This is a genomic window from Pseudobacillus sp. 179-B 2D1 NHS, from assembly GCF_045370945.1.
GTDB lineage: Bacteria > Bacillota > Bacilli > Bacillales > Domibacillaceae > Pseudobacillus.
The window spans coordinates 230,360-288,030 of the sequence record NZ_JBIQDP010000002.1; the positions used below are offsets into that span (position 1 = coordinate 230,360).

The window sequence follows — 57,671 nt, forward strand, 5'->3', positions numbered from 1 at the left end:
GGTACAACTGCAAGCTGAACAGTTTCTAACGCTGACTCCACTTCTTCCCACGTCATTTTCGTTAAGTTGTAACACTTCATTGCCAATCAACTCCTGAACAGCTTTTGACTTTTGGCATTTTGTATACCTTTATTGTTAAAAAATAAAAACTACTTCATCGTAGCAGTGGTTCGTTTTTTGGGCGGCTTTATTGAAATGTTTTCTTGCGACAATTCAACATCACCTGTGATTGTTAACTGACAAGTTAGCCGGTAACCCTCATTTACTTTGTCACCGAGCATTTTTTCTTCTTTCCAGTTTGGCGGTCCGAGAGACTCTGTACCTTCAATCACTTGACAGGTGCATTTCGTGCATCTACCCATCCCACAACCATACTTTAATTTAGGAAATTGTCTGATCGCTGCCAAAACGACTAAATTAGCATTGTCCTTTACTTCTTGTTCTACAATGGATCCATCTACATGAAGTTTGACTTTCGGCATAGCACTGCTCCTTTTCTGTTTATTAAATGAAAATGGATATCTGCCCAAATTATAGCCTTTCCAAAGAAAAAAAGCAAATATATATTAGAATTATTAAAATATTTAGAATACATCTTGAACTTTTGAAAAATATCGTTTAGACTGGGATATAGAATTATTTGGTATACAAAACACCAAAAAAAGATAGTTACCTTTCTTTGTCTTCCTTTCCAAGAGTAGTTTAAATTAATTAATCTAATGAAGGAGTGTTGAAAGTGGGAAAATATGTAGTATTAACAAATAAAGATACGTTCCAAACCGTACTCGATAATGAAGGATTAAAACCGGTTGAAACTTATCACTTTTATTTCTTTGATAATCTAAAGGCTAAGTATACCATTGCGGAAGTGTTAGATGACGATATGAAAATTCAGTTGTTTGAAGAATATGAAGGAAAAGAATACGTCAATCACATTGGCATTAAATTTTTTGAGAAATTTGAAAGCATTGAAGCAGCGCGTGAAGAATTAGATGAAATTGTTAAAGCTTCTGGGAATAGTACCGATTCGATGCATTCTAAACTTGTTAAATCAGAACATGTAGCTGTTTAGCTAATCGTGTAGACAATCGGCTTCCCAGTCGGAGAGAAAAACTATTCTCTCCGACTTTTTTATTTACCTTCTTTTGAAGCATCTATGTATAAAAATAGGGCTATTCAATGGAATAGCCCTGCAATTCTTTAGAAATTAAGTGTTTTTCTCAATCTCAATAATTTTTTTTCTGCTTTCTCCATTGCTCTTTTAGAACCAAATAAAAAGTTATACATTTTGACCCCTCCACTGATTAATTAGTTTTATTATACTATGAATATTAAAAAAAAAAATAAAATTGTATACCAAATACCAAAATTATTATATAATATATGAAAAAACTAAGAAAACATTGCTTGAACAGCCCTTTTTGGTATACCTTTTTCTATAAAAGAACGTTCCACGATTAAAAGAGTGGTGTTTCGAATTCACATTACACCGGGGTCCGCTCTATTATTAAAGGCTAGGTGATCATATGCTCAGATTTTTGTTTTTGGTTCTTATCACTTTCTATTTATTCTCTGCTCTCTTCCCCCAGTGGGATATCCAGCCGCTTCTCTCTGTTCTTTGTCTTACGGCGGTGGCAATTACATTTTGGGCAACCAAAAAATTCGTTCAAATATTGGGAAGTATTTTTCTAGCCTCTGGCCTATGGCTGCTTTGGACAAGCGGGGCATCTTGGCAGGAATACCTTCTCTCTTTCGGTCCGATGCTCGACTTGCTAACCATGTTTGTACTTATTCCTATATTAGGCATACCTATTCGACTTGGTGAATATGGAAGCAGTATTCAGTCTCTTATTCAGAAGAAGGTAAAAACATCTGGACACCTTTATATGCTTACTTCTGGTATCTCTTATTTTTTTAGTATTTTTATGAATTTAGCTACTTTGCCAATGACTTATCATTCCATTAGGCCCGCCCTCAGCATTTTCCCTGTTCAGCATAAAGAGCGCTTTATGAGCCGGGCAATTACACGCGGGTTTGCCATGCCTTTAACATGGGCACCAGTAACCCCTATCGTTGGAATTGTAATTGTAATGACAGGTGTAAGCTGGGTTTCTGTTCTTCCTTACCTTATTCCATTAAGCTTATTTGGATTGCTGATGGATTGGTACATAGGCTCCCGCAAAGCCAAAAAGATGCCCCTCTCTTCTGACAGTATCTCGATGCATGAAATGGCTGTCAGTGTAGAACAACATCCAGCGAGTCGTGCGGGCCGGGTATGGCAAATTTTGATCGCTATTCTTATTTTCAATGTAACTATTTCTATCGCTGAACTGCAATTCTCTTATTCCTTTTTAACTCTTGTATCATTAGCAGTTATTCCCTTTGCGTTTGTCTGGTCGCTCTTATTAAGGAAAGGAAAAGCATTTGGCAAACAATTATTGGAGCATTTTAGAGCTTTTTCTATTGGCATGAAGGATCAGTTTTTTATTTACCTGTCTGCTGGTTTTTTCATTTCAACCATCAAAATCTCTCATACCAATGAATTGCTATATGATTGGATTACAAGCCTGATCAATGTCATTGGCGTAGAATTCTTTTTAATATTGCTGCCTCTTATCCCTTTGGCTTTTGCCTTTATCGGTTTGCATCCTGCTGTTACGCTCGCTCTAATGGCAGAGGCTTTAGCTCCTGATGTCATTGGAATTTCTCCAGCCGTTCTGACTGTTGCCATGCTTGCTGGGGCGGTGTCTGCATTCTTAGTAGGACCGTATAATGCAACGATTGGTTTGATGTCCAATATTGCAAAAGAAAGCTCCTACAAGATATCTAATTGGAATCTTGGGTTTACCTTCCTTTATATTGGGTGTGTGGCGATATACCTATTTATGTTGCAGCTACTGACCCCCTAAATATTCAAAAAGACTGGCTCGTATGCAAATAAACTTCACATATGGGCCAGCCTTTCTTTTATGCCTTCCCTTTTATGTCCTGTCGAGAATACTTCTACGCTCCCTCTGCAATTCAGCTGCGACCTCTCTCCCGAAATGACCAAGTGTTCCTTCACTGTAAGAACGCAACACTTCGGGAGCAATGGAAGTTAACGCTCGTTCGACATATTTTATATCAAGTTCTTTCTTTGTGAATTCACGTTCAATGTCTAAGGCTGTTTTAACTGCATGATAAGTTGCTAATTTATTCACTTGAACTAGCCGCTCTTCACTATCCTGCTTGATTTCACCGAGAAATTGAAATATTTTTTGGATGCTAGATGGCAATGGGGACTCTGCAATAAATAGGCCATTCCCCCGCTCCAGTAACTCTCTGCTATGGCCCATAAACTTTACCCCATAAATGGATAAGTGGGGAAATTTGTGTTTTACTTCTTTCGTATAAAGAGTGGTAGCCATGTTAACGACATGCATGCTGGAAGTACCGATTTCTTTAGCTATAAATTGCTCAATAAACGGAATGACCTCTTTCGCCGGCAAAGCTAGAACAAGAATATCTAAGTTTAGAAGATCTTTCTCCATGAGTACCTGTCCGTGTTGATAATGTTGAACAAACTTTTCTGCTTTCAACTTGTCTGGGTGATATACTGCTACTGTTTGATTGCTGTCAGACCAATGCTTCATCATGGCCATGCCTAATTTTCCTATCCCTATCAAACCAACTCTCATAATCTCACTCTCCTTTCTTTCCTACTTTAAAACAGGACGATCCAAAAGAACAGTTGGTTTCTGTCTTTCAGGTCGTCCTGCGTGCTAAACAATCGCCTTTGAAGCTGTCATTACCAAATTACAATAGCCAGCAATGTCGCAATGAATAACCCAACTATAACCGGGATAAAATTCTTTCTGGCCAGTTCAATCGGCGACAATTGAAGAAAGCCTGCTACAGCTACAAGTGAAGACCAGGCAACAATGGTTCCTCCTCCCCAGATCGCTCCCATTTGTCCAATCGCGGCCATCGTTGACGGGTCCATCCCTACTCCATCTGCTAATGCACCAGACAATGCCCCTGTTAGTGGAAGACCAGAAAATCCAGAACCATCCAATCCAGTAATTAAACCTACAATAAGAATACCAATCCCAGCAAATAGAGCGTTCTGAGGAATAAAAGTTTGACCTGCCTGTACCATATCAAAGAGAAAGGCTGGCGTAGCAGCTCCTTCCTTTAAAGAGAGGATCGAGCCTGTGAATTCTCCACTACCCATAAAAAAGAAGCCAGCAATCGGAATAACAGGAGCCATCGCTCGAAAAGCAAAGACAAATCCTTCTGTTAAATGGTCACTAATTTTATCAAGCGCATGAATGCGATTAAAAGCAATCGTAGCTAATATTAATAGGATAGTCGCTACCCCTCCGACAAAAGCCGCTCCGTCTGTTCCTTCAAATCCAGAACCGCCAACAAGCTTTGTTGAAAACATATAAATCATAACCGCTAACATTGATAAAGGAACGATTACTGCAAATACTTTCCCCCATGTTTGTTTTCGTTGAACGATTTCTGCATTTTCATCTACCGTTGCAGCTAGTTCATCAGCGACATTGAAGTAAGCCTTTTCCTCTTCATTAAAATCAGCTTCCGATCTAGCAGCTGAATTTTGTGAAATCGCTTTTCGGGCTTTCATATAAACAATGGAAAGGGCGCTCAAGCCAGTCACAAGGGAAAGAACCAACACTTTATCAGTAACCAATAGTTTATCAATTCCCGCTGCCTTTGCGCTGAGCATAGGGGCGACCTGGATAATATAATCGGAAGAAAGCGCCATTCCTTGCCCTGCAATGACAATAACCATTCCGGCAGTCATCAATGGAAGGCCTGCCCGGACAGCTGCTGGTACGAGCAAAGCACAAATGAGCGGCACAGCAGGAGTGGGCCAGAAAAAGAGTGAAATAACATAAGTGATAATAATTAAAATAAAATAAGAGACATGTCCGTTTACCATTACTTTTTGTATAGGAGCAATTAATTTCTTATCAGCTCCTAAGTCCTTTAAAGAATTGAGGAGAGCAATCATTAAAGAAATGATAAGAAAGATGCTGAAAAGTTCTTTAGCTGCTACAAGATTCGCGTTAAAAACTGCTTGAAATCCAGAAATAACATTGCCTTTATATACAATAGCTACTAAAAATGTACCAATGATAACAGGCAAAACAACCCCTTTTCTAAAGAGCATTGTAGAAATAACTGCCACAGTAACAAGCGCATAAAGCCAGTGAGCTAATGTTAGTTCCATATCTTTCCTCCAATGTTTAATAAGATAAAAAGCCAGGCAAATCAATGCTTTATTTCATACTCATTGGCAAGAAGGAAGAGTTGAGCAGCAAAAAATACTTGTACAAAAGCAACTCATTATATTTTCCTTTTATAGACAAAAACAGCAAATAGAAAGCGCTTTTATTTTTTTACAGAGATAGTATTCTCTCTTTAATCTTGTTTTTCATCTTTTTGTATACTGTGCATTGTATACCAATATCTCCGAAAAATTATTTCTTGCCATTTTTCAGCCTAATCTCCAACAGGCTGATGGACAAGAATTCCCTCAATCGGCTTTTTATTCTCTGTCTACTATCCAAATCCCTTCATCTTATCCCTCCTTCTTTTAGTATCTCTAGTAACAAGTCAAAAAGATTAAAATCAATATATCACTAAAGATAGTTTTTAGTCAAATGATTTTAAAAATTTAGACAATTTCAACAAACTATTCCTGTTCCTCCGTTTGCAAGTCTGATAGTCCTCATACATTGGCTATATAATAGGAATGATGTAGCTTCTCCTCATTTCAAATGAATGAAAAAAGAAGGACTTCTATGTCCTTCCTGATCTTTTAGAGTTTTTCTTTAGCTTTTTTGTCTTGATTGACTGCCTCTATATAAGCTTTTTTTGAATTTTCAATGTGGATTTTGGTTAAATACTCTGCCATTTCAGCTTCCTGATTAATGATTGCCTTCATAATATTAAGGTGTTCTTCCATAGATTGTCTGGGTCTTCCCGACTTTTTAAATCCTGTTTTTGCAAAAGCCCTTATGTAATCGGTTAAGCTGCTTAGCATTTCATGTAGTTTGGCATTTTTTGCAGAACTGTATAACAAGTAATTTAATTCGGTATGCAAGTCCGAAAAATCTGATTCTTTCTCATCTTTTAGCTGTGTTTCTACCTCTTCTATATAATGAGCAAACTTTTGCTTCGTTTCATCGTCAAGCTTTTGAACAGCTAACTTCGCAGCCAAGACCTCCAAAGAAGAAAGGATAGTGAATACTTCAATAATCTCTTTATCTGAAATATCTGCCACAATAACACCTTTTCTTGGCACTGTTTTTACAAAACCCTGTGACTCTAATCTGAATAAGGCTTCACGGATCGGTGTGCGACTAATATTTAGTTTTTCAGCCAGCTCCCTCTCTACTAGACGATCTCCCGTCTTAAGCTCACCGTCCAATATTAAGTCTTTTAAGTACAAATATGCTCTTTCGCGTATAGAGAGCAAATTCTCCTCTGACCAATTGTTTGCCAATTGTCCATCCCTCTTCCCTTTATTGTATATCGTATACCTTATAAAAATTATAACTTACTCTTTCTGTAAAGATCAAACCCCTTCTATTACACTGGAAAAGTACAGATAAATAGAAAGAATAGCGATTTTGCAGAGCCAAAAAATTTTTACTTTTTATGTTAATGAAATCCTTTCAGTAGAAAGTGTCTTAGTGATCACTTTCGTAATTGCTTTTGCAAGATTGATCACTGTGTAAAGCCGGGTGTTATTTAAAGACTGTGCAGGTGATAGCGGATCTAAATAATTCACTATTGCCCTCAAATGCAAATCCCCTACTTGAGGCAAAGCTTTATTAAGAGCGTTTCCCGGGATAAACGGTTCTTCTTTAAAGAGAATAAAGCCAATTTGATGTTCATCCCCTAAACAAGCATCAATTCCAAACACCAATGGATCACTATGTGTTTTATAAATTTCCTTTAAAACCTTTTCTAAATTTAAAGCGTGGACAGGCTCTTCCAGCGTACCGTATATAGGATAGGGAATTTTTTCTTTTTTCAGCATCGTTCCAACGAGAGGGCCGAGCGAATCTCCTGTCGAACGATCGGACCCGATGCATAAAAAAATAATTTCTTTATTAACTGAATGCTGCAGAGCCCATCTTACTTTACTAGACAAAATCTCTATTTCCCTCTCATCGATTTGGTCTTTGGCAGCCATGTAGTATCCTTTTTTTGCCTTTACTTCATTCTTTTTTCGCTTGGGAAAAGGCCACATATTCATCCCTATCCTCTCTATCTATATAGGTGTCGTAGTAAAAATAATCAAAATCTTATGTTCTATTCTATCAGGTATTTGTTATTTTTCACATCCTTCCTCTCCTTGTTCAACGATTGTTCATCTTATTCTTATGATAGAAAGGGGGTAATAAAAGAAAATATCGGCTGCTTTAAATTCTTTTCAATTTTTGCAGTGCCTTTTCTTCTGCAGGGATTCGTACGAAAAGCAATAACAGTGCATTTGCAACAGAAAAAATTAATGCTGTTCTCCATGCTCCGAAGATGAGCGGAAGTGTGACAATCTCAGTAGCTACTACTACATAGTTTGGATGGGAGATCCAGCGGTATGGACCACGTTTTACTCTCCATGCTCCTGGAAGAACAAGAATTTTTGTATTCCAAAATGGACCAAGAGACGCAAGAGACCAGATACGAAGTACTTGAGCAATTAAAAAAACAGTAAAATACCACTGCCACCCCCATGCCAGCTCTGTTCCCAAATAAAGGGCTTCTGCTAGCCAAGAAACAAAGAATAGGATGTGGAGCCATACAATCCATTTATAATGATCCGCTCCTATTTCTATAGCCCCCTGAGCTCTCATTCTCTTTTCATTGGAGCGAGCATAAATAACTTCCAACAGCCGTTGGATAACAACAAAAATGAATAGGATAAAAAAAAAGTTCATGATTGCTTCTCTCCCCATTCCATCCAGATCATCTCTGAACTAAACCCCGGTCCAAGCGCCGTGAGTAGTCCCTGTTCACCAGAAGCAGGCTGCTGACTCATCACTTCCTTTAAAACGTATAGCACTGTCGGAGAGGACATGTTCCCGTGAGAGGCTAACACGTTTCTTGATGGGGCCGTTTTCTCTTTTGGAAATCCTAGTGACTTTTCGTAGGCATCAATTACTTTTTTTCCACCTGGATGGGCAATAAAGTGGTCGATTTCAATTAATTCTTTGCCGAGCTTACCTAAAAAAAGAGCGGCATTGGGCTTTAACCAGTTTTCAATAATATTCGGAATATCCCTAGAGAAAACGACGTGCAGCCCTCCTTCTTTTACATCCCAGCCCATAACGTCTTCAGCATCAGGCATTAGTGTGGACTGTGTATCTTTAGTAAAGAATCCTGCTCCCTCAACTTGTGCCTCTTCACCAGTAACTAGCGCACACGCTGCACCATCGGCAAATAAGGACGTGCCGATCAAATTGCTTTTTGACATATCAGCATGCTGAAAAGTTAAGCTACATAATTCGACGCAGAGTACGAGCACTTTAGCGCCCGGATAAGCAAGACAATAATCATGTGCCCGGCTGATCCCTGCTGCACCACCTGCACAACCGAGTCCCCAAAGTGGGATTCTCTTTATATGAGCAGGAAATTTTAGTTCATTCATAATACGGGCATCAATAGTCGGTGTCGCCATTCCCGAGCTGGAGACAAAAATTAAGGCATCAATGTCCTCTTTATTGATCTTGGCTTCTTGCAAGCACTTTGTGACAGCTCTGCTTCCGAGACGGACAGATTCTTCAATATATTTCTGATTTTTTTCCTCTAATCCTCTCTCTTTCTCAAACCATGATAATGGAGCTGCAAAATATCGGCTTTCAATTTGTCCGTTACCGAATACCCGCAATAGTCGCTCAATATCGGTGTAATGCTCTCCAAACAAACTCCTTACAACTTTTACTACTTCTTTTTGATCAAAACGATACGGCGGATTCTCAGTCACTACACTCCGAATAAACGGCATCTCTTTCTCATCCCTTCTGCCAACTAAATAATTTACTTGTATCTTTCCCTCTTTAAATGGCTCATACACCCGTCTGTATTGGTTTTTGAAGAGTTTGTTCATCCTCTGTGCCGCCACATTAATTTATCCTTCTAGTGTATAAATTCAATGTAACACTCTTTTTACGATCGTTCATTTAATGTTAATGCAGGAGATCTAGCATACGTTGACGAATAGTTTATTTATTGTTTTGAAAGCGCTTATTTATATAGGAGGATGGATAAGAATGATTAAGACGATTAATTTAAATGAAGTGATCCGCGGGGAAAGTGCTCCACCGGCCTGCGATACAACACTTGGTGTAAAAGTAGTGGAAGCAGGGGAAGGGTATTCAAAAGGAACCTGGTCGATTGAGGACCGGCTGCTAAATGGGAATGGTGTCATCATGGGAGGTTTCGTAGCAGCGGCGGCTGATATTATGATGGCTTATGCCATTACTCCGTTATTGCATGAAAACCAAACGTTTGCGTCAATTAACTTGCAAACAACTTTTCACCGCCCTACCTTTACCGGCGAAGTGGACATCGAAGTCAAGGTAGAGAAGTTCGGTCGCACGGTTTCCTATCTGACTGCAGAATTAAAACAAAATGGGAAATTGACTGCAAGTGTGACTTCTTCTGTTATGATCATGGAGAAAAAGTGAAAATCAATTACCTATTTACCTGCTACTAGCGATATGATTTAAACAAGCGAGGTCTATTTCTACGACATAACAGCCCCTTTGACGAAGCTGTCAGAGGGGCTGTTCCTTGTTCTTTTAATAAGAAGAAATTACATTCGATCCATGTAAACCGTTTTAACCTGTGTATAAAACTCAATTGCCGTTTTGCCTTGTTCGCGTGAACCCGTGCTGGATGCTTTACAGCCGCCAAACGGAACTTGCGGCTCAGCACCAGCTGTTTCTGAATTTACATGAATAATCCCTGCTTCAATGTCATCCGCAAAGCGATGAGCAAAGGTAAGATTATTTGTACAGATAGCTGCACTTAAACCATATTCTGTATCATTAGCCATATCAATTGCCTGTTCATAGCTCTTTACTTTGAATAAGGCAATGACAGGTCCGAAAATTTCTTCCCTGGCAATTCGAGCATTCCGAGATACATTTTCAAAAATGGTTGGCTGCACATAAAAACCGCTGGCAAGCTCTTCATTCGCTGCCATCTCGCCTCCGCACAGAAGAGTCGCTTCTTTCTTGCCAGCTTCTATCATAGCTAGCACGCCGTCTCTTTGGTTTTTTGATACTGCCGGTCCCATAAATGAATCTGCTTCAAGGGGATTTCCCACTTTTAATTCTTTCGTACGTTCAACTAAACGATCACGAAATGCTTCATAGATTCCCTCTTCGACAATCACACGACTCGTTGCCGTACATTTTTGTCCGGTAGATTTAAAAGCGCCATTTATAGCAATACTCACAGCTTTTTCTACATCAGCATCTGCGAGTACGATCAATGGGTTTTTTCCACCCATTTCTAACTGCGCCTTTTTCCCATTTGCTGTTGCTTGATTTTGAATTTGCAAACCAACCTGATTAGAGCCGGTGAAAGAAATAGCTTTGATTCCCGGGTTTTCTACAAGCTCATTGCCGACTACCGACCCTCTTCCGAATACACAGTTTACAACACCCGCTGGCATCCCAGCTTCGTCAAAGGCTTTCATGACGTGATAAACAGACTTCGGAGTAAGATCTGCTGGCTTAATCACTATTGTGTTTCCATAAATAAGAGCTGGTGCGAGTTTCCAAACTGGAATAGCGATTGGAAAGTTCCAAGGAGTAATTAATGCAATTGGGCCAAGTGGGACACGGTTCGTATATAAAAGTGTGTCTGCATTGGCAGATGGAATCACGTCACCGATTGGCTGAAGACCTTCTGCTGCGTAATACTCTAGAATACTAATGGCACGCTGTGTCTCTCCAATTGATTCTGCAAGTGTTTTACCTTCTTCAAGCGCCAAGTCCCGCCCTACTTCTTCTATATTTTCACTTAAGATCGCTGCTGCCTTACGCAGATAGGATGCCCGTGTTTGGGAAGAGCATTTTTTCCATGACAAAAACGCTTCCTTCGCTGCTGCTACTGCTTCTTGAACATCCTCTTTTGAGCTAGAAGGAAATTCCCCTAGAATTTCTCCATTATGAGGACTTGTATTTTCTTTGTATTCCCCTGTAATTGGTTCTTTCCACTGTCCATTAATGTAATTTAAATAACGCATTGTTTCTCCTCCTCTTTCAACAATAATCACTTATACTGCTTTATCAAAAAAGCAATCGGGCATCTGTTCCTATCAGTTTGTCTATCTATCGTTCACTCGCAAATGAGTGGCAATGTTTCCCCAGACTATGCCGAAAAGTGAGAGGGAATGCGGATTCTACATTTGGTAAAAGTGTCGTGAATAGTGGAACTTTTTTTAGTTTAGCATATTTTCAGTTATTAGAAATAGCGAAATGGTTGTCTTGCAATCAAATGTTAGATGATTTTTCAGAGACCTGTACTTCATTCTGATTTCCTTCCTCTTCAGCTATGTATGAGCTTTTTAAAAGGAATGCTTTTATTAAGATAAACCGTCTCACCATGTAAAAGAATTAACTCTTTTCTTCAATATTCGCAATTAATTTTTGCGCCTCTTGCTTTAAGGTCACTTTATCCACTTTTCCTTGAACTAAAGGAATATCTTCCAAAATAAAAATCTTATCCGGAACCTTGAAACTGGCCAAACGGTCTCTACAATAATTGTAAATCTCGCTTAATGGAATTTCTTTCTTTTTGATAATAAAAGCAATGACTTGTTCGCCAAAGATGGCATGAGGCATTCCTAAAACCGCTGCTTTTTCTACTGCTTCATGCTTCGTTAGCATTTGTTCAATTTCGCCCCGGATAACCTGTTGTCCGCCTTTCTTGATCATATCTTTTTTTCGACCAACGACTTTAATTTTTTGCTCACTCGTGATTTTCGCCAAATCTCCTGTACTAAACCAGCCTTCTTTATACAGTTCTTCTGTTAGCTCCGGGCATTTATAATAGCCAAGAAATTTACAAGGTGTTTTAAAATGTAATTCACCTACGCCTTCTTTGGATAGATTCTCCAAATTATACGCCACTCCAGGTGTTAACGACCATTCTACTCCCTCCCGAATATCAGACTCTGTGTACATAAGGGCTCCTAATTCCGAGAGACCATACATACTAGTGATTTTACAATGATGTAAGGGGTCAAGTCCTTCAAAAAATTCGGCCGTAATCATTTCCCCAGCCAAGCTTACTTCCGTTAGCGATTTAAGCACAGATATATCACTAACTTTGTCAAACATACATAAAGCTTTGAATAACGAAGGACTGGTCACTAGTTTATTCGCAGGATTCCACTTCATTAGTTTTAAAATTGCCGGAAAACTAAATGATTCAGTAGCAACAATCGTGATTTGAGAATGAAGCCCCGCCAGCAGCCAGCAAAGCCCATACAACACCGATGTTGGAACCACCAGGAAAACCTTGTCTTCTTTTGAGAGGCTAGCCCCCTTAGTTAGTGCCCTTTCGGCAAACTCAAAAAAGGCTCTATCAACTATTATTCCCTTTGGTGTTCCCGTGCTGCCGGATGTGCACCCGATGATGTAAGGCGAGTGGTCCGCTTCCCTTCGTTTTGGTTTCCCAGCAATGATCTCCGTTTTCCATTCATGACCATCGGCTGATTCAATGATCGCAACCTCCTCACCCACAGAGCCTGCCCATGCCCGCACAGTTTTTTCTAAATAGAAACCGTTGTGTTCCTTGACTGTAAAGACGATATGCGGATCAATAAAGGATAGGATTTGAGTTAAATCTTCTTTTCTTAAGAGTGGGCTTATCGGGACAACTGTTCCGCCTAACTTGTTCACCGTGAGTAAGATACTTAAAAAAGTAGCCACCCCTGGTACAATGATCGCTACTTTTTTCCCTTTGATATCACCCATATCTTTCAAAATTGAATGATATTCTTTGACACTTTTCTTTAGGTCTCCTAACGTGTACGTCCCTGTTTGTGTAATTAGAGCTCTTTTAGATAAATCTGCTTCTTCACAAAAAATCCAATTATATAAATCCGTCATACGGACCTTCCTTTCGTAAGAAAACGTGCCATCTTTTCTAACATGTATAGCATGTATCAAAAAGAATGAACGCTGCTTTCAATTTCCTTTAAATTTAGACCATCAAGCACATTAGACAACTCTTGTTTTACGTTGAATTTTTATTAGTAACATAAGTTTTAAGCAAGCTTTCTATAATTAACTTTAACAGAGCAGCTTAACAAAGAGGGCGCCTTTTAAAAAAACATATTTTTTGATGCTTCGATAAATAGTTGCATGAACGCTTCTATTCTTAGAGAGTTTTTGTTAACTTATCTATTAAAAATTAAATTCCCTCTTAATATTCCGCATCTTCCCCCTACAATTTAGTGAAAGTCATACAAAAAGGCCTGCCAAAGATTGGCAGGCCTTTTTGTATCAGGGTACTCTCATAAAGAGCATCCCTGATTTTTGCCCAATCCTCTTTCTGTAACCAGGAGGCCATAGCTAAAAAATAACCGCAGGCCCTTAGCTTTGCGTCCTTATCTCTGGACAAGCTTTCCATCCTCGTTTGTAAATACAGCTTATTCCTGACAAATCTTAAGTCACAGAGCCTTCTCATGGTTATGATAATCGTTCTAAAAGTAAATGTAAACATCAATGTATAAATTAACCATTTCTTGTTCATATTTGACGAAAAGACCAATTATAGTTATTGCTTACTTCATATTTCTTCGTAGCAAGCTCTTTTATCATCGACGCTCACTTAGCTTATAAGCCCCCAAAATACATAGGCTCTTTCATTAACATTCATTAACGAGTGATGAATGGTAGAAAGAATGAAAAACTCCGGTACGTCTTCTCAGCCTATGAGTGAGCAGTTTCCTGCACACTCTCTTTTCCCTTTACTTTGTCAATCTTATCGATGAACATTTGAAACACTTTTTTCTTTTCTTCCAAATCCTTGATTTCTTCCTTTAGCTGATTAAACCTCTTTTCAAAAGGGGTATGATAAAGCTCACGGATATTGCGAATAATGTCTTCGTTAATTGTTGACTGAATCACTTGTTTAGTGATGCTGAATTTATAAGAATACACCTGTAGTTCCCGCTTGATTTCCTCGTATTCCTTATCTATATCTTTTAACAATTCGCCAATCTCGCGTTTCCATTCTTCTAAAGACTTCTTTACATGTTCCTCCATGTGTGGACTCCTTTATCCGTCATAGTATGTATCTTATTTATTGCTACCTTTCATTGTAGCAATTGAACTTTTCATCTTCTTTTCTATGAAATTACATGGAAATAAAAAATGAGTAACATCTTTTATTTTTTACCGTAACAGAAAAAAAGATTGCTGTATTTTCTTAAATCTTTTTCCTTCTATAGTAGAATGGACCCCTTATCTTGTTCTTTATTTTCTGTTACGATTAATCGGTAGATGAAAAACTATCATATTATGGAAGATTACAAAAATCATAGGAAGTTTTTTGAAAGAAAGGAGTCTATTATGAGAAAACTAACTGCGTTTTTCCTCACTCTTTTGTTGGTTCTCCCGATTATACCCTCTCCCTCTGCCGCAGATGACATCAGCGGTGCATTAGAAAAAGAAATGAGAGCGATGGTTGAGAAAGGAATTGTCTCTGGCTACGGAGAAGGACGCTATGCCCCAAAGGAAAAAGTAACAAGAGGACAATTCGCTGCTTTCTTAGCGCGAGCTCTTCATTTAAGTGGCGGAACGACAACATTTTCTGATGTTCCCCCTACATTAACACTGGCACCAAGCATCAATGCAGCAGCCCAAGCAGGGATCATTTCTGGTTATTCAAACGGGAAATTCGGTCCTGATGACTTTATCAACCGGGAACAAATGTCCGTCATGATCGACAATTCGCTTGATTTTCTTAAAGTATCGAAAATAAGAGGATCGCTTGATTTTACTGACGCCAATGAAATCACCTCCTCTATGTTCCGGTTAGCTATTGCTCACATGGTAGGACTTAATATTACCGCTGGCATTCCAAATGTTGATAAAAACAATAACAATCTCGGAACCCTTAGGTTTGAACCGAAAAGCCACACAACACGCGAACAAGCGGCGGCTTTTATTTATCGAATGCTTAAGGTTGCTGAAAAAGAAGAAGAGCCCGAGCCGGATGGGCCATTTAGAGTGGGAACAGTGGACGCAAACGGCAACCTGAATACCGGCGCTAAAAGCTTTGATACATACGAAAAAGCCGCAGCGGCTATGGCAAATGATCCGGCACAAGTTATTATGTCCGGCAACCAAATCGTTAAAATGAATGCCGGCATCGTCGTTGCTAAACCGACCGTTGAACATGCGGCCACATTAATCTATGATTCTTCATTAAAAAACTTTTATTTCAATGTGGACGCCGGAGCTTATGGTACTCCTCCAACTGAATTGGAATACGTCACATCGGATGCAGAAAAAATAGAAATCAAAATTGCTGGAAAAACAGGTTTTGTCAAGCACAGCGATGCCTACCTTTTGCCTCAACCAATGATTAAGCGTCGAGCTTATTATTCAAAAGAGAACAACGGCCAATTGGTTCATCATTTATATAACTTTAATACAGATAAGTTTGTTACATACAGCGTAGGCCCTGCCCCTTCATTCATGAATTCTGGGGTGGAATATTACAGCTGGGATGGTGTTCATTTTAGAACGAAGCAAGGGGAAGCAGGAGCAGCTTATCAATATTTCAACATGCTATCTGCCCGTGCTAAAACAAATTATACTGCAGCTGACTTAGATCGGTATATTGATCAGGAGTTAGCAAGAAGAGAACAACTGCCAGGCTCTACATATAAGGACGCCACAAAGCTTAGCAAACTAAAAGGAATGGGCTCTTATTTTAAAGCAGCCGAGCAAAAATACAAGATTAACGCCCTGCTAATGCTTGGTATCTCTATTAATGAAAGCCAATTCGGCATGAGCGGCAATGCGTTGCAAAAAAATAACCTGTTTGGCCTGAACGTAACGGATAATAATCCGGAGAACGGCGATGCGTTTAAAACGCCTCAAGACAGCATCAATAGTTTTGCCAATAATTTCTTGAATAAAAAATATATCCCTATCCCACAAGATGGCCGGTTACTTTATCAAAATGGCGCTCACCTTGGCAATAAAAATAGCGGAATCAACGTAAGATACGCTTCTGATACAAACTGGGGCTACAAAGCAGCCGGTCATATGTATACACTGGATAAGGCAATGGGCGGCAAGGATTTTGTTAACAATCCTGCTCCATATTCAATCGGATTGACCACACAGTTGGTAAATGTGAGAAGCGGAGCTGGAACAAGCTTTGCCAAGCAGTTCACTTACCCTTCAGCCGGCTATTCAGTCGTCATTGTTGACACGGTTAAAGGAACAGATGGATCAACCTGGTATAAAGTTCTATCCGATAGTTTGGAAAATGAATTTTCCTATATTCATTCGGACTATATTAAAAAAATTAATATTGCCCGTTAAATAAAACAACGGTACGCTTTTCATTTGCGTACCGTTGTTTTGCCATTATCGCTTCTTTGTAAATGTTTTATTGGAGGCTTTCCTTCATTATTACGATATACCTTTTGTTCTAGATAGAAATTGAAAAAGGAACTGAACCATTTTCCAAACAAAAATAGCGCTGCTCAATTTGAACAGCGCCTTTCATATATAAAGTGCCTAAATTTGATCGCCAGCATCATTTATAGCTTTTTTTCATTGCGTTTAAAATACCGATAAACTTCATCATCAGACCAGGCGAGCCGCTTTTGCAAAACGGCTGTGTATAGCATTAAAAGGAGCGGCCCATCCGAATTACTTTGAAATTCGGTCCCTCGCTTTTGAAAAGCTTCCATTAGCGGAAGAGCAAAGTCCATTCGACCGTTTCGATAATAAAAATCTACTTCTGCATGTACTTCTTTAACAAATTCCAAAAGTTCAGCCTTTTCTAAAAGTGGAATTTCCTCCTCTATCACTTGGTAAGGTACATCAAATAACAAATCAATGGTTTCATTTGTAAGTTTTTCTCTACCAATGAATAGCCGGTTCACATCTTTTTCCAAATCACGAATCAGCTTAAACTCCCCTCTTCGTGGCTTAAGCTGTTTTACAATATTTGAATAGTACCAGTGTTGATTGCTTTTTCCTTGATTAAAATGCTCCCATGCTTTCGCTCCTTCTTCTTCCATTACCTTGTGAATGCTGCGGACATTATGAATCTTGTCACAGACAATAACTTGAAGTGCCTCTTTCGACATAAACGGCAAAGCAGCAATCGTTGCCTGTTTTCTCTCTTCCCAAGATAAGGATTTATCCTGCTCTGAAGCTGCTCTCACAATATCCGCTACCCGTCTACCAAACTCTGTGACTAGCTGATCATACGTGGTCTCTGTGTCCTCCAGAGTATCATGAAGGATTCCTGCTGCAATGACTCCCTCAGAGCAGCCTGCTTTTTGCAGCATCATCCCCACGGCAAATGGATGAGCAATGTAAGGAATAGCAGCCGCTTTACGCACTTGCTCCCTATGAGCGATTGCAGCAAAGTTGATAGCTTTTTCAATAAGTTCCATTGTATTTCCCCCACCTTTTGAAAGATTTCACTTTTCTATTCTTATACCCTATTCAATCGATATTTTTCAGGAAGAAGACCTTGATCTATTCATTATAAACCTTCCGTTTCAAAGAGACAGATACAGTTCAGAGGAATTTTGAAAATACTCTGCGAGGTGAATGGAGAAGAAGAAGAGAGGTAAACGGCCGCTGACAGACATGGCAGAACAACTATTATCATTGCCATGCCTGTTTCAACAGCTCACTTTAACAAACAGCTGACAGATTATCATTTAAACAGCTGCCTGTGTCCAAACTGATTAATTAGTGAGACGAAGTCTTTAATTCTTTTGGGCCTTTATAGCGAGTAATCTGATCCGGCGTCTTTGCATGAGGAAAGGAAAGATTTTTATATACGTCTGCATTCTCAATGCCGTTTCTATAACATTCGTCCACATTACATCCCTCTTCTTTAAATTCCTTTAACATTTTTAGAAAACCAAACATCCCGCAGGAACCATTTTCTCTCACACGTCTCACTTCCTCTAAGTTTAAGTGAACGAAAGTAAAAGACTCCGCAATGCCTAACTCTTCAATGATTCTTCCTTCTGGATCAACTGCTACTGAATTCCCCATCCCAACCGGTGACGGCTGATTAATGCTGACAACAAAACACTGGTTTTCAATTGCCCGGGTAATCGCCACCGGTGTATGATTTCGCAACCCGCCAATCCACTCTCCTTGAAGAGTAGGCTTAATAATCACTTCTGCTCCCTTTAAAGCAAGGTTACGCGCCGATTCTGGATAATGACCGTCCGCACAAATCAAAAAGCCGATCTTTCCAATGTGAGGGATTTCAAATACAGGAAATTCGTTGCCCGGAGAAGACGGCTCTAACGGGTAAGGAATGAATACCTTTCTATACTTGGGAACAATCTCTCCCTGAGGAGAAATTAATATCATTGTATTGTACACTTTTTCATCTTCACCCAGCTCAAAGAAGGAACCTGGAACGAGCCATTTGTTTATCTGTTTCGCTTTTTCTATCAGCTTTTGTACAATCGGGCCATTTGGTATTAGCTCTGCCATTTTTCTCCATTTTATAGGTTCTACTCCACTCAAATACAGTTCTGGAAAAGCGATCAGATCAATAGTCGGGTTTATAAAACAAACTTGATCGATGTGCCACATCATTTTTTCTAGATTTTCTCTCTTTTTCTCTCCTGGATCAGAGCTCACACTTGGTGAGGCTACTTGAATGATTGCCATATTTAAATAACTCATTCTATCCTCTCCCTTCTTTTTTATCATAAAATAGATAGAATAGTATGAATATTATTCGAAAGTGTAATATTCCTTCTGTTATATCAACAACGGATTTAGTAGGAATGTACAGAATTTAACGAGGTGAGAACATGGGAGAAATACTGTTCAGCACTTGTAAAGATATGCTGCTTCAGTTGGATGATCTGGAGACACTCTCAGAATTCCGGGAACAGGTACTATTTTTATTCGATAAATATTTTGGGCTCGAACGCTCAATTTTCTGGCTATGCAGGGAGGAAGGAGAGATTTACAGTCCTGTCACTAGAAATACACCCGAACAATCCCTTCGCCAATATATGAGTGACTATTCCGACAAGGACCTTCTATTGCCTATACGTGTATCTTCCCTGCTATCCAATACAAGAGTGCTAAGAATAGAAGATATGGTATCTAAACAAGAATATGAAAATAGTCTTTTTTATAATGACTTCATGAAGCCCGGTAACATTTATCATGAAATGGGCGTTTATTTGATGAATCAAAACAAGCCAATCGGCGGAATCTCTTTTGTAGGAGAACAAGAAAACGCGGGCTTTAAGGATGAAGCGGCCAAAAGCATCGATCTCCTTTCACACTTTATCTCGATGAAGCTTTACTACATTTTGAAACACCCCTTTAGGAATATTCCGATGGAGGATGTACATTTAACACCTAGTGAAGAAAAAGTTTGCAAACTTTTACAAACGGGTCTCACGAATCAAGAAATGGCTGACCATTTATTTGTCAGCTTACATGCGATAAAAAAGCATCTGCAAAATATTTATAAGAAGCTCGGTGTAACAAACAGAACAAGCCTTTTATCCTTTATCATGCATAAAAGTTTATCATAGGGATATTTTCCTTCTATATGAATAATGACAATCGGCTAAACCGTCCTCCTGTAGAAAGACGGTCAAGCCTTCAATCTCACTATTTCACCTTGACAATCACGAAATTTTCCTTGTAATTACGAAGCGTCACCTCTTCAATTGTTTTCTGCGCTCATACATTTGATGTTCAGAAAAACAATTAAGATCTAATTTACTCGTGACTGTAACTGTCAGGCTCCTATCAAAAACCCCCGAAAGAAAATGTCTTCTTTCGGGGGTTCTTTCAATTAACGGATGAAACAGATTGTTCAAACCTGCAAAAAACGAGAAGCCTTCCTCTGTCTCCATCCTTTACACTTTAAACCTCATAATCAACTGCTGCAGTTCTTCGGATATCTTTGCTAGAGTCGCAGAAGCTGTGGAAATCTCATCCATCGAAACTAATTGTTCTTTTGTTGCTGTTGAGACGCTTTCATTGCTTGCCGCTGACTCTTCAGCTACATTTCTAACGACATTCATTGAATCGGCAACTTGAACAGTACCTGAAGATAGTTGGTTAATCGCGCTAGCAACATCTTTAATTTGGGAGACGACTTCATGAATGGAAATTTCGATTTTCTCAAATGATTCTCCGGCTTCCTGCACTACATTAAGGCCTGCTTCTACTTCTGTTGCCGCAGAGGTCATAGATTGTAAGGTTTGTCCTGTGTTACTTTGAATGATTTGAATCAAATTTGTAATTTGCTCGGCTGAGGCTGCTGATTGTTCAGCAAGCTTCCGTACTTCATCAGCAACTACAGCAAACCCTTTGCCTGCTTCTCCTGCTCTTGCTGCCTCGATGGCAGCATTTAAGGCAAGAAGATTGGTTTGAGCAGCAATCGCTGTAATCACCTCATTAATTCTCCTAATCTCACTTGAGCTTTCGCTAAGTTCTTTAATCGAAACTCCTAACCCTGTAACATTTTCATTGATGGAATTCATCTGTTGCATAACTTTTTCAATCGACTGCTTTCCCTCAGAGGACATATCAGACGTTTGGGAAACTTTTTGTGACACTTGCTCAGCATGAACAGTGATTTTCTCTGCATAACCTGCCATCTCATTAATAATTTTTGTGCTCTCTTCCACACTTCTTAATTGGCGGCTTGATCCTTTAGCCAATTCTTCAATATTAGTAGATACGCTCTCGCCAGCGCGGCTGCTTTGTTCGGCGCTTGCGCTTAATTCTTCAGAAGAAGCCGCAACCAACTCAGATGTTTCGCTCACTGTTTTAATAATTTGCTTTAAGCCATTAATCATGTTGTTAAAAGAGGACACCAGCTGGCCGATTTCATCTTTAGAGCGATAGTTTCCTTCAACCGTAAAGTCTCCGTCTTCCGCCCTGGACATTAAAGATTGGATTTGTTTGATCGGATTGACGATAATTTTCGTAATCATGAGCCCAATGAAAATCGAAATAACGATTCCCAACAAACTAACTGTAATTAAGATCAGCCTAGCTGTTCCCAATTTCTCGTTGTTTTTCTCTTTAATTCTCTTCGCTAATTGCTCATTGTAATCTTGAAGGTCATTAATTGCCTGATTGATTTGCTGGCGTTTCTGAGAAGCTTCTCGATTATAAAGAGCATATGCCTGATCGTTCTTATTTTGAGCAGCCAAATCAAGCACTTTTTGCCTCAGCTCTCGAAATTCAAGCAATCTTTTCTGAAAAACTGCTAATCCTTCTTTCTCTTCGGAGGATAATTCTGTTTTTTTGTATTGCTCCATCCATGCATTATTTTCCTTTATTGCTCGATTAATGCTATTCATCAACTCTTCGTATTTGGCCGGGTCCTTAGTGACCATAATTTCCAAGGTGAAAGCATCGATTGCACGGTTATTGGCATTTATCCTCCCAAGCCAATCAAGCGGCTGCAAGTGCTCCTTATACATTATCTCTGAACCATGAGCCATCTCTTTCATATTTTTATATCCCACTACACCGACAATGCTTGTAATAACAGCAAAGAGAATAATCAGGGTTAATAATTTCTGTGATATCTTCAAATCATGTAGAATCTTCATTGTCTAGCCCCTTTTTTGTAAAGTTTTTATTAAGTTATATCGGACATTTATCATCTAAATATAGAGCTAGTCTCGTCTATAAAAAAAATTTTTTTGGGAATGTTTAAAACATGACACAAATTCAGTAAAAGACATCTAAAACAACTAAAAAAACGCAACTAGAAAAGTTGCGCTTGATATTTTCATGACTGCCATGCCATCCAGCTTTGCAAGGAATGAATAGAGAAACCTTCAAAACTTGAAAGATTGCCGTAATAAGACTTAACGATCGCTAATTGCTCCCACATATATGTCTCGCCTTCTTCAGAAAAAGAAACAAAGTCAGCTTCCGTGGAAGGAACTGTTTCCACTCCAACAGAAACTTTTTTATTCTTTGCTGCAGCGTTATTCATCTCATTTCGAACGAGCTCCATTATTCCGTTCGGGCTGCCAGCAGTATCCCGATAAGCCATAATGGTAATGGCATCCGTATTTGCAATGACCCACTCTGATAGCTTTCCTTTTCCTAAAGTGTTGCTGTAATTTTTTTCATCAAACCAAAATGGAATATCTACTGCAAGAGGCAGACCTAAGCGCTGGGCGGATTGATGGGCCTCTATCAAAAGTGTTTGATAAGCTAAAACTGTTTTTTTATATTGACTGTTCCATCCCTCATATAAATACGGTTCCACATCTAAATGAATTCCCTTAAACTTTTCTTCCGGCAATGCTTTCACCTGGTAATTGGTTACCCAGGAGAAAAAACTTCGCTGCTGGGCAAGCCCCTTGCTGGAAACCCAGGAAGGAGCACCGTCCAGCGCATGCACTTGAATTCCTTTTGCTGCTGCCTGTTTAATAAATTCTTTATAATGCTCTGTTGAAATGCTCTGATCAATCTGCAAATATACTCGTCCCACTTGACGATCCTGCATAAACGCAAGCAGTTTATCTTTGCTTGTAACAATTTCCTGTGTATCCCATAGCCAAGTTGACCGCGGCTCCGTCACTTCATTTGCTGCCGCTCTGTCACTTGTCATCAGAAATACTGCACTTCCTGCCATGAATGCCATCACTATCAACAAACACACATTCTTTACGCTGTACACACCGTTCTCCCCCTTTTGTTGAAAGCCATTGCTCTTCAATGCTGAGGAGAATGGCAGCCCGGCGGCCATACAGTCTCTGCTGCTTAGGTCCGTAGCTTTGCGTCCCTGCCTTTCGCCAGGTTTGCCTTTTACACCTTTATTATCGGTGGAGAAGAAAGGAATGTTTAAGAAATGTAGCAAAAGCAATTAGTTATCTAAAACTCACTGTGTGACACCCACTTTAGACAAGCTCTGTGCCTAGAGGAGGCGACTTTCGCAACGGCTCTTCCCGATGATTGTCTAGTTTCTGATCCCCCCCTATTTGCTGCTCCACCTCCCGGAGGATGTCGGCAAGTGGCGTAACAACCCCCTTATCGTCTTTGTATGCAACATGTTGAGGTTTAAAATGTACAGGCGACTCTAAGCCGGCAGCTGCTGCAAGACGGAATAATCCTTCCCGAAGGGTGATCAAATAGTTGGCTGTCCGGTATTTTTTCTCATCAATGACAAGTGCTTTTTGTAGATCTGGATCAGTGGTGGCCACTCCAACCGGACAAATATTCGATTGACACTTCAATGTTTGAATGCATCCTACTGTAATCATGAATCCACGCGCAATATTAACGAGATCAGCCCCCATCGCAAGAGCAATTGCAATCCGGTCAGGGGTAAACAGCTTGCCGGAAGCGATAATCTTTACCCGGTCACGCACCCCATATTTCTGAAGAGTAGCTACAAGAATAGGCAAAGCGGATTTAATCGGCAACCCTACACTGTCAATCAGTTCCTGGTACGAAGCTCCTGTGCCCCCTTCTCCTCCGTCCACTGTAATAAAATCAGGTCCTTTTCCGGTTTCCTTCATATATTTAACCAATTCTTCTACACTGTTATTGCTGCCGACGACAATCTTCATTCCCACTGGTTTCCCAGTATGGTGGCGAATTTTCTCAATGAATTCACATATGGAGGGCACATCGCTAAATTCCCGAAAACGGTTTGGACTATCAATTGATTTATAAGGTTCAACTTTACGTATAGCGGCAATTTCGGGTGTTACTTTTTCGGCATCAATATGTCCGCCTCGCGCCTTTGCCCCTTGTGCCAATTTGATCTCAAACGCTTTAATTTGCGGAATTTCACTCTTTTTCTTTAATTCTTCCCAGTCGACTGCTCCTTGTTTATCCCGTATGCCAAATAAACCAGGACCGATCTGCATAATAATATCGACTCCGCCTTTTAAGTGATAAGGGGATAATCCGCCTTCTCCCGTGTTCATCCAAGATCCTTTTCCTAAAGCTAACCCTTCGGATAAAGCGGTAATAGCCTTGTCTCCCAATGATCCATAACTCATGGCTGACATGCCAATCTGTCCTTTTAAAATAAACGGATGCTTAGTAGTTGGGCCAATCACCACAGCCTCCTCATCATCCAGCAAATAAGCGAGTGCCTCTTCATCCTCCCGCTTTTCCTCTCTTTGCATAAAAAGAGGATCTTTTAATAAAATATATTTTTTTGTTAACACTTTTTCTTTTCTGTCTACTTTCAGTTCCTCTGTCAGCTTCGGAAACATATCATTTCGTATGAAAAATCCCTCTTCCTCAAAGTCACGTTTTGATCCAAATCCGACAACATCACGGCTGTATTTTGCACTTTTAACAATATGTTCGTAATCCTCTCTAGAGAAAGGCCGGCCTTCCGTATCACTATTGAACCAATATTGTCTCATTTCCGGTCCAATCTTCTCAAAAAAATAACGAATTCTTCCAAGAAGTGGGTAATTCCTTAAAATGGAGTGGCTTTTCTGATTCCGATCAAATAACATCATATACACTAGAAAAGAAATAAATATAATGAAAATAACGGCCAGCAGCACGGATCCTAAAATAATTAAAAAATCTGCAAGGTTCATTATTATTCCTCCAATTTATGACGGTTCAGGTTTCCTTAATTTGCACGTACGTCGAGGAATATATGCAGGGAAGAGAATTTCATCAGACGCTTGTTATTTCAGTAAAGAAAAGAGCCTCCGAAAATGGACCATTCCCATGTTTTTTCGGAAGCTCTTTTATATTAATTGTTATTTATTAGCGACAGCGTTATCACGTAAAAAAGCAGCCCCAGCAATGCCTGGCTCAGTCATCTCAAAAGGATTTAAAATAAGCTCAATCTCTTCTTCTGTTAAAATTCCCTGCTGCAAGCACAATTCACGAACCGATTTTCCGCTCGCGATCGCTTCTTTGGCAATTTGTGCAGCTGTTTCATATCCAATATGAGGATTGACCGCTGTAATGATTCCCACACTTTTTTCTACGTATTCTTCCAAGCGAGCCACATTGGCCTCAATGCCAGAAAGACAACGGTCTGTAAAGGTACGGAATCCATTCTCCATGATATTGATAGATTGAAGTAAATTAAAAACTAACACAGGTTCCATAACGTTCAACTCAAACTGTCCTGCTTCAGAAGCTAAACAAATCGTGTGATCATTACCTATCACTTGAAAAGCGATTTGATTGATCACTTCTGCCATGACCGGATTGACCTTTCCAGGCATAATCGATGAGCCAGGCTGACGTGCCGGCAGGCTAATCTCAGCAAGCCCTGCGCGCGGACCCGAAGCCATCAACCGAAGATCATTGGCAATCTTAGACATATTAATCATACAAATTTTTAATGCGGCAGACACTTCCGTATACGCATCCGTATTTTGAGTGGCATCAACAAGGTGTCTCGCACTCATTAAAGGAAATCCGCTCAATTCCGCAAGATAGTTAGTCGCGTTTTTTATGTAGTCAGGATCGGCATTCAACCCTGTTCCTACAGCTGTGGCCCCGATATTGACTTCATACAAGTGCGTGCGTGATCGCTGAATTCTTTCCATATCACGTTCTACGACACTGCTATAAGCTTTAAATTCCTGGCCCAGGCGAATAGGAACAGCATCTTGGAGATGGGTACGGCCCATCTTTATCACATGGTCAAACTCCGCCGCTTTTTCCTCAAATACTTTATGCATCTTGCTCATTGTCACAAGCAAACTTTCTAGTGATGCCAATACAGCAATGTGAATAGCAGTAGGAAAAGCATCATTTGTTGACTGCGACATATTTACATGGTTATTAGGACTTAAATAGCTATAGTGGCCTTTTTCGTACCCTAACAATTCCAGGGCACGATTGGCAATCACTTCATTGGCGTTCATATTGATCGAAGTACCGGCCCCGCCTTGAATCGGATCTACAATAAACTGGTTATTCCATTTTCCTTCTATTACTTCTTCCGCTGCCTGTGTAATGGCCTCACCAAGCTCTCTATGTAAACGGCCCGTTTCCATGTTTGCCAAGGCAGCGGCTTTTTTCACTATTCCTAATGCTTTAATCAAAGATCCATGAATGTGATAACCAGTAATAGGAAAGTTTTCGGAAGCGCGCATTGTTTGAATGCCATAGTATGCATCTGCTGCAATCTCTTTTTCACCTAAAAAATCTTTTTCAATTCTTACTTTATCTTTTATCATTATCATTCCATTCCTTTCAGAAACATTTCTCCTGACATGCTGTACCTAGAGTAGTTCTCATCATTGATTCTAAAAAAATGTCTGAAATAAAATATACATTCTTTACATCATAAACAACCTTCTTTTTTAGAACAGTCGACTCACTACCATTTTAAGGAATTATTCCTAAAATATTCTTAATTAAGAATACAACCGGATTATGTATAAGTCAATGTTCCTAGAAAAATATTTTTGGGCTTTATGAAAATTTCGCTCCACATCCAACTATAGCATATTCTTATCTATCTATATCATTTAAAAAATATAAAAAGAAGGAGCTGGCCACTTGCAAGAGCCTGCCCCGTTATAAAACAAAATGCTATTATCTGTTAGCGGCTTCGCTAAATATTCCCTCTTTTATATTGTTTTGTGATAGCTCTCGATCTATGTTTATAATACCTTGTAACATTAAGTTTCCTGCCTTTTCAATATCTTCAGCCAGGCTATTTTCCTCGGGACAATGGCTTTTTCCGTCTATGCTCTTTACAAAAATCATTGCTGACTTTGCAACAGCAGCCATATGGGCAGCATCATGAACGGCCATACTTGCCATGGTGATATGTGGTTCATTTGTTTCCTCAGCAGTATGCTGTAAGATTTTGACGATACTTTGATCCAGATCAATCGGATTCTGATCTAGAAATGTATTCTCGTCAACCTCGACTTGCCGTTTTTGGGCAATCCCCCGCCAACTTTCCCGAATACTTTCTACAATTCCCCGAACTTTTTTGCCGTCTTCTCCTCTAACTTCAAAATTAAATTCAACCTGCCCTGGGATGATATTTGTAGCATTCGGGAAAACCATCAACTTGCCAACTGTACCGACTAAATCTGTTTGGTCTTCCCGGCATAACCGCTCCACTTCAAGAATCATTTCAGCAGCAGCAGTTAGGGCATCATTGCGATGTTCCATCATTGTTGTACCCGAATGATTTGCTTGTCCGCTTACTCGGACGGAACTGCGATACATGCCAACAAATTTATTAATCACAGCTACAGAAAGATCTCGGCTTTCCAATCTCTTGCCCTGCTCAATATGGAGCTCTATAAATACCTTTTTCTCTTTTGCTATTTGCTTCATTTCAGGGAATTTATCCAACCCTCCGCCAACCTTCTCTAATTCTGTTTTAATAAGGACTCCATTTGAATCACTCACGTTCTCCAACATATCGGCCGTTAATTTCCCGGCAAACGATCGACTTCCGAATGTGGATAAATTAAAGTCGTTTGACTCTTCAGCAGTGAATGAGACAATTTCTAAGTCATGATTTAAAGTTATATTATTTTCTATCAAAGTCTTAATAATCTCTTTCGCTGTAAGGACTCCTAATGGACCATCATATTTTCCGCCGTTTGGAACAGAATCTAAATGTGAGCCAATCACAATCGTGCCTTGTTTTTTTCCTGTTCCTTTTTTTCTTCCCCAAATGTTAGCGGCTCCATCAATGGTGACAATTAGTCCCATATCCTTCAGTTCTTTAATAAATCTTTCTCTCACTTCATAATCAGCCTTTGAAAAACTCGGTCTCGTGATACCTCCTTTGTCGTTTTTTCCGTATTCGGCGTATTTTTCGATATCGCTTAATAAGCGTCTTATATTTATTTTCATGTTCGTTCTGTTCCTCACTTTCTTTTTCAATTGAATATGTAAATCTTTTTATTTGCATAAACGCCGCAAATGCTGCTGCCATTCTTTTGGGCTTTCTAGTCTCTCTTTTGCCTGTTATCCGCCGAGCCAATGAAAATATGCTGTCATCGGATAATTATCACCGATTGCTGATGTAGTCTTTTTTCTTTGTTTTCGCAACAATAGGGAACTTCCGTATTCCTCTTCAAACCTTGCGATTACATCAGGTAATCATACAAACTGGTATTTGTAATCCGTTCCATCTAAGTGCAAAGACAACCGGTGTTTTGTCGCCTCATCAATCGATACAAACAGTTGTTTAGCAGAGGACTAAAATTCCTTTACCGATTTTACATACCATGAACCTGCCCTACATTTACTTTTGGCGTTAAATTCATCATATAATTCCTTATTTGATTTATTGAGATACCACCCTCTATCGAAAATCATCTCACTTCTTATTGTTTTTCAAATAAATGAAAGAAACCGCAAATCTCTATATTTTAGAGTATTGCGGTTTTGCTATTCCTTTTGATCAGGATTACGTTATCCTATTAGCCTTCATTGCTCTCTTCGCTAATCACAGCCTCAACATCAATTTCCATTAACATTTCGGGCATCGCAAAACCGCTGACAATCAAACCAGTGCTGCAAGGATAAACATTTTTGAAGTGTTCAGCTATTACTGGATAGACTTTACTGCGGTCTTCTCGCTTGAGTAAATATACAGTAATCTTGCAAATATCATTAACCGTGCCGCCCGCTTCTTCAATCAGTTGTCTGACGCACTTACATGCCTGGTCTGCTTGCTTCGCCACGTCTCCAATTCCATGGAAGTTTCCCTCTAAATCAAAGCCAGTTTGTCCTCTTAGGAAAATACGATTTCCCGCCCGTACAGCCATACTAAACTCATTTTTAATATGATGCTCCGGCTTCCCTAAAGTGGAAGGATAATATTGGTCTGTTTTGAACTTTCTAAATCTTTTAATCGCTGGGCTTTTTACCTCTCCTTGTAATGACATAACTGCCTATCCCTCCTGATTTAGTTATTAAGGAATTTTTCCTTAAATGAACCTTATTTAAAATATACTATCAATTCATCCAGCGGTCAACAATGTTATAAAATATTTCAAACAATCAGAATTCTTAACTTTTAAAAGTATTCAACGATCTAAGGAAAAGGCAATACAAAGATTGAGAAATAATACTACACCTATGGCTAATATAACTCCCCGACCAGCAACAGCCGCCGCCAAGCCTATCTTTCTTTTTAGTTGTTTAGTAATCCTCCCATTGTTAAACAAGACTTTTAATACGTTACTCAAATATCTGCGTTACTCTATGGGAAGTTTTCATTGAATCAATTATGTTTCACTTAAGCTGAAAATCTGTCCGACATTTAGATATCAATTGCTTTTTTTACGTTAACATCTATTTCTTTCGTTTGTTCTTCTAATGGCAGGCGGTTAATCTTTATATTGAAATAACCAAAAATAATTGCTACGAAAGTACTGATATAGCAAAAAAATGCATAAGGGGCATATTCAACTGCAGAAACGCCAAGCACAGAGAACATAAAAATCCCGCAAGTGGTCCAAGGCATAAGACAGGCTGTTACTGTTCCGCAATCTTCTAACGTACGTCCAAGCAGCTTGGGATGCAGCCCTCGCTGTTTATATTCATTTAAATACATGCGTCCCGGAATAATAACAGACATGAATTGATCGCAGCCGACAATATTGGAGGTAATACATGTACCTGCAGTGGCCGCTATTAGGCTGCCCGTTCGCTTGACTTTACTAAGCAGCGGGCCGAGAATCGCTTCCAATATCTTTGCTTTCTCAAGTACGCCACCAAATGATAAAGCAATCAGAATAAGAGAAACCGTATACATCATTGCCTGAATGCCGCCTTGGTTTAATAATTCATCGGTTATATCATATCCTGTATCGGCAGTATAACCGGAATTCATGACGGTGATTATATCTCCCAGTGAAATGTGCTGGACAAAAAGAGCACAGAATGTACCAACAAGAACGCCGACAGTTAGACCAGGAATAGCTGGTATTTTTAATACAAAAATTAATACAATAACTAAAAGCGGAAGCAATAAAAACGGTGAAATAACAAACTGATCAGAAAGAATTTCTCTGATTTTGACAACTTGTGTTAAATCGGTACTTTCTCCACGAAATCTAAATCCAAGGAATGTATAAATTAAAAGCGAGATAATAAGAGTAGGAACTGTAGTGTTCATTAAATTCCGAATATGTTCAAAGAGGTCTACATTTACAACTGCTGAAGTGAAATTTGTTACATCTGACAACGGACTCATTTTATCGCCAAAATATACACCCGAGACAACTGCTCCGGCAACCATCGGTAAAGGAATCCCTAAGCCATGACCAATTCCCATCAGGGCTACACCAATGGTGCCAGCGGCAAACCAGGCATTTCCTGCTATACTGACAAGCACTGAAATCAGGCAGGCAGTAACCAAAAAATACGTTGGAGACAGAATCCCTAAACCATAATAAACCATTGAAGGAACAATACCAGAAGCTACCCATGAACCAATAAACGCTCCGATAATCACCAGTATAAGCAAGGCCTTGATTGATACACTAATTGTTTTTGTTAAGTGCTCTTCAATTGAATTCCATTTATGTCCTAGCCTTAAAGCAACAATTACTGCAACCACCGTACTTAATAGAAGAGGAACATGCGGATCAGTGCCAAAAACTCCGATCCCTATTGCCAGAGCACAAGCCATAAATATAATCGGTACTAATGCGATCCAGACAGAAGGGTCCTTTGTCGTGTTCTTATTACTTTCTTGATTCATTGTTCTCACTCTCCATTTATTTTCATTGTGCTCCTGGCAACCGTTTCTTCAGAAAACGCTCCGTTTGGAAAACGTTTCCATAATAATTAAACGGGATAAAAAGCTGTTTAAAGAACATCTATCGAACAGTTCTTCGGAACAGCTTTTTCCATTTCATACTCTTTCCATAAAATTGTCTTATCCAATTTATCTTTTTATTAATCTAGACTTACCCATACACTTTTTACTTCTGTGTAATTTTCCAGTGCATAAGAACCCATCTCTCTTCCGAATCCCGATTCCTTATACCCGCCAAATGGAGAGGCTGGGTCGATCGCATCATAGCAGTTAATCCAAACACTTCCTGATTTCAATTGATTCGCTATATTATGGGCTGTTTTTAAGTTTTCTGTCCAAACACCGGCACCTAGCCCATAGGCTGAACTGTTTGCCCGTTCAATCACTTCTTCTACCGAATCGTAAGACATAACAACAACGACCGGTCCAAAAATTTCTTCTTTGGCAATCGTCATATGCTCCTCTACATCTGTAAAGATTGTCGGTTCAATGAAGAAACCTTCTTCCCTCTTCCCACCGCCTGCAGCTAATTTCGCTCCTTCTTTGATTCCAATATTTATATACTCAAACACCCGGTCTTGTTGCTTTTTAGATACAAGAGGTCCCATCGTTGTTTCTTCATCAAGTCCGTTTCCAAGCTTAACCTCTTTCGCCAAAGCAACCATGCCAGAAATAACTTCTTCATATTGGCTTTTATGAACATATACTCTTGAACCGGCACTGCACACTTCTCCCTGATTAAACATAATTCCGGTAAATACACCTGGAATCGCTTTTGAGAGATCGGCATCTGGAAGAATAATATTAGGGGACTTTCCACCTAATTCAAGCGTCAAACGCTTCATCGTGTCCGCAGCCTGTTTCATCAAATGCTTGCCAACAGCAGTAGAACCAGTAAACGCCAGCTTGTTTACATCTGGATGTTCTGCAAGCGCTTGTCCGGCTATCTGGCCAAATCCAGGGACGATATTCACTACACCAGCTGGAAATCCTGCTTTGTGAACAAGCTCGGCAAAATACAGAGCGGAAAGTGGTGTTTGTTCGGCAGGCTTCAATACAACTGTACATCCTGCTGCTAACGCTGGAGCAATTTTCCACGAGAGCATATTAACAGGGAAGTTCCATGGAATAATCTGCCCGACTACACCAACAGGTTCATGTCGTGTATAATTTAAGAAGTTTCCGGAAACAGGAATAGTCTGTCCCATGTTTTTTGTTGTCCAGCCTGCAAAATATCGGAACATTTCGAATGTACCTGGTATATCAACTGTCCTGCATTCACTAATTGGCTTTCCATTGTCCAGCGTATCCAGCTGTGCAAACTCCTCTTTGTTTTCTTCAATAAGATCAGCTAGTTTAAAAAGCAGCTTAGCTTTTTCAGCTGCACTCATTCTTGACCAAGGACCTTCTTCAAACGCCTTTTTGGCTGCTTTCACAGCAAAGTCAATGTCTTTTTCGCCCGCCTCATACACTGTTGTCAGTACTTCACCTGTAGCCGGATTAACTGTTTCAAATGTGCGTGAAGACGCAGATTCCACAAATTCCCCATTGATAAATAGCTTTTTTGTTCCCTTTAAAAATTCGCTTACTCTGCTGCTTATTTCCAACATCTGATTGGTCATTTTAACCTTTCCTCCTTAGTTAAAAAATAAGCATGACAGAGAGCTGCTAAGCTGGTATATTCTCTGTCATGCTGTCATCATGTATTACTTAATTGTCTTTTCAAACTGAGTTACTGCTGCATCAATAATATTAATCATCTCTGAAACTTCTTCTTTGTTAATGATAAGCGGTGGCGCAATAGCAACAATATCTTTGCCTTTTTCAAAGTCTGCCGCTCTTAAAATTAAGTTGCGCTGGAAGCACTGCTCGACAACATAGGACGCCGGTCTGACTGTTTCTGCAAACGGGATATCTGCATCACGGTCTTGCTGAAGCTCAAACCCGGCAAGCAGCCCAACCGCTCTTGTTTTTGTAAAATAACGATGTTTATCTGTTAAATATTCAAAGCCTTTTTTCAGCTCTTTTTCCATATTGTTTACGTTTTCAAGAATGTTGTCGCGTTCAAGAATTTCGATTGTTTTTAATCCTACGGCACAAGCTGTCGGGTGTCCGCTGTACGTAAAGCCGTGTCCCAAAATCTGGTCGTATTGGACGATCGTGTCTCTAATCTCCTTGTTCACTAATACTCCGCCTAACTGGGCATAGCCACTAGTAATCCCCTTCGCTACGCTCATAATATCAGGAACAACATCCCAGTTATCCACACCAAACATTTTTCCTGTTCGGCCAAATCCGCAAATCACCTCATCAGAAATCATTAAAATTTCATTTTCTTCACAAAGTGATTTCACTGCTTTTAAATAACCATCAGGAGAGACATGAACACCACCTGCACCTTGAATTGGCTCAAGAATAAGAGCAGCAATAGTGTCAGCTCCTTCTTTCGCAATCACATCGCGGATACACCCTTCATAATTTGGATCGCTCGTATCGCCTAGCTCACAATTCGTTAAATGTGATTTCGCTCTTACCATATCAGGGTCTTTTGAACCTGAAAAACTATGGAAACCGTCAATGCGTGTAGCAGTGCCGGCTGAAACTGTAGCACCATGATAACTGCGGCTAATGGAAATGATCTTTTTCTTGGCTGGACGGCCTTTTAAATTCCAATAAAAACGCGCCAATTTAAATGCTGTATCATTCGATTCAGATCCGCCGGAAGTAAAGAAGATAGCTTCTAAATCCCCCGGTGCAAGGGATACTACTTTTTCCGCGAGGCGTACTGCCTTTTCATTAGAATAACCGTAGAAAGAAGAACTGTAGGCAATAGTAGACATTTGATCGTAAGCCGCCTGGGCAATTTCTTTATTTCCATGCCCTAAGTTAACATTCCAAAGCATAGAAGCGCCATCAATATATGATTGGCCTTTAATATCCTTTACACGGATTCCTTGGCCCTCAGCGAAAATAATCTTAGGACCGTTTTCAATAAATGTTTTTGGAACTGTCGTTGGGTGTAAATAATGCTTCTTGTCTGCTTCAATTAACTGTTCAACGCTTGATAATTTTTGAGAAATAACCATGTTTATGCCTCCAGTTCTAATATTAAATAGAATGAGAGAAGTAAACTGCTCTCTTAATGAATTTTAAAGGAATATATAAAGAATAATTCCTTAATAAGAAAATACAGACTTTTCAGATAAGTGTCAAGAGTTTTTTTCCTATATTTCTTATATCGCTTTCTTAATTGATTTCGGTGAAGAATGATCTTTAACCTTCTCAAAAGTGTAATACAAACTAAAGGAGATGAGGATTCCTACTAACCAGGCAACATCTAATCCATCCATCATTTTAGATATAGCCCCTTGATAGATTCCATTGTTGATAAATGGGATCTGACAGGCAATAGCTATTAGATAAATAGTTAATGAGCTGATTTTTAACTTTCTAAATGGCCCTTCTTTATCCATAAATTCATCCGGTTTATGGTCCTGACGCCGCAACAAATAAAAATCTGTTAAATTAATAACGCTCCATGGCACGATGAAGAAGAGAATAAACCCTAAATAGATTTGAAAGTTATTCATAAAGTTCCCCGCCCCAACAGTAGCTGCAAGGGCAAGAAGAACCCCAACGATAATACAAGTAAACACACGTATTTTAATGGTAGTTGCAAATTTGAAGAAGTTACTTGCTATTGATAAGGCAATAATTCCCGCCCCATAAATATTTAATGAATTAATAACAATTAATCCAAGAGATAGCAAAATAACAATCACTATGCCAATGCCATCACCCAATTCCTTTATTTGGGCCATTACGTTTCCATCTGCAACCATGCTTGCCAGGGCTGCCCCTAGAAGCATCAGCCAGACAGAACTCAAATAACTCCCTAAGTAAGTATAGACAAAGGTTTTTTTAGATTCACTCGGGTGCATATATCTGGAGTGATCAGAAACATAGGGACCATAAGTAATCTGCCAAGTAACTGAGATCGAGGTAGCCAAAATAAACTCGCTAAAGGAGAAGCCTCCCCGGTTAAGCATTTCCATAGATACTTGACTGACTACAAGTATCGTCAGTGCCCCAAAAATCACCGTATAAGCAATGGTATACAACTTCATCGATTTCTGAATTAATCGCTGGCCGTAGATCGCTAACAGCACCATTGGAATTAAACTGATGATAACAGTTAAATTAAGAGGAAGGCCAAGCGTCTCGTAAATTCCCTGCCCTACTAATACTGTATTGCTTGCTCCATATCCTAAATACATCGTAAAAATGATCAGCATCGGCAGAATAACCCCAAAATATCCGAACTGTGCTCTGCTTTGCATTACTTGGGGAATGCCCAGCTTTGGCCCTTGAGCGGAATGAAGCGCCATTACTGTTGCTCCAATGGCATGCCCTAATAAAATCGACAGAGCAGCCCACCAAAAATTCAAGCCAACAATAACTGCTAGAGCTCCAGTTATGAGGGTAGTCGAAACTGTATTCGCAGCAAACCAAACAAAAAACAGCTCTTTCGGATTTCCTCTTCTTTCGTCTAACGAAACATATTCATAACTTTTCTGCTCTATTGAATTAGAGTTAGCACTCACCTATCATTCCCCCCATCGCTTTAAAAGCTGTCCACAATATAGAGACACTAATTATTTTAAAGTTCATTCGCACAGCAATTATTACACCTGAACTCGAAGATTACTCCAAAATTCTGACTGAATATCGATAACATGATTGATCGCTTCTTTTTGATGATCATATACTTTATCAGGATATCCGTTTGACCCCGCAATGAAAGGATCTTCTACATTGCTTTGTATTTCACTTAACTCTTCAATAATACGGAGTGTACAAAATGGAACATAAGCATTGCTGTATCCGCCCTCATGACAAAAAACTAATTTTTTGCCACAGTGTTTCGCAGCGATCTCCTTCATTACTTCCGTCATTTTTCCAAATCCTTCGGCCGTCACCCTCATTCTTCCCAGCGGATCAAATATGCTTGGGTCCTGCCCCGCTGAGACAATGACTAGTTCCGGTTTGAACTCGTCTGCTAACGGACGAATAATCGATTCAAAAACACTTAGGTAACCAGCATTGCTCATCCCCGGGGGCAAAGGGATATTCACATTATAGCCGCGTCCTTGTCCCTCTCCGACATCTGTGGCATACCCCGTATTACTCGGAAAGTTTAGGTCTTCGTGAACAGAAATAAACAAAACACCAGAGTCTTCATAAAATGCCTTTTCTGTTCCGTTTCCATGATGGACATCCCAATCAAGAACCATGATTCTTTTTAGTCCATATTTTTCCCTTGCATATTTTGCAGCGATTACTACATTGTTAAAGAGGCAAAACCCGATTCCTTTGTCTGCTTCAGCATGATGTCCCGGCGGACGGGTAAGTGCATAAACATTTTCCACCTCTTCCCTCATAACCGCATCAACTGCTGTTAATGCGCCGCCTGCAGAAAGCAGGGCAATCTCATAAGACCCTCTTCCAACGATGGCATGGTCTCCTGCATCTCCGCCTGTCGTATCGCTCAGCAATTTAACCTTATTTATATAATCCGTTGTATGAAACAATTCAATCTCTTGTTTAGTGGCTGACCGCGGTTCAATTTTATTTAGCTTTTTCATCAATCCGCATCTTTCTAGTAAATTGTTCACCCGTCTCTTCGTTGCAGGATCTTCGGAGAAAACATCCTTCTCTAAATAGCCGCCAGAGGGCAAATATAATGTGCCACTCCCCGTATCGTGCCAGAAATAACTCTCATCATAAATATATCCTGTTTTCATTTTCACACCCCTCAAACCTTATTATTCTATTTAAGCCCACGGGCTCTTTACCCCTTAGATGCGTCCACATATTCTGCTTCTTGCTCCATAGGGGAGCTCTCTGACTGCTTGCTATACCTACTGCGTAACATATAAGCTATCAGAATTGTCGCAAAGCTGGTCAGGCTTAGGAAAACTTGTGAACGTGTACCTGAGATCCATATCATCGCTCCAACCACTGTCAACATCCATGCAATAGTTATATAAGACAAATAAGGAAATAACCACATTCTCAACTGTAATTTCTCAGGTGCTTCCTGTTCCAGTTTACGCCGCAAACGAATTTGAGCAAAAGCAAGTATTAAGTAATAGAACAGCGAAATGGCTCCCGCTGAATTAATCAAAAACAGAAATACAGTTTCAGGAAAGAAGTAATTTAAGACAACACCTACATAGCCAAAAACCGTGCCGGCAAGTATGGCCCTTACCGGTACTCCCCGTTTATTCAATTTGACAAGGAACTTCGGAGCATCTCCTTTCTTAGTTAGAGCAAATAAGCTTCTAGAAGTTATATAAAGACAAGAATTGAGCGAGCTAAGCACAGCAGTTAAAACAACCGCCTCCATAATGAATGGAGCAAAAGGAATACCTAATTGTTCTAATGCAATAGCAAAAGGACTTTGAATAGCAACGCCGGCAAACTTAAAGTTCCATGGCACAATGGCTACAATAAAAAAGACAGAAACTACATAAAAGAAAAAGATACGATACATGACTTGATTAGTGGCTTTTGCAGCATACTTAGCAGGCTGGTCAGATTCTGCAGCTGCAATAGTAGCAATTTCAGCTCCTCCCATTGAGAAGAGCACTGTCACACTTCCAACTAATGCAGCAACAGTTCCGTTAGGGAAAAAACCTCCCGCAGAGTATAAGTTTGAAAGACCTGGTGATTCATCAGGCCATAATCCAAGCAGATAGATGGCACCAAGTGAAATGAAGAAAATAATCGCAAATATTTTTATAGAGGCAAACCAAAATTCAGTTTCAGCAAAAGAACGCACCGAATAAAGGTTTGTTAAGGTAAGAACAACTAACAGTATGAAGCATAGAAACCAAGGAGGTATATTCGGAAAATAGTTTACTAGAATGCCAGCCCCTGCTACCGCCTCAATCGCAGCTACAATGACCCACATATACCAATAAAGCCAGCCGACACTAAACCCCGCCCAGTTTCCTAAACCTGCCCGGGCGTATTCGGAAATAGAACCGGCAGTCGGATAGGCCACCGCCATTTCACCAATCATACGCATCACTAAAAATAACAGCCCGCCAGATAGGATATAACTAACAACTGCTGCTGGTCCGGTGGCATTAATCACTGCTCCGCTTCCAACAAAAAGCCCAGCCCCAATGATCCCGCCGAGCGCTATCATTGTTACATGTCGGTTCTTTAACGTACTTTGCAGCTGTCCTTCTGTATGGAGGTCTTGCTGGATACGATTGTTCTCCATTACTCCCCCTCTTTTCTCTAGCTTATTTAATCAAACAATTCACTCTCTTCATATTCTGCATGGAAGAATCCGCTTACAATATTTAAGTCAAAAAAAAACAATATTCAGTCTAAATCAAAGACAGTAAGTTTCCTGAGGCTCTTGATTTATTACTTCTCTTCTCCCTTCTTTTAATTGAGTTTTTAATAAAGGAATAAATCCTTAAATGTTCCTTATAAAAATCATACATCCCATTTTTAGCGGTGTCAATATTTATTTGAATATTATAAAAACTTAAACTTGCGTATTGTTGTCTCATATAATGCTAAATTTTTTTCTTAAGCAGCGCTGCTTTGGAAATTCATGGTTCAGTCATTTCACAAGGGTTTAAAATAATATCTAACTCCTCGGTTAATTAGGCTCCTCTATTCGCACTTTATTCTCTAGCATCTTTATCCCATCCTGTTTTTTGTATTTTAAAAAGATACTAAAAACAGGGAGCTGGTTTTTCATCCAATATACCAGCTCCCTTCCTATTTAAAATGAGAAGCAGAATACAATAACATGACCGCTTTTCTACTAGATATCTCTTTTTACCGTTCTTCTACCATTGATAGTTTACCAAGACCTCCATCTGCCCCGCTGCCTTACTTCTTTCCCGACTCTTTTATTTTAGCCGGCTCTAAGTATTCACAGCATAGCTCCTAATTATTTCCAGATCTATACTTTTCAATTCTTTAACCACTCATATGGATTCTTTGCAATTATTCGTCACCTTTTACTCCATAAGAAGGTGCGCGTTCCGGCTCAATGGCTCTAATCTTATAATCCATTGCCTGCGGACTGTAAATCTCCCACAGCTTCTTCAAATCCTGAAGCGGATCTTCACTGTAATCCACCCGTAGATCAACATAAGCAAACGGCGCATCTGGATGATAGACTAAAAGAGCAATAGAATGCTCATCATCTAATTCCCCGCCCATATTAAATCCGAGTTCGATCGCCGAAATTAAGCGCTCAGGCAATGGAAGATCTTTACGATCCATAAAGCGCTGGCCCATTGCAATTGGAATAGATGGATCGCTTAACAAATTACCAATGCTTGCTACGTCCTCGGCATAAAACTCTCCATGCACACCGAGCGCTTTTTCACCTGTAAATACACTCGATCCACCTTTTGCATCGACAACAGCCAGCTGTCTGAATTCTGGAAAGTCCGAAGCAGCCATCATCGTGCGGATCGCTGCTTGTGCATTATATCCCTTTTCCATAGCAGATAGCCCGATAGCTGCCAGACGTGGATCGGTTACATTCTGCGTGAGAATAACTCCTACATTCGACTTGACCCAGGGACACCTTGCCCCAACAGATGGACTGCTGGAAGTTACGACCGCTCCTAAGGCTCCTGTTGCTGCACAACGTCCCGCTACAGAAAATGTACTCGTTATCTTCATTTTGATTTCCTCCTTAAAAGATAAGGAGCAACAAATATAGCTCTTCCTAATGTTGCTGCTCCAGCCATGCAATTATAGTGAAGCAAGACTGCTTGGCTTACTTATCGTCGCTGATGATAGCTTCTACATCAATTTCCACAAGCATTTCAGGAAGAGCCAGCCCGTTAACAACTAACCCAGTACTTACCGGGTATACACCTTTAAAATGTTTAGCAATGACACTGTAAACATCTTTCCGATAATTCCGGTCCGTTACATAGGTTGTGAGTTTACAAACGTCTGTCATCTTTCCCCCAGCTTCTTCAAGAAGCTGCTTAATGCAGCGACAAGCGTTTTCTGTTTGGGCAATAACATCGTTCTCTCCATGGAAATTCCCGTCTAAATCAAATGCTGTCTGGCCTCTCATGAATATGCGGTTCCCAGCACGAACAACCATTGAAAACTCATTGGCTACATGATGAGATTCTTCTCCCATATGAGAGGGATAAAACTTGTTTGTTTCAAACTTGCGAAATCTTTTAATTTCCACTGTCTCAGTTTTCATCGTTTTCCTTCTCCTTTGCTTCTAACATAAATTAGTACAAAAAAATGAAATTTGACCTTTATGAATTTGCAACATAAGATTTTTCCAAAATAGATCCATTAAAGCGCTCTTCCCCCAGCAGCTTTGCTGCCTGAGAGAATTTCCCCTGCTTTAACAGGCCGCGTATCCGGGTGGAAGAAATCATTTCTCCTTGCTCACATGTTAACGGCTGTACAATACCTATATTGAAGTAACGGCGCAACACTTCGATTGTGCCTTTTCTATTTTTACCAAAGAGAAAATTTGGGCCCTCCCATACTTCAAGGGGATTCATTTCTTGTATTTCCTCAATAAAATCTGGTACTTCTTGTTTCATGAACGCCTCATTAAACGGGCCGACAATCACATGGTCAACCCTGAGCATGTCAAGCCGCTGCAACTTTTCTTCTACTGTCATTAAGAGCTGGCAGCCTGTAAAAAACACTTTGGGAGGAGGATCAAAGGTATAGACAACAAAAGGTACCTCAAGCTTTTTAGCCCGTTCTTTTGCTTTTAGTAATAAGGCCTGATGTCCCCTGTGAATCCCATCAAGAGCGCCGATTGTCAGAACAGATGCAGGCAGCTTCAACGTACCTGGTGTATGAATATCCAATGAAACCTTCCCCTTTCTATTTTTAAGATTACAAATTAGTAACAGCTATGGAGGGCTTCAAATCGGCTGCTTTACGAACAAGCTCACGCTGGTTTTCTGCATCGAAGTTGCTGAAAACAGCCATTTGCTGAGCGAACGGCGGGCTTTGTGCAAACAATTCAAACGTTGTTCTATGCCCTGCATAGGAAGAATTTAAAAGGTCCCTTGCAAAGTACAGTAATTTCCCTCTCTCTTCCGGACTCCATTCACCAACAGAATAATACTTATCGATATATTCCTGGACTGACGGATCAGCCATCGTTGTTGAATCCGGTGTTACAGCTAATTGCCCACCAACGAGCTCTCTCGTTAAATGAGCCATGGCCGGGAAGTTCGACAAGGCAAACACACGTCCAGTGTAAAGCAGAGATTGATTCGGCATCATTAAACCGCCCGGGCTCACTTCTGCATTGGCCACTGCCGCTGTTAAGTGAGCATTGATACTTTCACGGTAATTGATTAATTGCGAAACTTTTTCCTTTACTGCTTGGAGTTGAGTAAGTCCTGTTTGTTCTACGTTAAGCAAAGCTACTCCAATTAAATAATCAGCTCGGCGCAGCATTCTGAGTGTATAGTTAAAGGCAGAATAACGGTGCAATGTTGAACGGATGTAAGCAGCTGATTCTAAAGAACGGTGAAACAACACATTTTCCCATGGAATAAGCACATTATCGAAAATAAGTAGCGTATCAATTTCTTCAAATTTAGTTGCGATTGGATAATCTGTTTCATTTTTATTGGTGCCGAGCGAAGAACGGCAAATGTGCTTCAATCCAGGCGCTCCCATGTCACAAATGAATCCGCACGCGAAAGGAGCCATTTTTTCTGACCCTGCATTCCAATCCAAGATGGTTGGTTTAACGAAAGCCTGGTGAGCGTAAGCAGCTGCTGTTTCGAATTTAGCTCCTTTTACGACAATACCTCTGTCGTTTTCTTCAACAACATGAAGCAAAGTGCCGCCGTCTTCTCCGCTGAACAGCTTGCTGCGATCGCCCTTCGGATCTGTATTAGCAGAAACATGGAATAAATCCTCTCTTGCCACGCGATCGATATGATAATCAATGTTCTTTGCATACGTAGGGTCAATTTCATTCAATTTGTCCTTCGCATCGTATAAAGACCACATTTCACCGATCGTTTCATCACCGACACGGTAAACGACCCCGCCAAGATCATCCAGTACAGTTTCCACGTGGGTACGGATTGCTGTTAAATCTTCTTTTGTTTTCGGTGTCTTATATGCACGAGAAACAACTTCTCCATCCTCCAGTGTCGTTGTTAAAATATCCTTATATTGCGCTTCACGAGCCATATCATACATTCTGGCTTTCACATCAATAATTGGCTTAAACGATGGATGTTCTGCCACATTTGTAACCTTCTCACCATCAATGTAGATCTCCCGGCCATCATTCAGTGATTCACGATATTGTTTGCCCGTCATTAAGGCCATATTTTTTTCCTCCCTATATATTTAGCTTTTAATCTTCTTTAAAAAGACTTATAGATCCTAAAATATTTAACACACTGCTATTCAGCAGGTTTAAATTTGCCGAACTTTCCTCTGAAATAAGCTAATGGATTTCCGTCTTCTGCATTGGCTTTTTGAACTTCCGCAAGAAAAACGGAATGGGTGCCGCCAGCTACTTCTTCGACTACCCGGCATTCAACTTGTGCCAGCGTGCCATTCAACACCGGATTTCCAAGTTCACCATAGGACATCTCCACACCTTTAAACTTCTCTGTATTTGCTTTTGCAAACTGCATTGCCAGCTCACTTTGCTGCTCTGCAAGAATATTTACAGTGAAAGAGCCTTTTTTAGAAATGGCGTGACATGTACCAGTGCTTCTATTAGCGCAGATAAGCAGCATTGGTGGATCTAGCGAGACAGAACTTACCGCACTGGCTGTAATGCCGTAATCCACTTCCTCGTCTCTTACGGTAATGATCGATACACCGCTAGTAAAATGGCCAATTACATTCCTAAACTCTTCAGAGCTTACTAACCGCTTAGAACTATTCTCTTTGGAAGAAAGTGTACTCATTCTGTTGCCTCCTTTTTAATTAAGGAATTATTCTTAATATGTTCCTTAATTAAAATATATAGAGTTTCAATTAGAAAGTCAACGAAATTTTCTAAAAATTCTATTTCCATTTTCTTTTTAAAATCTAGACTTTTTGTCGAATGTCCAGAAAGAAGAAGGAATAGTTGAAAAGCATAAACGTTTATGCTAATAGTTCCCGTAGTTGTTATAATTAAAGAAGAGTAAATATACATAATTTTGAACGAGGTGGTAGCAAATATGAAACCAAGAGCGGGCATCGTCGGACCGAGCAACTCTGTCCAGCTTATATCTGACATTGCAGAAGAATACAGCGACAAACTCCTTCCTATTCCATTTGTTTATCAAAACACTGAAGAAACCACTCATATTTTACAAGAAAACCAAGACCAGGCGGATCTGTGGGTATTTGCGGGTCCCGCCCTCTATACCCCTTCCCGGAAAAGCGGAGCGAAGCAGCCGTTTTTCTATCTTCATTTGGACGGATCGAGTCTTACGAAAACGCTTGTGGAGATTGGCTATAAAGATAAGAAGAGCCTCGAGCATGTAAGTATTGATATGCTATCAAAGCGTGATGTATATGAAACCTACCGAGACCTTAATATCCCTATTGAGCATGTCTATGTTCATGAATATTCACATGATACTCCCATTGCAGACCTTCTAGCTTTTCATAAAAAGCTATTTAAGGAAGAGAAAGTAGAGATTTGCATTACTTGTTTGCGTTCTATATATGAAGATTTGTGTTTAGAGGGGATTCCTGCCTACTGGGTGACTCCGACACGAAGTAATATTCGCGATACCTTAACAGAGGCGATTCAAAAATGGGAGACTATGCATTTTAAGCAGTCACAAATAGCTGCGTTGCTCGTAAAGGTAGAGATTATGGAGAAAAAAGCAGATTACCATATGGTATCATACGATCAGCATCGCTTAAATTTAGAACTGCAATCGGCCGTATTGAATTTTTCAGAATCGATATCTGGATCATTCATGTCTCTCGGTGTTGGTGTCTTTATCATTTTCTCGACGAGAGGTTCCTTGCAGGATTCAGAACAACAAATCGGTGCCCTGTTAGAAAGGTTAGCATTAATTACGGAATTGCCGTCTAATATAGGCATTGGCTATGGAGACACAGCACTTGTAGCAGAGGAAAATGCCCGGCTTGCCTTAAATCATGCCCAAAATTACGACGCATTTTGCGCTTTTCTCGTTGACAACAATGGGACAATTGAAGGTCCACTTAAGGAAAGAGAAAATATCTCGTTTGGATACCGTACAGAAAACAAGGAGATTAGTGAAAAGCTAACACGCTGTGGAGTAACAATTACTACGTTTAACAAAATTTTGTCTGTACAAAAAAGAATGGGGAATCATTCCATCACTGCTGCCAATGTTGCAGAGTGGTTAAAAATGACACCAAGAAATGCACGTCGGATTCTTAATGGTTTGGTAGATCAAGGAATCGCAGAAATTATTGGTGAAGAAGCCCCTACATCGAAGGGACGTCCAAGAAAAATATATCGGGTGAGTATGGAGTAGAACGACTCTCCCACTCGTCTGTGAACGGAAAAAGGTTTTTCACAAATCTAATCTCGATTTGTGAAAAACCTTCTCTATGAAAAATTTGGATTTTATAGTCTATTTGCCGGCAGAGGATGCATTCATGTTAATCCTCTCCGGGCACGTATACACATTGAACGATTGATTGCGGACAAATCCTACAGCTGTAATCCCTAATTCTTCGGCCAATTGTAAAGCGAGTTCTGTAGGCGCCGACTTTGTCAAGACGACTTCGCAGCCGATTTTGGCTACCTTCGACAAGATTTCCGAAGATAAACGGCCACTGAATACAAGGACTTTATCGCTAATAGAAATTTCATTTCTTATGCAATAACCATAAATTTTATCAAGCGCATTATGGCGGCCAATGTCCATTCGGCTTAGTATTATTCCATCTTCATTACATAAAGCAGCGTTATGAACACCACCTGTCTCCTGAAAGAGAGCGGCCGACTCCTGCATTTCATTCATGAGGCGAAAACAATCCTCAGGCGTGAGAGTGACGTGAATCCCCTTCATTTTCTTAGCGGTTAACGCATCGTTAACAAAAACAAATCCTTGTCTGCTCATGCCGCAGCAGGAAGTAATGTACCGTTTGCTCTGAAAGCGCTGCGAGTAAGGATTTAACTTATCCGTTTCCACATGAACATAGCCTTCCTTCTCTTGGACTCTCATCTCTTTAATGTCCTCGTAACGACGGACAATTCCTTCTGACGCCAAATAGCCAATTACCATGTCTTCAATATACTCAGGAGTACAAACCATCGTTACGAACTCTTCTCCGTTCATCTTGATCGTCACAGGGTATTCGGTCACAATGCGGTCCTCGACTTGCTCTGCCTGTCCGTTTGCAAAACGGAGAATCTTTCGTTTCACCTCTGTTTTGTTCACTGCTTTCACCTTCTAAATAATATTTTTATCAAAGACAAATACAGAAACAGCAATATCTTCTTCTACCTTAATATCAGAAAACAAATGAACGAGCTTTGCTCCAATCAGCTCTTCCAATCCCTCGGGTGGATTAGCTGCGTATACTTCTTGAATCAACTTTGTTCTGGCTGCATGCACCATCTCTTTTCCCTCTGGTGTTTTGGCAATGAATTTCTCTGTTGGCGTCAGATTGCCGTATAAAGTAGAAATAGCCATATTTTCAACGAACACACTATGAATGCGATCTGGTCCTTTTCCCAATAAATCTTTACGCAGCTTGCGAATGATATCATTAAATTCATGGATTTTTTTAGACATACCTTTAATCTCCCTGCCATTCACTTTTTAACTGAGCAATTAATATGCTCCCAATGATCTCGTACAGCCTTCCATCATGCTTTTGTTACAAAATAGTGCATCTTGTTTATTTTTCTTCTAAACACTATAATAGCTAAGAAGGACTTAGAATATTGACAATTGTTCTGGCTCTTTCTATTTTAACATTTAACTGGATTGGCTGTTTAGTAAGAACTGCTAAATAACTATTCCACCATGAGCATATTATGTCTATTAACCAGGCATAATTTCATGGTGGATTTTTTTATTTCTAAGAAAGGGAGGAAACATTATGGTAACAATTATGATCAATGGAAAAGAATACATAACAGAGCCAGGGTCAACTATTCTGGAGACTGTTAATCAACAGAATATCCCTCACCCACAAATTTGTTACGTCCCTGAAGTAGATCCTATTCAAACATGTGACACTTGCATTGTTGAAGTTGATGGAAAGCTCGTCCGCTCCTGTTCAACCGTAGTGCAGCAGGGGATGAAGATTGAACTTTCCTCTCCTCTCGCTAAAGAAGCTCAAACAGAGGCGATGGATCGTATTTTAGAAAACCATTTGCTCTATTGCACGGTCTGTGATAACAATAACGGTAATTGTAAGCTGCACAATACAGTCCAACAGATGGAAATCGAACATCAAAAATATCCTTACGAGCCAAAAGTGCCTGCTTGTGAGGTCGATATGTCTCATCCGTTCTACCGCTATGATCCGAATCAGTGCATTGCATGCGGACAGTGCGTGGAAGTATGCCAAAATCTGCAGGTAAATGAAACCTTGTCGATTGACTGGGAAGCTGAGCGGCCACGTGTTCTCTGGGATAAAGGAAGCTCAATTAATGATTCCTCCTGCGTTAGCTGCGGGCAATGCGTAACCATCTGCCCTTGTAATGCTTTAATGGAAAAATCTATGCTCGGCGAAGCCGGCTTTATGACCGGAATGAAGGAAGAAATCCTCACTCCGATGATTGATCTCGTCAAAACGGTTGAGCCAGGATACAGCGGTATTTTTGCCGTGTCTGAAGCAGAAGCGGCCATGCGGGAAACGCGCACGAAAAAAACGAAGACTGTCTGCACGTTCTGTGGTGTCGGCTGTTCATTTGAAATTTGGACAAAAGGGCGTAAAATCCTTAAAGTTCAGCCGACTTCTGACGCACCAGTAAACGCTATCTCTACCTGTGTAAAAGGAAAATTTGGCTGGGACTTCATCAATTCGGAAAAACGTCTGACAATGCCTTTAATCCGTAAAAATGATGAGTTTGTGGAAGCAACATGGGAAGAGGCATTAGAACTCGTTGCAAGCAGACTCGGCACCATTCAGCGGGAGCACGGCCCGGGTTCTGTCGGATTTATTTCTTCTTCTAAAATTACAAATGAAGAAAACTATCTTATTCAAAAACTAGCTCGGCAAGTATTTGAAACGAACGATGTGGATAACTGCTCCCGTTACTGCCAATCCCCTGCGACAGACGGATTGTTCCGGACAGTCGGCATGGGCGGCGATGCGGGCACGATTCAAGACATCGCTAAAGCAGGACTCGTCATTATCGTTGGGGCCAATCCTGCTGAAGGACATCCAGTTCTTGCTACACGTGTGAAACGTGCCCACAAGGTTCATGGTCAAAAGCTTATCGTAGCCGATGTACGCAAGCACGAAATGGCTGAACGCTCGGATATTTTCATTAGCCCAAAACAAGGAACCGATCAAGTATGGCTAATGGCTGTCACAAAGTATATGATCGATCAAGGTTGGCATGATCAATCATTCATTGAAGAAAATGTTAATTTCTTTGACGAATATAAAGAAGTCCTCCAAAAATATACGCTTGAGTATGCAGAAAAGGTAACCGGCATTGCAGCGGATACTCTTATCCGTGTAGCCCAGATGATTCGGGATGCAGATGGCACCTGTGTGTTATGGGGAATGGGTGTCACGCAAAATACAGGAGGTTCCGATACATCTGCAGCGATTTCAAACTTATTGCTCGCTACAGGCAACTATCGCCGGCCGGGCGCTGGCGCTTATCCGCTCCGGGGCCATAATAACGTTCAAGGAGCCTGCGACATGGGTACGCTTCCTGGCTGGCTTCCTGGCTACCAGCATGTTACAGATGATGCCGCCCGCGAAAAGTTCGAAAAGGCTTATGGGGTGAAAATTTCCGCTGTTCCGGGGCTTGATAATATCCATATGTTAAAATCTGTTGAGGCTGGCAACATGAAAGCAATGTATCTTGTAGGTGAAGATATGGCGCTTGTTGATTCCAACGCCAATCATGTACACGACGTTTTATCAAAGCTTGACTTCTTTGTTGTTCAAGATATGTTCCTTTCTAGAACAGCCCAGTACGCAGATGTCATTTTGCCGGCTTCCCCATCTCTGGAGAAAGAGGGAACGTTCACCAACACCGAACGCCGTGTCCAGCGTCTGTACCAGGTTCTCCCTTCTCTCGGCCAATCCAAACCGGACTGGTGGATCGTACAGGAAATTGCGAACCGCCTTGGCGCGAGATGGAACTATAGCGGTCCAAGCGATATATTTAATGAAATGACAGGCCTCGTTCCCCTTTTCAGCCAGGCAAGCTATGACAAATTAGAAGGATGGCAAAGCTTTCTTTGGGGAAGCCATAGCGGAGCGAGCACTCCTCTTCTTTATACAGATGGCTTTAACTTCCCTGATAAAAAAGCGCGTTTTGCTTTATCGGATTGGGTGCCGCCTGTTGAGTTTCCAAAGGAGTATGACCTTCATATTAACAATGGCCGGATGCTAGAGCATTTCCATGAGGGCAACATGACGAATAAATCAACTGGTATCCAATCAAAGGTACCGGAAATTTTTGTAGAAGTATCCCCTGAACTTGCCGACGAGAGAGGAATAAAAGATGGAGCGCTTGTACGTCTTGTTTCTCCTTTTGGAGCATTAAAGCTGCCTGTTTTAATTACCAGCCGTGTGAAAGCAAATGAGTTATTCTTGCCGATGAATTCTGTTGATAAGGACTCAGCCATTAACTTTTTGACAGGGCCTGCTGTTGACCAGCGTACAAATACCCCTGCTTATAAGCAGACAAAAGTAAGAATGGAAGTGCTCACCAACTGCGGGGAAACACCATTGCCAAGAACAAATCCTCGCAACAAAAAGCGGCATCCTCAAAACGGTGTGGAAGTACAGCGCAAATGGAAACGCCCTGGATATGTTCACTTAACGACTAACTAATAGAAAGGAGATACATTTATGGCAGCACCGATTACTTCGATCAGGAAACAAGAGCAGACTGAAGAAGAACGCGCCCAGCAGAAATTGACTGACTTGCAAAAGCTGTTGGCAGAGAATGAAAATGCCTTAAACAGCATTCTGAACATTATCAGTGAATTAAATGACATGGGGGCACTGGAAGCAGCCAACTCCCTGCTGCAGGCAAAAGAACGCGTCGCTAGCATTGCCATTCATCAAGTCTCCCGTGAGCCGGTAACCAATCTTATGAATCACTTTCTCAGTGTAGCGGACACACTGGCCAGCACAGATCCTGACATGATAAAAAAGCTGACAGGAAGCATCACAGCTGGCGTGGAGGAGGCCAACGAACATCTTCACAGCAGTAAAACAATTGGTGTGATGGATTTACTGAAAGTATTGAAGGATCCCGACATCAATCGGGCGATCCGATTTGGCATGCACTTCCTTAAAGGCATGGGAAAAGAATTGAAAGAAGAATAATTGATTGTATTTTATTGTCTATAGGACATTCAACTACTAACTTTATATAACGCAAAAAGTGTTCCAAAAACCATTGGAACACTTTTTGTTGTTCTCTTCTTCCCTCCCTCTGCATGCAAGTTCACAAAGAAAGTATAGAGAGATTTAACGAATTAAGAATAATAAAAAGAGGAATTTTTCATATAAACTATAAATATATAGATTATATGTTTAAAAGCAGCAAGTTATTTGCAGGAGGATTTATAAATGATGGAAGAGAATAAAGTAATTGAACTGGAAGAAGTCACCTGGAAAAGAGAACAGAACAATATACTCAGCCGCATTTCATGGAGTGTTAAAAAAGGAGAACACTGGGCCATCCTTGGATTAAATGGCTCAGGAAAAACATCCCTTCTGAAAATCATCACTGGTTATCAATGGCCAACGAAAGGAAAAATTTCTGTTTTAGGACACTTATTTGGCAAAACGAATATTCCTGAGCTTCGCAAAAGCATTGGCTGGGTGAGCTCCTCACTGGAAGAAAAATTTCATTCCCGACCAAATGACTCTGTCCTTGAAGTCGTCTTAAGCGGGAAAAATGCCTCTGTCGGCCTGTATGAGGAGATAAACGAAGAAGATATTAAAAAAGCCAACAACCTTCTTCAACAATTCAGAATCGAGAGCTTGGCTGACCGAGCTTTCTATTCCCTATCACAAGGAGAAAAAAAGAGGACGATGATTGCCCGGGCACTAATGCCGTCTCCAAAATTGCTTATCCTAGACGAGCCCTGCAATGGATTGGACTTATATTCAAAAGAAGAACTGCTTTCTGCGATTGAACATATGAGCCAATCATCTGAAGGCCCAACTCTTTTGTATGTGACTCATCACATTGAAGAGCTTATGCCGTCTTTTACACATGCCCTCTTAATTAATCAGGGAAATATTGTTGCCGCCGGCCCTAAAAGAACAGTTTTAACCGAAGAGCTGCTCAGCAAAACTTTCCGTCTCCCAATCTCATTGGACTGGGAGGATGAACGTCCCTGGATTCATATTAAGTCAACGAACAAAATATGAATTGATTAGCAGATTGCAATCAATCAACTTCTTTTTCTATGGATCTTCCACTGGAAGTATCCATAGACGTCCACCATGAATGTAAGCACTTAATTTCCTTCTTTTTACCTTAACTAAAAATCCCAAACCATAATCAACTGTTAATTTTTTTGTGTAAATGAACACTTATAGAGGGAGGGTTTTAATTGGAAAGAAAAGCTTACCGAGGAGTCAGTTATGGAGAAGCGAAAAGAGTCATACTCAATCAAAAATATGAGCGTGGGGAGTGGCGGGCTTTTAATAATGGAGTAGCTGCTCGTTCATTATTCGGACAAGGTATTTATCTGATTAACGATCTCGGCCTGGCGGCACAGTATGCCTTTTGTCATGCAGAAGTGGAAGGCGATGAAACAGCTGTCGTATTAAACCAAAAGATTTTTTTCCAAAACCCCTTCATTTTAAACTACCAATTCAGCGAAGCCCGCTTAAGAAAGGAAGCTCTCCGCTGGAAATATGCAGGGAAACATTTTCCGGATCATCAAGAATTCCGCAGTTCATTAGAGCTCTCTAGACAAATCGGAAACAGCGTAAAGGACTATCTTTTATCCCGCTCCAACGATGGCATTATTTATCACATTGATGATGAAATTATTTATTATGTTTTATACAATCAAGAAAGACAGATCAAAGACATAGACGTAGAGGTAATCTTCAATATTCAAAGACCCCACGAAGTAGAACGGGGAAATAAACTTCCTCTTTAGATATTAATCTGCTGTTAAGTATTTCCCCGCCGAAACAACAAATCTATATCTAATCCGGCGGGGAAATATTGATTGATCGTTACATCCTAATTGATCAATTACACTAACCTTTCTGATTGGCCATAATCAAATTGGAAAAATACTTTCGAGCGTCCGCTGTCAAAATTTGCAGCTTTACCTTTTTCTCTGTATTCTTTAAATCTAGAGATGACCGTTCAAATGTCAAAAAAGCCCCGCTTAAGTTTTCCTCTACACCGGTGATTGTGTATCCATTTTTATAAAGTTCATCAATCTTCTCTTTTTCCTTTACAAACTCTTTATAAGATGACATTGGTTCTCCTCCCAACTCGCTAATGTCCTTTAGATAGTGGCTTGCTCCTCATCTGTCCGGTCATCCTCTCCGTTCGCAATGACCCAATCGCGTCCTGCAGTAATGCCTAAATATTTCTCATCGCTTGGATCCTCCAGTTCAGCCTGTTTGTATTTTTGGAACCACCAATATTTTGACAATACATAGTAACTAGCAGCCGAAAGCAAAAAACCGACGATAAAGGAATACTCCGAAAATATAACCGAAGCTCCTCCTCCTACTGCCCAAGCAATAACTCCTGCCCAATTTATCCCCATATGATAACTATACTGACCTGCTTGCTCATACAAATCGGGCACATTTACTCTGCGCTTGCGGATAACATAATAATCCGCAAACAAAATACCAACGATGGCGGACAGCAGCCCACCGCTAATCAGCAGAAAAGGCATTAATGCATCAAAAAGATTCCATGGCTGCGTGACCATTCCGATAATCCCTGCTGCAATAACCCCCACATAAAAAGGCACTTTCGGCCCGCCAATATTAGAGAAAACAGTAGCTGCCGGTACTAAGTTAGCTGCCGTATTAGTCGACCATTGGGCGAAAATAATCATCAACAACAAAACTCCCAATATGAGCCCGCCGGCAGCTTCCTGCAACGCCACAATTGGATCATAATTACCTACAGCAATGTAGGCCACTCCCCCGATCGCAACAACAAATGTTTGTGTCAGTGGCAAGGCGATCATACTCCCAACTAAAGCCCCTTTATTTCTCTTAAACCAGTTTTTTTCATATTTCGGAGCTTTAATAAACCTGGAAATCGAAGAGATGTCTGCACACAGTGTAGACCAGTATCCCATATTTCCCAATACTACCGTCAAGAAAGCAGCGAATAGTGCAGTTCCTGATACAGGATTTTCAATCCATGTCCATACGTTCTTATCTGCAGCGCTCGCTCGATCAGCTAAAGTATAATACATCCAAATGGAAATCAAAATAATAGTCGGGGCTGCCAAATTCGCAAATTTTTCTATCGCTTTAATTCCAATAGATGTGTTAATGACCTGAGCTGCTACAAATAAAAGCAAGCAAATAAACCAATTGTCGAACCCCATCAGAATGTTTAAAATGCCATTAATGGCCGCGGCGCCAAAATAGGAGTTAATGCCAAACCAAATAGAAGCGGCTATTCCACGAAGAAGAGAAGGAAAATGGGTTCCTAATGTGCCAAAAGGCGCTCTTAAATAAATAGGAAAGGAAATTCCATGCTCGATGCCTATGTCTGCTATAAGAGTAATGAGAAAACCAATTATGAGACATCCGACAAAAGATGCTAGCAAAACCCATGTCAGCGGCATAGATTGTACTCCCGCTCCACCAATCGCAAAGGCTGCCAGTACAACTGCCATACCTACCCACATTACTGAAAATCCAAGCGTACCGATTTTTCTATCACAATGAGCAATAGGAAGAAGATCCGGAGACTTTAAATACTCACTATTTCTTTTCATCACATATCTCCTCGATTCATTATCTGAGTTTCAGGAATAGCAGTGATGGCAAAGGAAGAGAGAGAACGCCTCCCTTCCTTAATTGTCAATTAGCTTTTAAATGAGGGAGCGAGAGATTTATCTGTAGTTAAAGTACTTGCTCTGCTTTCTTCTTCTTACTTCCAAAACGATCTCTCTTTAAGTACTGGCCTGCCCCCGGCTTCCCAACAAACTCCTTTTCACGAATGACAAATTCGCCTCGCGATAAAACAGAAATAGGTTCTCCTGTTACCTTCATTCCTTCGAACGCGCTGTAATCTACATTCATATGATGAGTTTCAGCTGATATTACTCTTTCCTTGTTCGGATCGAAAATGACAATATCAGCATCGCTTCCCACAGCAATCGTTCCTTTTCTTGGAAAAAGACCGAACAGCTTGGCGATTCTTGTTGATACAATATCAACAAATTGATTAATTGAGATCCGTCCTTTTTTGACACCTTCCGAGAAAAGAAGACTGAACCGATCCTCAATGATTGGGCCTCCATTCGGAATCTTAGTGAAGTCTCCCAGTCCCAGCTCCTTTTGCCCTTTAAAGTTAAAGGAGCATTGATCGGAACCGAGGGTCTGCAGCTGTCCATTCTTCAGAGCGTTCCACAGCACTTCTTGATTCCATTTTTCACGAAGAGGCGGGGACCAGACGTATTTTGCTCCCTCAAAATTTGGTTTTTCTAAATACGACTGGTCAAGCACCAGGTATTGCGGGCACGTCTCTCCCCAGACCTGGTAGCCTTTCTTTCTGGCTTCTTCAATTCTTTCCACCGCTTCAGCACAGGACACGTGAACAACATACAGCTGAGAATCAGCCAGTCCTGTCAGCTGTGCCGCTCTTCCTGTAGCTTCTCCTTCTACCTCCGGCGGCCTGGTTAACGCATGGTAAATCGGATCGGTATTTCCTTCTTTTAACGCCTTATTTACTAAAAAGTCAATGACGTCCCCATTCTCTGCATGCACCATAACAAGTGCGCCATGCTCTTTGGCAGTCAGGAGTGTGCGGAATAAAGTTTCATCATCGGCCTGGAATACATTTTTGTAAGCCATAAATACTTTAAATGATGTAATCCCTTCCTCCTCAATGACACGTGGAATTTCTTCGAGCACATGATCATTGACTTCACTGATCATAAGATGGAACCCATAGTCAATAACCGCTCGGTCCCGCGATTTCTTATGCCATGTTTGAATAGCATTTTTTAGCGGTTCCCCTTTGTTCGTTAAGCAAAAATCAATAACCGTTGTGGTACCTCCATAAGCTGCTGCGATGGTCCCTGTCTCAAAATCATCGCTTGTAACTGTCCCACCGAATGGCATATCTAAGTGTGTATGGGGATCAATTCCTCCAGGAAATACGTAAGCTCCCTGGGCATCAATGATTTCAGCTGCGCCCTCACTTAAATTCCTGCCAATGGCAGCTACTTTCCCATTTTCAATTAAAATATCTGCTTCATAAAGATCTGTTGCGGTCACAATTGTTCCATTTTTTATTAATTTCTTCATTCATTGTTTCCTCCTCTTTATCTATGAATGGCAGATCGGCAGTTTAATAGCTGCTTGACGCTCGTTCCATGTCATTGGCTCTCCGTTCGGTATTTCGACCATGTCAATCGCTCCGTCAACCGGGCAGACAATAGAGCATAAATTACAGCCTACGCAATCTTCTTCACGAACTTCAAGATAAGCATTTCCATTTTCTGCTGTCAGCATGTCGATGCACTGATGGGACGTATCCTCACAAGCAATATGGCATTTATTGCAATTAATGCAAACATCGTTGTTAATACGAGCTACAATCTTATAATTGAGATCTAGATTTCCCCAATCGGAATATTTTTGAACGGACTGGCCAATAAGACCATCAAGAGAAGCAATCCCCTTGCTATCCAGATAATTATTCAAACCATCAATCATGTCTTCAACAATACTGAAACCATGGTGCATAGCAGCCGTGCATACTTGAACACTTCCTGCTCCCATCAGCATGAATTCCACTGTATCTCTCCATGTTGATATGCCTCCGATTCCTGAAATTGGAACATTAATTTCAGGATGCCGTGCACACTCAGCAACCATGTTCAAAGCAATCGGTTTAACGGCCGGACCACAATAACCTCCATGTGCTCCCTTTCCGGCAACATGCGGGATCGTCAGCCATGAATCGATGTCAACACCAGCTAAGCTGTTGATCGTGTTAATCATACTGATAGCGTCTGCTCCTCCTTGCACAGCTGCATAGGCAGTCGCAGTAATATCCGTAATATTGGGGGTCAGCTTTACAATAACAGGCACTTCTGCCGCTTCTTTTGCCCAATATGTCTGTTTTTCAACTAGCTCCGGCACTTGCCCTGATGCAGAGCCCATGCCGCGCTCTGCCATGCCATGCGGACAGCCAAAGTTTAATTCAAAGCCATCCACGCCAACAGCTTGCACCCTCTTTACAATTTCATGCCACTTTTCCTGTTTAGGCTCCACCATCAAGGAAGCAATTACCGCATGATTCGGAAACTTCTTTTTCGTTTCATAGATTTCCTTTAGATTCTCTTCAAGCGGCCTGTCAGTGATTAATTCAATGTTATTGAATCCCATCACCCGCTGGCCGTTGAAATGAGTCCCTGCAAAACGGGAGGATACATTTAAAATCGGTTCTCCCAAAGTTTTCCACACCGCTCCGCCCCATCCAGCTTCAAATGCTCTCTGTACTTGATATCCTGAGTTTGTTGGCGGGGCAGAAGCCAGCCAAAAAGGATTAGGTGATTGAATCCCTGCAAAGTTCACACGCAAGTCTGCCATTTAAATTCCTCCTGTCCCAATTATGGATTTATTTATACGCGTTCCAGCGTAACTTTATCAGCAATGAATTGTTTATGAATGGCATGAGCGGTCAATTTCCCTTGCTGGGCAGCCGTTACAACCATCGCCTCTCCTTGGCCGTCTCCAAAAATCACATCACCGGCAGCATATACTTTCGGGTTCGAGGTTTGATGTGTATTCATATTAATTTTGACAACTCCGTTACGATGGTCCACCCCCAATTCTTCAATTAAAGGAACATAACGTGTTTGACCGATCGCTTTCACAACAGCATCCGCTTCCATAGTAAATTCTGAGCCAGGAACAGGGGTCGGGCGGCGACGTCCGGAAGCATCCGGTTCCCCAAGCTCCATACGGACACATTCTAAAGCTGTTACTTTTCCGGCTTCATCTTTAATAATTCTTTTCGGCTGTGTCAGCCACCTGAACTCCACCCCGTCTTGCTTGGCAAACTCATATTCAAACTCATAGGCCGTCATTTCCTTTTCCGTTCGGCGATAGACCATCTTCACATCAGCCGCTCCTAAACGAACCGAGCACGTAGCCGCATCAATCGCTGTATTACCCGCTCCAATAACGATTACTTTCTTTCCGATAAATCGCTGGTCAAGAGGCGGAGTTTTTGTGCCTTCCACGAAATCAATCGCATCAAATACACCCTCTGCCTCCTCTCCTTCAATGCCTAGCATTGGCACTTTTGACATGCCTATAGCTAAGACAACAGCGTCAAAGCGATCAATGATTTCTTTTGCCTGAATGTCCTTCCCTATCTTTGTATTTGTTTCAATTTTCACCCCTAGCTTCTCCACTTGCTCAACTTCCCATAAAGAGACCTCTTGAGGAAGACGGAACGAGACAATCCCATAAGTATCTAATCCCCCCGCTTTTTCCTTCGCTTCAAAAAGGGTTACTTCATATCCGAGTCGAGCCAGCTCGCGGGCTGCGGATAATCCTGCTGGTCCTCCTCCGATAATCGCTACCCTTTTCCCATTTTTTTCACCGGCCTGGAACAGTTGCTCATTATTGCGGATAGCCCAATTTGTCGCGTGGCGCTGCAAGTTACCAATCATAATCGGCAAAGAAGCATCATTTAGCACACAGGCCCCTTCACATAATTCTTCCGTCGGACAAACACGGGCACAGCTGGCCCCTACTGGGTTTGCCTCCATGATGACACGGGCTGATCCTTTCAAATTTCCAGAGGCAATCTTTTTTATAAATGATGGTATATTAATGCCTGTTGGGCAGGCTTTAATGCAAGGTGCGTCGTAGCAGTAAAGGCAGCGATTGGATTCCTCGACAGCTTCCTTTGCAGTTAAATCCGGTTCAATTTCCTGAAAGTTCAATCGTAAGTTGTCCAACGAAATTTTTTTGTTCTTTACCCTGTTCAAATGCATGCCTATTACCCCCTCACTTATTTCCACACGTCTTCACTTATACCGTTTTATGCGGCATCCACTTCCTTAACCAAAAATAAGATGATAAAAATCCCTTATTTTCTTCGGTCCCCCTCAATCTTAGATTGAAGATTTAGCAAGATGATCAAAAATATCAATATTCTAAATATTCCTAAAACAATGGTATGATATTAAAAAGTTCATGTCAATATATTGATTGCATTT

At 40.6% G+C, this 57,671-nt stretch carries 47 protein-coding genes and 2 riboswitches (1 of these 49 cut by a window edge); of the genes, 10 read left to right on the forward strand and 37 right to left on the reverse strand.

Annotated features, from left to right (window positions below):
* Positions 1-80, reverse strand: the 5' portion of a protein-coding gene (locus tag ACH0BF_RS03480) for a creatininase family protein (protein ID WP_340855261.1). The gene continues 712 nt to the left of window position 1, outside the view; the window shows 80 of its 792 coding nt (coding positions 1-80); its start codon is at positions 78-80; its stop codon lies beyond the left edge, outside the window.
* A 69-nt stretch (positions 81-149) separates the two neighbouring features.
* Positions 150-482, reverse strand: a complete 333-nt coding sequence (locus ACH0BF_RS03485; protein ID WP_120036627.1) for a 2Fe-2S iron-sulfur cluster-binding protein — start codon at positions 480-482, stop codon at positions 150-152.
* A 254-nt stretch (positions 483-736) separates the two neighbouring features.
* On the opposite strand from ACH0BF_RS03485, the gene ACH0BF_RS03490 reads away from it, so the two are divergent.
* Positions 737-1,072, forward strand: coding sequence for a hypothetical protein (locus tag ACH0BF_RS03490; protein WP_120036626.1), 336 nt, complete (start codon positions 737-739; stop codon positions 1,070-1,072).
* A 454-nt stretch (positions 1,073-1,526) separates the two neighbouring features.
* Positions 1,527-2,909 (forward strand): hypothetical protein, encoded by a 1,383-nt coding sequence (locus ACH0BF_RS03495; RefSeq protein WP_406908847.1) that lies wholly within the window; start codon positions 1,527-1,529, stop codon positions 2,907-2,909.
* Between the two features lie 72 nt (positions 2,910-2,981).
* Here ACH0BF_RS03495 and ACH0BF_RS03500 read toward each other — a convergent pair whose 3' ends face one another.
* The 6 genes from ACH0BF_RS03500 to ACH0BF_RS03525 form a co-directional block, all read right to left on the reverse strand.
* On the reverse strand, positions 2,982-3,677 hold the full coding sequence (locus tag ACH0BF_RS03500) for an NAD(P)-binding domain-containing protein (protein ID WP_340855268.1): 696 nt from the start codon (positions 3,675-3,677) through the stop codon (positions 2,982-2,984).
* A gap of 110 nt (positions 3,678-3,787) precedes the next feature.
* Positions 3,788-5,239, reverse strand: a complete 1,452-nt coding sequence (locus ACH0BF_RS03505; RefSeq protein ID WP_120036624.1) for a hypothetical protein — start codon at positions 5,237-5,239, stop codon at positions 3,788-3,790.
* Between the two features lie 591 nt (positions 5,240-5,830).
* Complete coding sequence (locus tag ACH0BF_RS03510; protein ID WP_340855270.1) at positions 5,831-6,517, reverse strand: GntR family transcriptional regulator; 687 nt, start codon at positions 6,515-6,517, stop codon at positions 5,831-5,833.
* Positions 6,518-6,670: 153 nt separating this feature from the next.
* Positions 6,671-7,276, reverse strand: a complete 606-nt coding sequence (gene yyaC / locus ACH0BF_RS03515; RefSeq protein WP_340855273.1) for a spore protease YyaC — start codon at positions 7,274-7,276, stop codon at positions 6,671-6,673.
* A 166-nt stretch (positions 7,277-7,442) separates the two neighbouring features.
* Positions 7,443-7,958 (reverse strand): isoprenylcysteine carboxyl methyltransferase family protein, encoded by a 516-nt coding sequence (locus tag ACH0BF_RS03520; RefSeq protein WP_340855275.1) that lies wholly within the window; start codon positions 7,956-7,958, stop codon positions 7,443-7,445.
* Complete coding sequence (locus tag ACH0BF_RS03525) at positions 7,955-9,025, reverse strand: type III polyketide synthase (RefSeq protein ID WP_340856459.1); 1,071 nt, start codon at positions 9,023-9,025, stop codon at positions 7,955-7,957. Before ACH0BF_RS03525 ends, ACH0BF_RS03520 begins: the two co-directional genes overlap by 4 nt.
* A gap of 265 nt (positions 9,026-9,290) precedes the next feature.
* On the opposite strand from ACH0BF_RS03525, the gene ACH0BF_RS03530 reads away from it, so the two are divergent.
* Positions 9,291-9,707, forward strand: a complete 417-nt coding sequence (locus tag ACH0BF_RS03530; RefSeq protein ID WP_120036620.1) for a PaaI family thioesterase — start codon at positions 9,291-9,293, stop codon at positions 9,705-9,707.
* A 128-nt stretch (positions 9,708-9,835) separates the two neighbouring features.
* On the opposite strand, the gene ACH0BF_RS03535 is transcribed toward ACH0BF_RS03530, so the two are convergent.
* The 3 genes from ACH0BF_RS03535 to ACH0BF_RS03545 all read right to left on the reverse strand — a co-directional run bounded on the left by ACH0BF_RS03535 (position 9,836) and on the right by ACH0BF_RS03545 (position 14,309).
* Positions 9,836-11,278, reverse strand: coding sequence for an aldehyde dehydrogenase family protein (locus ACH0BF_RS03535; RefSeq protein ID WP_340855279.1), 1,443 nt, complete (start codon positions 11,276-11,278; stop codon positions 9,836-9,838).
* 370 nt (positions 11,279-11,648) lie between these two features.
* Positions 11,649-13,148, reverse strand: coding sequence for a class I adenylate-forming enzyme family protein (locus ACH0BF_RS03540; RefSeq protein WP_406908848.1), 1,500 nt, complete (start codon positions 13,146-13,148; stop codon positions 11,649-11,651).
* Between the two features lie 443 nt (positions 13,149-13,591).
* Positions 13,592-13,679, reverse strand: a riboswitch (cyclic di-GMP riboswitch).
* Positions 13,680-13,973: 294 nt separating this feature from the next.
* Positions 13,974-14,309 (reverse strand): hypothetical protein, encoded by a 336-nt coding sequence (locus ACH0BF_RS03545; RefSeq protein WP_340855285.1) that lies wholly within the window; start codon positions 14,307-14,309, stop codon positions 13,974-13,976.
* Between the two features lie 306 nt (positions 14,310-14,615).
* Here ACH0BF_RS03545 and ACH0BF_RS03550 point away from each other — a divergent pair, with 306 nt between their 5' ends.
* On the forward strand, positions 14,616-16,604 hold the full coding sequence (locus tag ACH0BF_RS03550; RefSeq protein WP_340855286.1) for an S-layer homology domain-containing protein: 1,989 nt from the start codon (positions 14,616-14,618) through the stop codon (positions 16,602-16,604).
* 221 nt (positions 16,605-16,825) lie between these two features.
* Here the strand turns inward: ACH0BF_RS03550 and ACH0BF_RS03555 are convergent, their stop codons facing one another.
* On the reverse strand, positions 16,826-17,692 hold the full coding sequence (locus ACH0BF_RS03555; RefSeq protein WP_120036615.1) for an HD domain-containing protein: 867 nt from the start codon (positions 17,690-17,692) through the stop codon (positions 16,826-16,828).
* Between the two features lie 304 nt (positions 17,693-17,996).
* Positions 17,997-18,956 carry a carbon-nitrogen hydrolase family protein gene (locus ACH0BF_RS03560; protein WP_340855290.1) on the reverse strand — a complete coding sequence of 320 codons (960 nt, stop codon included), beginning with the start codon at positions 18,954-18,956 and terminating at the stop codon, positions 17,997-17,999.
* A 131-nt stretch (positions 18,957-19,087) separates the two neighbouring features.
* On the opposite strand from ACH0BF_RS03560, the gene ACH0BF_RS03565 reads away from it, so the two are divergent.
* A complete protein-coding gene (locus ACH0BF_RS03565) occupies positions 19,088-19,828 on the forward strand; it encodes a helix-turn-helix transcriptional regulator (protein ID WP_406908850.1) in 741 nt (246 codons plus the stop codon).
* A 330-nt stretch (positions 19,829-20,158) separates the two neighbouring features.
* Here the strand turns inward: ACH0BF_RS03565 and ACH0BF_RS03570 are convergent, their stop codons facing one another.
* The 17 genes from ACH0BF_RS03570 to ACH0BF_RS03650 form a co-directional block, all read right to left on the reverse strand.
* Entirely contained in the window at positions 20,159-21,871 is a 1,713-nt protein-coding gene (locus ACH0BF_RS03570) for a methyl-accepting chemotaxis protein (protein WP_340855294.1), read from the reverse strand.
* A 182-nt stretch (positions 21,872-22,053) separates the two neighbouring features.
* Positions 22,054-22,956 (reverse strand): amidase, encoded by a 903-nt coding sequence (locus tag ACH0BF_RS03575; protein WP_120036611.1) that lies wholly within the window; start codon positions 22,954-22,956, stop codon positions 22,054-22,056.
* Between the two features lie 49 nt (positions 22,957-23,005).
* A riboswitch (cyclic di-GMP riboswitch) is annotated at positions 23,006-23,092 on the reverse strand.
* Positions 23,093-23,176: 84 nt separating this feature from the next.
* Complete coding sequence (locus tag ACH0BF_RS03580; protein WP_406908851.1) at positions 23,177-24,844, reverse strand: FMN-binding glutamate synthase family protein; 1,668 nt, start codon at positions 24,842-24,844, stop codon at positions 23,177-23,179.
* A gap of 168 nt (positions 24,845-25,012) precedes the next feature.
* Positions 25,013-26,452 carry an aspartate ammonia-lyase gene (gene aspA / locus ACH0BF_RS03585; protein WP_406908852.1) on the reverse strand — a complete coding sequence of 480 codons (1,440 nt, stop codon included), beginning with the start codon at positions 26,450-26,452 and terminating at the stop codon, positions 25,013-25,015.
* A gap of 361 nt (positions 26,453-26,813) precedes the next feature.
* Positions 26,814-28,100: a Zn-dependent hydrolase gene (locus ACH0BF_RS03590; RefSeq protein WP_052475207.1), complete on the reverse strand. Its 1,287-nt coding sequence runs from the start codon at positions 28,098-28,100 to the stop codon at positions 26,814-26,816.
* A 572-nt stretch (positions 28,101-28,672) separates the two neighbouring features.
* On the reverse strand, positions 28,673-29,140 hold the full coding sequence (locus ACH0BF_RS03595) for a RidA family protein (protein WP_041098752.1): 468 nt from the start codon (positions 29,138-29,140) through the stop codon (positions 28,673-28,675).
* A 377-nt stretch (positions 29,141-29,517) separates the two neighbouring features.
* Positions 29,518-30,963: a Na+/H+ antiporter NhaC gene (nhaC, locus tag ACH0BF_RS03600; protein WP_041098754.1), complete on the reverse strand. Its 1,446-nt coding sequence runs from the start codon at positions 30,961-30,963 to the stop codon at positions 29,518-29,520.
* 197 nt (positions 30,964-31,160) lie between these two features.
* Complete coding sequence (locus tag ACH0BF_RS03605; RefSeq protein ID WP_340855310.1) at positions 31,161-32,642, reverse strand: aldehyde dehydrogenase family protein; 1,482 nt, start codon at positions 32,640-32,642, stop codon at positions 31,161-31,163.
* 84 nt (positions 32,643-32,726) lie between these two features.
* Positions 32,727-34,106, reverse strand: coding sequence for an aminotransferase family protein (locus tag ACH0BF_RS03610; protein ID WP_041098758.1), 1,380 nt, complete (start codon positions 34,104-34,106; stop codon positions 32,727-32,729).
* Between the two features lie 147 nt (positions 34,107-34,253).
* Positions 34,254-35,624 carry a purine-cytosine permease family protein gene (locus tag ACH0BF_RS03615; protein ID WP_340855311.1) on the reverse strand — a complete coding sequence of 457 codons (1,371 nt, stop codon included), beginning with the start codon at positions 35,622-35,624 and terminating at the stop codon, positions 34,254-34,256.
* Between the two features lie 81 nt (positions 35,625-35,705).
* On the reverse strand, positions 35,706-36,824 hold the full coding sequence (locus ACH0BF_RS03620; protein WP_041098762.1) for a class II histone deacetylase: 1,119 nt from the start codon (positions 36,822-36,824) through the stop codon (positions 35,706-35,708).
* A 47-nt stretch (positions 36,825-36,871) separates the two neighbouring features.
* The gene (locus ACH0BF_RS03625; protein WP_340855315.1) at positions 36,872-38,314 is read right to left on the reverse strand and encodes an amino acid permease; all 1,443 of its coding nucleotides are present in this window, start codon (positions 38,312-38,314) and stop codon (positions 36,872-36,874) included.
* Between the two features lie 743 nt (positions 38,315-39,057).
* The gene (locus ACH0BF_RS03630) at positions 39,058-39,747 is read right to left on the reverse strand and encodes a DUF1028 domain-containing protein (RefSeq protein WP_041098764.1); all 690 of its coding nucleotides are present in this window, start codon (positions 39,745-39,747) and stop codon (positions 39,058-39,060) included.
* 97 nt (positions 39,748-39,844) lie between these two features.
* Complete coding sequence (locus ACH0BF_RS03635; protein ID WP_041098767.1) at positions 39,845-40,291, reverse strand: RidA family protein; 447 nt, start codon at positions 40,289-40,291, stop codon at positions 39,845-39,847.
* A gap of 58 nt (positions 40,292-40,349) precedes the next feature.
* The gene (locus tag ACH0BF_RS03640) at positions 40,350-40,922 is read right to left on the reverse strand and encodes an FAD synthetase family protein (protein WP_041098769.1); all 573 of its coding nucleotides are present in this window, start codon (positions 40,920-40,922) and stop codon (positions 40,350-40,352) included.
* A gap of 28 nt (positions 40,923-40,950) precedes the next feature.
* Positions 40,951-42,414, reverse strand: a complete 1,464-nt coding sequence (locus tag ACH0BF_RS03645) for a 4-hydroxyphenylacetate 3-hydroxylase family protein (protein WP_340855317.1) — start codon at positions 42,412-42,414, stop codon at positions 40,951-40,953.
* Positions 42,415-42,491: 77 nt separating this feature from the next.
* Positions 42,492-43,007, reverse strand: a complete 516-nt coding sequence (locus ACH0BF_RS03650; RefSeq protein WP_052475209.1) for a flavin reductase family protein — start codon at positions 43,005-43,007, stop codon at positions 42,492-42,494.
* A gap of 258 nt (positions 43,008-43,265) precedes the next feature.
* On the opposite strand from ACH0BF_RS03650, the gene ACH0BF_RS03655 reads away from it, so the two are divergent.
* Entirely contained in the window at positions 43,266-44,567 is a 1,302-nt protein-coding gene (locus ACH0BF_RS03655) for a helix-turn-helix domain-containing protein (protein WP_041098775.1), read from the forward strand.
* A gap of 99 nt (positions 44,568-44,666) precedes the next feature.
* On the opposite strand, the gene fdhD is transcribed toward ACH0BF_RS03655, so the two are convergent.
* Complete coding sequence (fdhD, locus tag ACH0BF_RS03660; RefSeq protein WP_041098777.1) at positions 44,667-45,479, reverse strand: formate dehydrogenase accessory sulfurtransferase FdhD; 813 nt, start codon at positions 45,477-45,479, stop codon at positions 44,667-44,669.
* A gap of 12 nt (positions 45,480-45,491) precedes the next feature.
* Positions 45,492-45,836, reverse strand: coding sequence for a Na-translocating system protein MpsC family protein (locus tag ACH0BF_RS03665; RefSeq protein ID WP_041098779.1), 345 nt, complete (start codon positions 45,834-45,836; stop codon positions 45,492-45,494).
* 310 nt (positions 45,837-46,146) lie between these two features.
* On the opposite strand from ACH0BF_RS03665, the gene fdhF reads away from it, so the two are divergent.
* The 4 genes from fdhF (at position 46,147) to ACH0BF_RS03685 (ending at position 51,374) form a co-directional block, all read left to right on the forward strand.
* The gene (gene fdhF / locus ACH0BF_RS03670; RefSeq protein ID WP_340855322.1) at positions 46,147-49,074 is read left to right on the forward strand and encodes a formate dehydrogenase subunit alpha; all 2,928 of its coding nucleotides are present in this window, start codon (positions 46,147-46,149) and stop codon (positions 49,072-49,074) included.
* An 18-nt stretch (positions 49,075-49,092) separates the two neighbouring features.
* Positions 49,093-49,575, forward strand: coding sequence for a helical membrane plugin domain-containing protein (locus ACH0BF_RS03675; protein WP_120036601.1), 483 nt, complete (start codon positions 49,093-49,095; stop codon positions 49,573-49,575).
* A gap of 246 nt (positions 49,576-49,821) precedes the next feature.
* Entirely contained in the window at positions 49,822-50,631 is an 810-nt protein-coding gene (locus tag ACH0BF_RS03680) for an ABC transporter ATP-binding protein (protein WP_120036600.1), read from the forward strand.
* 185 nt (positions 50,632-50,816) lie between these two features.
* The gene (locus ACH0BF_RS03685) at positions 50,817-51,374 is read left to right on the forward strand and encodes a hypothetical protein (protein ID WP_120036599.1); all 558 of its coding nucleotides are present in this window, start codon (positions 50,817-50,819) and stop codon (positions 51,372-51,374) included.
* Positions 51,375-51,477: 103 nt separating this feature from the next.
* On the opposite strand, the gene ACH0BF_RS03690 is transcribed toward ACH0BF_RS03685, so the two are convergent.
* The 5 genes from ACH0BF_RS03690 to ACH0BF_RS03710 form a co-directional block, all read right to left on the reverse strand.
* Positions 51,478-51,705, reverse strand: a complete 228-nt coding sequence (locus ACH0BF_RS03690) for a hypothetical protein (protein ID WP_120036598.1) — start codon at positions 51,703-51,705, stop codon at positions 51,478-51,480.
* 29 nt (positions 51,706-51,734) lie between these two features.
* Positions 51,735-53,201 (reverse strand): NCS1 family transporter, encoded by a 1,467-nt coding sequence (locus ACH0BF_RS03695; RefSeq protein WP_120036597.1) that lies wholly within the window; start codon positions 53,199-53,201, stop codon positions 51,735-51,737.
* A 127-nt stretch (positions 53,202-53,328) separates the two neighbouring features.
* Positions 53,329-54,738 carry a dihydropyrimidinase gene (gene hydA / locus ACH0BF_RS03700; RefSeq protein WP_120036596.1) on the reverse strand — a complete coding sequence of 470 codons (1,410 nt, stop codon included), beginning with the start codon at positions 54,736-54,738 and terminating at the stop codon, positions 53,329-53,331.
* A 21-nt stretch (positions 54,739-54,759) separates the two neighbouring features.
* Positions 54,760-56,028, reverse strand: a complete 1,269-nt coding sequence (preA, locus tag ACH0BF_RS03705; RefSeq protein WP_120036595.1) for an NAD-dependent dihydropyrimidine dehydrogenase subunit PreA — start codon at positions 56,026-56,028, stop codon at positions 54,760-54,762.
* Positions 56,029-56,060: 32 nt separating this feature from the next.
* A complete protein-coding gene (locus tag ACH0BF_RS03710; protein ID WP_406908857.1) occupies positions 56,061-57,446 on the reverse strand; it encodes an NAD(P)-dependent oxidoreductase in 1,386 nt (461 codons plus the stop codon).
* Positions 57,447-57,671 lie beyond the last annotated feature (225 nt).

Bases quoted from the DNA above. Each gene is read 5' to 3' on its own strand.
- ACH0BF_RS03485 (WP_120036627.1), bottom strand. From the start codon at position 482: ATGCCGAAAGTCAAACTTCATGTAGATGGATCCATTGTAGAACAAGAA.
- ACH0BF_RS03495 (WP_406908847.1), top strand. From the start codon at position 1,527: ATGCTCAGATTTTTGTTTTTGGTTCTTATCACTTTCTATTTATTCTCT.
- ACH0BF_RS03500 (WP_340855268.1), bottom strand. From the start codon at position 3,677: ATGAGAGTTGGTTTGATAGGGATAGGAAAATTAGGCATGGCCATGATG.
- ACH0BF_RS03505 (WP_120036624.1), bottom strand. From the start codon at position 5,239: ATGGAACTAACATTAGCTCACTGGCTTTATGCGCTTGTTACTGTGGCA.
- yyaC (WP_340855273.1), bottom strand. From the start codon at position 7,276: ATGAATATGTGGCCTTTTCCCAAGCGAAAAAAGAATGAAGTAAAGGCA.
- ACH0BF_RS03520 (WP_340855275.1), bottom strand. From the start codon at position 7,958: ATGAACTTTTTTTTTATCCTATTCATTTTTGTTGTTATCCAACGGCTG.
- ACH0BF_RS03525 (WP_340856459.1), bottom strand. From the start codon at position 9,025: ATGCCGTTTATTCGGAGTGTAGTGACTGAGAATCCGCCGTATCGTTTT.
- ACH0BF_RS03530 (WP_120036620.1), top strand. From the start codon at position 9,291: ATGATTAAGACGATTAATTTAAATGAAGTGATCCGCGGGGAAAGTGCT.
- ACH0BF_RS03535 (WP_340855279.1), bottom strand. From the start codon at position 11,278: ATGCGTTATTTAAATTACATTAATGGACAGTGGAAAGAACCAATTACA.
- ACH0BF_RS03540 (WP_406908848.1), bottom strand. From the start codon at position 13,148: ATGACGGATTTATATAATTGGATTTTTTGTGAAGAAGCAGATTTATCT.
- ACH0BF_RS03545 (WP_340855285.1), bottom strand. From the start codon at position 14,309: ATGGAGGAACATGTAAAGAAGTCTTTAGAAGAATGGAAACGCGAGATT.
- ACH0BF_RS03550 (WP_340855286.1), top strand. From the start codon at position 14,616: ATGAGAAAACTAACTGCGTTTTTCCTCACTCTTTTGTTGGTTCTCCCG.
- ACH0BF_RS03555 (WP_120036615.1), bottom strand. From the start codon at position 17,692: ATGGAACTTATTGAAAAAGCTATCAACTTTGCTGCAATCGCTCATAGG.
- ACH0BF_RS03560 (WP_340855290.1), bottom strand. From the start codon at position 18,956: ATGAGTTATTTAAATATGGCAATCATTCAAGTAGCCTCACCAAGTGTG.
- ACH0BF_RS03565 (WP_406908850.1), top strand. From the start codon at position 19,088: ATGGGAGAAATACTGTTCAGCACTTGTAAAGATATGCTGCTTCAGTTG.
- ACH0BF_RS03570 (WP_340855294.1), bottom strand. From the start codon at position 21,871: ATGAAGATTCTACATGATTTGAAGATATCACAGAAATTATTAACCCTG.
- ACH0BF_RS03580 (WP_406908851.1), bottom strand. From the start codon at position 24,844: ATGAACCTTGCAGATTTTTTAATTATTTTAGGATCCGTGCTGCTGGCC.
- aspA (WP_406908852.1), bottom strand. From the start codon at position 26,452: ATGATAAAAGATAAAGTAAGAATTGAAAAAGATTTTTTAGGTGAAAAA.
- ACH0BF_RS03590 (WP_052475207.1), bottom strand. From the start codon at position 28,100: ATGAAAATAAATATAAGACGCTTATTAAGCGATATCGAAAAATACGCC.
- ACH0BF_RS03595 (WP_041098752.1), bottom strand. From the start codon at position 29,140: ATGTCATTACAAGGAGAGGTAAAAAGCCCAGCGATTAAAAGATTTAGA.
- nhaC (WP_041098754.1), bottom strand. From the start codon at position 30,963: ATGAATCAAGAAAGTAATAAGAACACGACAAAGGACCCTTCTGTCTGG.
- ACH0BF_RS03605 (WP_340855310.1), bottom strand. From the start codon at position 32,642: ATGACCAATCAGATGTTGGAAATAAGCAGCAGAGTAAGCGAATTTTTA.
- ACH0BF_RS03610 (WP_041098758.1), bottom strand. From the start codon at position 34,106: ATGGTTATTTCTCAAAAATTATCAAGCGTTGAACAGTTAATTGAAGCA.
- ACH0BF_RS03620 (WP_041098762.1), bottom strand. From the start codon at position 36,824: ATGAAAACAGGATATATTTATGATGAGAGTTATTTCTGGCACGATACG.
- ACH0BF_RS03625 (WP_340855315.1), bottom strand. From the start codon at position 38,314: ATGGAGAACAATCGTATCCAGCAAGACCTCCATACAGAAGGACAGCTG.
- ACH0BF_RS03630 (WP_041098764.1), bottom strand. From the start codon at position 39,747: ATGAAGATAACGAGTACATTTTCTGTAGCGGGACGTTGTGCAGCAACA.
- ACH0BF_RS03635 (WP_041098767.1), bottom strand. From the start codon at position 40,291: ATGAAAACTGAGACAGTGGAAATTAAAAGATTTCGCAAGTTTGAAACA.
- ACH0BF_RS03645 (WP_340855317.1), bottom strand. From the start codon at position 42,414: ATGGCCTTAATGACGGGCAAACAATATCGTGAATCACTGAATGATGGC.
- ACH0BF_RS03650 (WP_052475209.1), bottom strand. From the start codon at position 43,007: ATGAGTACACTTTCTTCCAAAGAGAATAGTTCTAAGCGGTTAGTAAGC.
- ACH0BF_RS03655 (WP_041098775.1), top strand. From the start codon at position 43,266: ATGAAACCAAGAGCGGGCATCGTCGGACCGAGCAACTCTGTCCAGCTT.
- ACH0BF_RS03665 (WP_041098779.1), bottom strand. From the start codon at position 45,836: ATGTCTAAAAAAATCCATGAATTTAATGATATCATTCGCAAGCTGCGT.
- fdhF (WP_340855322.1), top strand. From the start codon at position 46,147: ATGGTAACAATTATGATCAATGGAAAAGAATACATAACAGAGCCAGGG.
- ACH0BF_RS03675 (WP_120036601.1), top strand. From the start codon at position 49,093: ATGGCAGCACCGATTACTTCGATCAGGAAACAAGAGCAGACTGAAGAA.
- ACH0BF_RS03680 (WP_120036600.1), top strand. From the start codon at position 49,822: ATGATGGAAGAGAATAAAGTAATTGAACTGGAAGAAGTCACCTGGAAA.
- ACH0BF_RS03690 (WP_120036598.1), bottom strand. From the start codon at position 51,705: ATGTCATCTTATAAAGAGTTTGTAAAGGAAAAAGAGAAGATTGATGAA.
- ACH0BF_RS03695 (WP_120036597.1), bottom strand. From the start codon at position 53,201: ATGAAAAGAAATAGTGAGTATTTAAAGTCTCCGGATCTTCTTCCTATT.
- hydA (WP_120036596.1), bottom strand. From the start codon at position 54,738: ATGAAGAAATTAATAAAAAATGGAACAATTGTGACCGCAACAGATCTT.
- preA (WP_120036595.1), bottom strand. From the start codon at position 56,028: ATGGCAGACTTGCGTGTGAACTTTGCAGGGATTCAATCACCTAATCCT.
- ACH0BF_RS03710 (WP_406908857.1), bottom strand. From the start codon at position 57,446: ATGCATTTGAACAGGGTAAAGAACAAAAAAATTTCGTTGGACAACTTA.